Annotated in this window: 54 protein-coding genes and 2 tRNA genes (2 of these 56 cut by a window edge); 23 read left to right on the top strand and 33 right to left on the bottom strand. The window is 63.8% G+C overall.

What is annotated here, in order from left to right:
- On the bottom strand, positions 1–840 hold the 5' portion of the coding sequence (locus C7G42_RS00560; RefSeq protein WP_199580582.1) for a GAF domain-containing protein. 336 nt of this gene lie to the left of the window's left edge; the window shows 840 of its 1,176 coding nt (coding positions 1–840); the start codon lies at positions 838–840; its stop codon lies beyond the left edge, outside the window.
- Between the two features lie 442 nt (positions 841–1,282).
- On the opposite strand from C7G42_RS00560, the gene C7G42_RS00565 reads away from it, so the two are divergent.
- The 7 genes from C7G42_RS00565 (at position 1,283) to C7G42_RS00595 (ending at position 9,358) form a co-directional block, all read left to right on the top strand.
- Positions 1,283–2,896 (top strand): GMC family oxidoreductase, encoded by a 1,614-nt coding sequence (locus tag C7G42_RS00565; protein ID WP_106947179.1) that lies wholly within the window; start codon positions 1,283–1,285, stop codon positions 2,894–2,896.
- 59 nt (positions 2,897–2,955) lie between these two features.
- Positions 2,956–4,911, top strand: a complete 1,956-nt coding sequence (locus C7G42_RS00570; RefSeq protein ID WP_106947180.1) for an ABC transporter ATP-binding protein/permease — start codon at positions 2,956–2,958, stop codon at positions 4,909–4,911.
- Between the two features lie 105 nt (positions 4,912–5,016).
- Positions 5,017–5,841: an FkbM family methyltransferase gene (locus C7G42_RS00575; protein WP_199580583.1), complete on the top strand. Its 825-nt coding sequence runs from the start codon at positions 5,017–5,019 to the stop codon at positions 5,839–5,841.
- Positions 5,842–5,866: 25 nt separating this feature from the next.
- Positions 5,867–6,253: a VOC family protein gene (locus C7G42_RS00580; protein WP_106947182.1), complete on the top strand. Its 387-nt coding sequence runs from the start codon at positions 5,867–5,869 to the stop codon at positions 6,251–6,253.
- A gap of 67 nt (positions 6,254–6,320) precedes the next feature.
- Positions 6,321–6,806 carry a pyridoxamine 5'-phosphate oxidase family protein gene (locus C7G42_RS00585; RefSeq protein ID WP_106947183.1) on the top strand — a complete coding sequence of 162 codons (486 nt, stop codon included), beginning with the start codon at positions 6,321–6,323 and terminating at the stop codon, positions 6,804–6,806.
- Complete coding sequence (locus C7G42_RS35645) at positions 6,806–7,048, top strand: hypothetical protein (protein WP_106947184.1); 243 nt, start codon at positions 6,806–6,808, stop codon at positions 7,046–7,048. Before C7G42_RS00585 ends, C7G42_RS35645 begins: the two co-directional genes overlap by 1 nt.
- 186 nt (positions 7,049–7,234) lie before the next feature.
- On the top strand, positions 7,235–9,358 hold the full coding sequence (locus C7G42_RS00595; RefSeq protein WP_106947185.1) for an OmpA family protein: 2,124 nt from the start codon (positions 7,235–7,237) through the stop codon (positions 9,356–9,358).
- A 66-nt stretch (positions 9,359–9,424) separates the two neighbouring features.
- Here C7G42_RS00595 and C7G42_RS00600 read toward each other — a convergent pair whose 3' ends face one another.
- The 7 genes from C7G42_RS00600 to C7G42_RS00630 all read right to left on the bottom strand — a co-directional run bounded on the left by C7G42_RS00600 (position 9,425) and on the right by C7G42_RS00630 (position 17,172).
- A complete protein-coding gene (locus tag C7G42_RS00600; protein WP_106947186.1) occupies positions 9,425–11,179 on the bottom strand; it encodes an alkaline phosphatase in 1,755 nt (584 codons plus the stop codon).
- A gap of 80 nt (positions 11,180–11,259) precedes the next feature.
- Positions 11,260–12,597 (bottom strand): argininosuccinate synthase, encoded by a 1,338-nt coding sequence (gene argG, locus C7G42_RS00605; RefSeq protein ID WP_106947187.1) that lies wholly within the window; start codon positions 12,595–12,597, stop codon positions 11,260–11,262.
- 92 nt (positions 12,598–12,689) lie between these two features.
- A complete protein-coding gene (locus tag C7G42_RS00610; protein ID WP_140481852.1) occupies positions 12,690–13,466 on the bottom strand; it encodes a phosphatase PAP2 family protein in 777 nt (258 codons plus the stop codon).
- A gap of 54 nt (positions 13,467–13,520) precedes the next feature.
- The gene (locus C7G42_RS00615) at positions 13,521–14,015 is read right to left on the bottom strand and encodes a hypothetical protein (RefSeq protein WP_106948797.1); all 495 of its coding nucleotides are present in this window, start codon (positions 14,013–14,015) and stop codon (positions 13,521–13,523) included.
- Positions 14,016–14,163: 148 nt separating this feature from the next.
- A complete protein-coding gene (gene rlmN / locus C7G42_RS00620) occupies positions 14,164–15,366 on the bottom strand; it encodes a dual-specificity RNA methyltransferase RlmN (protein ID WP_106947189.1) in 1,203 nt (400 codons plus the stop codon).
- A gap of 214 nt (positions 15,367–15,580) precedes the next feature.
- Positions 15,581–16,228, bottom strand: a complete 648-nt coding sequence (locus C7G42_RS00625) for an invasion associated locus B family protein (protein ID WP_106947190.1) — start codon at positions 16,226–16,228, stop codon at positions 15,581–15,583.
- Positions 16,229–16,335: 107 nt separating this feature from the next.
- Positions 16,336–17,172, bottom strand: a complete 837-nt coding sequence (locus C7G42_RS00630; protein ID WP_106947191.1) for an SDR family oxidoreductase — start codon at positions 17,170–17,172, stop codon at positions 16,336–16,338.
- Positions 17,173–17,389: 217 nt separating this feature from the next.
- Here C7G42_RS00630 and C7G42_RS00635 point away from each other — a divergent pair, with 217 nt between their 5' ends.
- Positions 17,390–18,364: an NADPH:quinone oxidoreductase family protein gene (locus C7G42_RS00635; protein WP_106947192.1), complete on the top strand. Its 975-nt coding sequence runs from the start codon at positions 17,390–17,392 to the stop codon at positions 18,362–18,364.
- Between the two features lie 190 nt (positions 18,365–18,554).
- Here C7G42_RS00635 and C7G42_RS00640 read toward each other — a convergent pair whose 3' ends face one another.
- Entirely contained in the window at positions 18,555–18,935 is a 381-nt protein-coding gene (locus C7G42_RS00640) for a YkvA family protein (RefSeq protein ID WP_106947193.1), read from the bottom strand.
- 101 nt (positions 18,936–19,036) lie between these two features.
- Complete coding sequence (locus tag C7G42_RS00645) at positions 19,037–19,327, bottom strand: 4a-hydroxytetrahydrobiopterin dehydratase (protein ID WP_106947194.1); 291 nt, start codon at positions 19,325–19,327, stop codon at positions 19,037–19,039.
- A 152-nt stretch (positions 19,328–19,479) separates the two neighbouring features.
- On the opposite strand from C7G42_RS00645, the gene C7G42_RS00650 reads away from it, so the two are divergent.
- Both C7G42_RS00650 and C7G42_RS00655 read left to right on the top strand, forming a co-directional pair.
- Positions 19,480–20,925: a TAXI family TRAP transporter solute-binding subunit gene (locus C7G42_RS00650; protein WP_106947195.1), complete on the top strand. Its 1,446-nt coding sequence runs from the start codon at positions 19,480–19,482 to the stop codon at positions 20,923–20,925.
- 122 nt (positions 20,926–21,047) lie between these two features.
- Positions 21,048–22,589 (top strand): alkaline phosphatase D family protein, encoded by a 1,542-nt coding sequence (locus C7G42_RS00655; RefSeq protein WP_106947196.1) that lies wholly within the window; start codon positions 21,048–21,050, stop codon positions 22,587–22,589.
- A 3-nt stretch (positions 22,590–22,592) separates the two neighbouring features.
- Here C7G42_RS00655 and C7G42_RS00660 read toward each other — a convergent pair whose 3' ends face one another.
- Positions 22,593–22,976, bottom strand: a complete 384-nt coding sequence (locus C7G42_RS00660; RefSeq protein WP_106947197.1) for a response regulator — start codon at positions 22,974–22,976, stop codon at positions 22,593–22,595.
- A gap of 177 nt (positions 22,977–23,153) precedes the next feature.
- On the opposite strand from C7G42_RS00660, the gene C7G42_RS00665 reads away from it, so the two are divergent.
- From C7G42_RS00665 to C7G42_RS00690, 6 genes are all read left to right on the top strand, one after another.
- The gene (locus C7G42_RS00665; protein ID WP_106947198.1) at positions 23,154–23,918 is read left to right on the top strand and encodes a Crp/Fnr family transcriptional regulator; all 765 of its coding nucleotides are present in this window, start codon (positions 23,154–23,156) and stop codon (positions 23,916–23,918) included.
- 80 nt (positions 23,919–23,998) lie between these two features.
- The gene (locus C7G42_RS00670; protein WP_106947199.1) at positions 23,999–24,715 is read left to right on the top strand and encodes a prolipoprotein diacylglyceryl transferase family protein; all 717 of its coding nucleotides are present in this window, start codon (positions 23,999–24,001) and stop codon (positions 24,713–24,715) included.
- Positions 24,712–26,157 carry a radical SAM protein gene (locus C7G42_RS00675; RefSeq protein ID WP_106947200.1) on the top strand — a complete coding sequence of 482 codons (1,446 nt, stop codon included), beginning with the start codon at positions 24,712–24,714 and terminating at the stop codon, positions 26,155–26,157. Before C7G42_RS00670 ends, C7G42_RS00675 begins: the two co-directional genes overlap by 4 nt.
- On the top strand, positions 26,154–26,435 hold the full coding sequence (locus C7G42_RS00680) for a hypothetical protein (RefSeq protein WP_106947201.1): 282 nt from the start codon (positions 26,154–26,156) through the stop codon (positions 26,433–26,435). The genes C7G42_RS00675 and C7G42_RS00680 overlap by 4 nt, the downstream gene beginning before the upstream one ends.
- 238 nt (positions 26,436–26,673) lie before the next feature.
- Positions 26,674–28,500, top strand: a complete 1,827-nt coding sequence (gene typA / locus C7G42_RS00685; RefSeq protein ID WP_106947202.1) for a translational GTPase TypA — start codon at positions 26,674–26,676, stop codon at positions 28,498–28,500.
- Positions 28,501–28,704: 204 nt separating this feature from the next.
- Positions 28,705–29,952: a flavin monoamine oxidase family protein gene (locus C7G42_RS00690; protein WP_106947203.1), complete on the top strand. Its 1,248-nt coding sequence runs from the start codon at positions 28,705–28,707 to the stop codon at positions 29,950–29,952.
- A gap of 22 nt (positions 29,953–29,974) precedes the next feature.
- On the opposite strand, the gene C7G42_RS00695 is transcribed toward C7G42_RS00690, so the two are convergent.
- The 4 genes from C7G42_RS00695 to C7G42_RS00710 are packed head-to-tail and all read right to left on the bottom strand — an operon-like array spanning position 29,975 to position 33,073.
- Positions 29,975–30,382, bottom strand: coding sequence for a thiol-disulfide oxidoreductase DCC family protein (locus C7G42_RS00695; protein WP_106947204.1), 408 nt, complete (start codon positions 30,380–30,382; stop codon positions 29,975–29,977).
- Positions 30,382–31,701 carry an SDR family oxidoreductase gene (locus C7G42_RS00700; RefSeq protein ID WP_106947205.1) on the bottom strand — a complete coding sequence of 440 codons (1,320 nt, stop codon included), beginning with the start codon at positions 31,699–31,701 and terminating at the stop codon, positions 30,382–30,384. The genes C7G42_RS00695 and C7G42_RS00700 overlap by 1 nt, the downstream gene beginning before the upstream one ends.
- 8 nt (positions 31,702–31,709) lie before the next feature.
- Positions 31,710–32,177: a DUF2269 family protein gene (locus C7G42_RS00705; protein ID WP_106947206.1), complete on the bottom strand. Its 468-nt coding sequence runs from the start codon at positions 32,175–32,177 to the stop codon at positions 31,710–31,712.
- Complete coding sequence (locus C7G42_RS00710) at positions 32,174–33,073, bottom strand: dienelactone hydrolase family protein (protein WP_106947207.1); 900 nt, start codon at positions 33,071–33,073, stop codon at positions 32,174–32,176. Before C7G42_RS00710 ends, C7G42_RS00705 begins: the two co-directional genes overlap by 4 nt.
- 262 nt (positions 33,074–33,335) lie before the next feature.
- On the opposite strand from C7G42_RS00710, the gene C7G42_RS00715 reads away from it, so the two are divergent.
- Together C7G42_RS00715 and ppa are read left to right on the top strand one after the other, a co-directional pair.
- Positions 33,336–33,845 carry a GNAT family N-acetyltransferase gene (locus C7G42_RS00715; protein WP_106947208.1) on the top strand — a complete coding sequence of 170 codons (510 nt, stop codon included), beginning with the start codon at positions 33,336–33,338 and terminating at the stop codon, positions 33,843–33,845.
- A 177-nt stretch (positions 33,846–34,022) separates the two neighbouring features.
- Positions 34,023–34,565 (top strand): inorganic diphosphatase, encoded by a 543-nt coding sequence (gene ppa / locus C7G42_RS00720; RefSeq protein ID WP_106947209.1) that lies wholly within the window; start codon positions 34,023–34,025, stop codon positions 34,563–34,565.
- A gap of 71 nt (positions 34,566–34,636) precedes the next feature.
- On the opposite strand, the gene folD is transcribed toward ppa, so the two are convergent.
- The 3 genes from folD to C7G42_RS00735 are packed head-to-tail and all read right to left on the bottom strand — an operon-like array spanning position 34,637 to position 36,181.
- On the bottom strand, positions 34,637–35,521 hold the full coding sequence (gene folD, locus C7G42_RS00725; RefSeq protein WP_106947210.1) for a bifunctional methylenetetrahydrofolate dehydrogenase/methenyltetrahydrofolate cyclohydrolase FolD: 885 nt from the start codon (positions 35,519–35,521) through the stop codon (positions 34,637–34,639).
- A 10-nt stretch (positions 35,522–35,531) separates the two neighbouring features.
- Positions 35,532–35,876: a DUF167 domain-containing protein gene (locus C7G42_RS00730; RefSeq protein WP_106947211.1), complete on the bottom strand. Its 345-nt coding sequence runs from the start codon at positions 35,874–35,876 to the stop codon at positions 35,532–35,534.
- 14 nt (positions 35,877–35,890) lie between these two features.
- The gene (locus C7G42_RS00735; RefSeq protein ID WP_094975914.1) at positions 35,891–36,181 is read right to left on the bottom strand and encodes a YggT family protein; all 291 of its coding nucleotides are present in this window, start codon (positions 36,179–36,181) and stop codon (positions 35,891–35,893) included.
- Positions 36,182–36,398: 217 nt separating this feature from the next.
- On the opposite strand from C7G42_RS00735, the gene C7G42_RS00740 reads away from it, so the two are divergent.
- A tRNA-Ala gene (locus C7G42_RS00740) sits at positions 36,399–36,474 on the top strand.
- A 113-nt stretch (positions 36,475–36,587) separates the two neighbouring features.
- Here the strand turns inward: C7G42_RS00740 and C7G42_RS00745 are convergent.
- From C7G42_RS00745 to C7G42_RS00775, 7 genes are all read right to left on the bottom strand, one after another.
- Positions 36,588–37,400 (bottom strand): enoyl-CoA hydratase, encoded by an 813-nt coding sequence (locus C7G42_RS00745; RefSeq protein ID WP_106947212.1) that lies wholly within the window; start codon positions 37,398–37,400, stop codon positions 36,588–36,590.
- A 107-nt stretch (positions 37,401–37,507) separates the two neighbouring features.
- On the bottom strand, positions 37,508–38,302 hold the full coding sequence (locus tag C7G42_RS00750; protein ID WP_106947213.1) for a glutamine amidotransferase: 795 nt from the start codon (positions 38,300–38,302) through the stop codon (positions 37,508–37,510).
- Positions 38,303–38,423: 121 nt separating this feature from the next.
- Positions 38,424–39,203, bottom strand: coding sequence for an SDR family NAD(P)-dependent oxidoreductase (locus tag C7G42_RS00755; RefSeq protein ID WP_106947214.1), 780 nt, complete (start codon positions 39,201–39,203; stop codon positions 38,424–38,426).
- Positions 39,204–39,446: 243 nt separating this feature from the next.
- A complete protein-coding gene (locus tag C7G42_RS00760; RefSeq protein ID WP_106947215.1) occupies positions 39,447–39,935 on the bottom strand; it encodes a tellurite resistance TerB family protein in 489 nt (162 codons plus the stop codon).
- Between the two features lie 187 nt (positions 39,936–40,122).
- Entirely contained in the window at positions 40,123–41,532 is a 1,410-nt protein-coding gene (locus C7G42_RS00765) for an adenylate/guanylate cyclase domain-containing protein (protein ID WP_106947216.1), read from the bottom strand.
- 50 nt (positions 41,533–41,582) lie between these two features.
- Positions 41,583–42,953: a cytochrome P450 gene (locus tag C7G42_RS00770; protein ID WP_106947217.1), complete on the bottom strand. Its 1,371-nt coding sequence runs from the start codon at positions 42,951–42,953 to the stop codon at positions 41,583–41,585.
- A gap of 31 nt (positions 42,954–42,984) precedes the next feature.
- Positions 42,985–44,361, bottom strand: coding sequence for a hydrolase (locus C7G42_RS00775; RefSeq protein WP_106947218.1), 1,377 nt, complete (start codon positions 44,359–44,361; stop codon positions 42,985–42,987).
- 147 nt (positions 44,362–44,508) lie between these two features.
- Between C7G42_RS00775 and C7G42_RS00780 the strand changes: the two genes are divergently transcribed.
- Positions 44,509–46,197 (top strand): MFS transporter, encoded by a 1,689-nt coding sequence (locus C7G42_RS00780; protein ID WP_106947219.1) that lies wholly within the window; start codon positions 44,509–44,511, stop codon positions 46,195–46,197.
- Positions 46,198–46,214: 17 nt separating this feature from the next.
- Here the strand turns inward: C7G42_RS00780 and C7G42_RS00785 are convergent, their stop codons facing one another.
- Together C7G42_RS00785 and C7G42_RS00790 are read right to left on the bottom strand one after the other, a co-directional pair.
- The gene (locus C7G42_RS00785) at positions 46,215–46,430 is read right to left on the bottom strand and encodes a cysteine rich repeat-containing protein (RefSeq protein ID WP_106947220.1); all 216 of its coding nucleotides are present in this window, start codon (positions 46,428–46,430) and stop codon (positions 46,215–46,217) included.
- 170 nt (positions 46,431–46,600) lie between these two features.
- Positions 46,601–46,906 carry a hypothetical protein gene (locus tag C7G42_RS00790; RefSeq protein WP_106947221.1) on the bottom strand — a complete coding sequence of 102 codons (306 nt, stop codon included), beginning with the start codon at positions 46,904–46,906 and terminating at the stop codon, positions 46,601–46,603.
- Between the two features lie 253 nt (positions 46,907–47,159).
- Here C7G42_RS00790 and C7G42_RS00795 point away from each other — a divergent pair, with 253 nt between their 5' ends.
- On the top strand, positions 47,160–48,215 hold the full coding sequence (locus C7G42_RS00795) for a polysaccharide deacetylase family protein (RefSeq protein ID WP_106947222.1): 1,056 nt from the start codon (positions 47,160–47,162) through the stop codon (positions 48,213–48,215).
- Between the two features lie 71 nt (positions 48,216–48,286).
- On the opposite strand, the gene C7G42_RS00800 is transcribed toward C7G42_RS00795, so the two are convergent.
- Together C7G42_RS00800 and C7G42_RS00805 are read right to left on the bottom strand one after the other, a co-directional pair.
- Positions 48,287–48,688: a hypothetical protein gene (locus C7G42_RS00800; protein ID WP_106947223.1), complete on the bottom strand. Its 402-nt coding sequence runs from the start codon at positions 48,686–48,688 to the stop codon at positions 48,287–48,289.
- 109 nt (positions 48,689–48,797) lie between these two features.
- Positions 48,798–50,447 carry an ArnT family glycosyltransferase gene (locus C7G42_RS00805; RefSeq protein WP_245427478.1) on the bottom strand — a complete coding sequence of 550 codons (1,650 nt, stop codon included), beginning with the start codon at positions 50,445–50,447 and terminating at the stop codon, positions 48,798–48,800.
- A 344-nt stretch (positions 50,448–50,791) separates the two neighbouring features.
- Between C7G42_RS00805 and C7G42_RS00810 the strand changes: the two genes are divergently transcribed.
- Positions 50,792–51,499, top strand: a complete 708-nt coding sequence (locus tag C7G42_RS00810; RefSeq protein ID WP_106947225.1) for an Arm DNA-binding domain-containing protein — start codon at positions 50,792–50,794, stop codon at positions 51,497–51,499.
- 185 nt (positions 51,500–51,684) lie between these two features.
- Here C7G42_RS00810 and C7G42_RS00815 read toward each other — a convergent pair whose 3' ends face one another.
- Positions 51,685–52,347, bottom strand: coding sequence for a DUF3800 domain-containing protein (locus C7G42_RS00815; protein ID WP_106947226.1), 663 nt, complete (start codon positions 52,345–52,347; stop codon positions 51,685–51,687).
- Positions 52,348–52,745: 398 nt separating this feature from the next.
- Here C7G42_RS00815 and C7G42_RS00820 point away from each other — a divergent pair, with 398 nt between their 5' ends.
- Positions 52,746–53,291 (top strand): hypothetical protein, encoded by a 546-nt coding sequence (locus C7G42_RS00820; protein ID WP_147250221.1) that lies wholly within the window; start codon positions 52,746–52,748, stop codon positions 53,289–53,291.
- Between the two features lie 59 nt (positions 53,292–53,350).
- On the opposite strand, the gene C7G42_RS00825 is transcribed toward C7G42_RS00820, so the two are convergent.
- The 3 genes from C7G42_RS00825 to C7G42_RS00835 all read right to left on the bottom strand — a co-directional run.
- Positions 53,351–55,105, bottom strand: a complete 1,755-nt coding sequence (locus tag C7G42_RS00825) for an ATP-dependent nuclease (protein ID WP_106947228.1) — start codon at positions 55,103–55,105, stop codon at positions 53,351–53,353.
- Positions 55,106–55,398: 293 nt separating this feature from the next.
- Positions 55,399–55,474, bottom strand: a tRNA-Thr gene (locus C7G42_RS00830).
- A gap of 100 nt (positions 55,475–55,574) precedes the next feature.
- Positions 55,575–55,694, bottom strand: partial view of a heme biosynthesis protein HemY gene (locus C7G42_RS00835; RefSeq protein ID WP_106947229.1) — the end only. Its footprint extends 1,617 nt past the window's final position; the window shows 120 of its 1,737 coding nt (coding positions 1,618–1,737); the start codon falls outside the window, past its right edge — the gene reads right to left on this strand; its stop codon occupies positions 55,575–55,577.

Here is a 55,694-nt window from a genome sequence, read left to right on the forward strand (position 1 = left end):
GAAGCGCTCGTCGGTCGCGAGGTTCTCCGCGACCATGATATCCCTCTGTAGAATTGTGTAATTGCAGAACGCCCAGCCGCGCGGCGTATCGGCCATATCCAGCCCGTAGCGCGACTTGAACCATTGCCGGGTCGGGGTGAGCAGCGTCAAAAGTGCGACGGGAGCATCGAGGCTGCGCGCTGCCAACCACGTCAGACGATCGAAGGCATCCTCCGGCGGCGTGTCGACGAGTCCGGAGCGTTCGAGTGCAAGAAGCCGCTGGCCCTCGTTGGCCGGAAACGGAAAAGATGGCGGCGTCTCGAACGGAGCAGGAGGCTCGACGGCACCCCGGATCGCGTTCTCGACTGCCTCGGGTAGCGCGGGCAATCCATCGATGAACCGCGTCATCCCGACGTCTGCCGCCGAGCGGCCGACAACCAGGAACTGGGTGCCTCCGAGCGCCGGATCGGAGCGCAAGCTCTCCAGCACGGCCAACCTGGCGGCGTCCGATGGTTCGGCTTCGATGACGACCGCCGCCGGCAGCCGGGAGCCGATCGCGAGCAGCGCCGCATAAACGTCGGTGTAGCGCTCGACGACGCAATATTTGACCTTCGCAAGAGAGGCTTCGTAATCGGCCATGCGTTCCGGGCGCGCAATGACGATCACCCGCGCGGAAGCAGCCATCGCCGTCTGAGCGGGCCCGGTGATCTGCGCGAGAACGTCGCGGCGGTAGACCCGCCGATGGCCGCCTGGAGTTTTCCAGGAGGGGATCGAGCCGCCTTCGATCAGGAGCTGCGCCGTGCGGACCGAGACTCCCAAAATCTTGGCAGCCTCCGCCGTCGTCAGAATGTCCTTGTCCATAGCGCCCATCTTTGCCCCGGCCGTTCGCGGCCTGGCCCGTCCCCGACCTCACAATGTCGTGCTCCCGCCCCCGTTGACAAGGGGAGACCTCTCCTATTTTGATAAATTTGATGATAGTGATAGATTTGATAAATCTGATAGGTTGGCTGCGCACTGCCTGGCAGATGCGCAGGGCCAAGGCCCATCCCGTCCGAAGGAGGAAACCATGGCTTGACGGCCCAAACCCAGATCCTCCCCGCGCAACCGGAGAGCAGTCCTCGCACGAGCAGAGGCGCGCGTCGGTCAAGCAGCCCGCGGGATCCCAGCTGCAGGAACGGCGCAAGCCTTGACGCCCGCTCTATCAGCCGGAGCCGCACCGCCGACGGCGGCCCTCCTCCACTTCTCACCCTCCTCCGCCCGGAACGTCCCGTTCCGGCAGCGTCCACTTGCCTGGAGTAATCCCATGAACGACGTCCTGCCTTCCGATCTTCCGGAATTTGCCCATCGCGTTGCTGTCAATCAGCGCCTGCTCAGCGAAAATCCTCTTGGCAGCTACGATTTCATCGTCTGCGGCGCCGGCAGCTCAGGCTCGGTCGTCGCACGGCGTCTTGCCGAGAATCCCTCTGTCGCCGTCTTGCTTATCGAAGCCGGCGGCAGCGACGATGTGCCGACCGTGATGGAGCCGGCGGCATGGCCGGGCAACCTCGGCAGCGCCACCGATTGGAGTTTTGTAGCGGAGCCCAATCCGCATCTGAACGGCCGCGCGCTTCCGATGTCGATGGGCAAGGTTCTCGGCGGCGGGTCGAGCATCAACGTGATGCTGTGGGCGCGCGGCCACCGCAGCGACTGGGATTTCTTCGCCGAGCAAAGCGGCGATGAGTCCTGGGGTTACAACGCGGTCTCGAAGATTTTCCGGGAGATCGAGAACTGGCAGGGCACACCCGATCCGCGTCATCGCGGCACAGGCGGCCCGGTCTTCGTGCAGCCGTCCCCCGATCCCGGACCGGCCGCATTGGCGATGCTGGGCGCGGCCAAGGAAATCGGCATTCCGACTTACGGAAGTCCCAACGGTGAGATGATGGAAGGCGATGGCGGCTGCGCCATCACCGACATCCTCGTCCGCAACGGCAGGCGCAACTCCATCTTCCGCGCCTTCACCTATCCCTTTCTCGATCGCCCCAATCTCACCCTGCTGACAGGCACGCAGGTCTCCCGCATCCTGATCGAGCGCGGAAGGGCCGTCGGCGTCGAGGCGGTCCGCGACGGCCGGACCGTGCGTATCAGCGCGGCACGGGAAGTTGTGCTCGCGCTCGGCGCGATCCAGACGCCGTCCGTGCTGATGCGCTCCGGTATCGGCGACGAGAACGAGCTTAGAGCGCTCGACATACAAGTGGTCCAGCACCTGCCCGGTGTCGGTCAGAATCTGCAGGATCATGTCTCGTTCGGATGCATTTGGGAGTACCGCGAGCCGATCGCGCCGCGCAACACCGGCAATGCAGCCACGCTGTACTGGAAATCTGATTCCGCGCTCACATCTCCGGACCTGCTGTTCTGCCAGGTCGAATTTCCGGTGCCGAGCCCCGAGACCGCAAGCCGGGCCCCCGCTCACGGCTGGACGATGTTCGCTGGCCTCGCTTTGCCGAAGAGCCGGGGCCGGGTCAGGCTCCGAAACGCCGGGCCGCTTGCAGCTCCGTGCATCGAAGCCAACATGTTGTCGCATCCTGAAGATGTGAAAACGGCGATCGCTTGCGTCGACCTCTGTCGTGCGCTCGGCAATACCCGCGCCTTCGCGCCATTGGTGACGTGCGAGTCGATGCCCGGTCCCCTCGACGCCACCGGGATGGAACGCTTCGTGCGCGACTCCGCGGTGACCTATTGGCACCAGACATGCTCGGCGAAGATGGGACGTGACGCGATGTCCGTGGTCGACAGCAAGCTGAGGGTCTATGGGGTCGACCGGCTTCGCATCGCCGACGGCTCCGTGATGCCGCGGATCACAACCGGCAACACGATGGCGCCCTGCGTCATCATCGGGGAGAAGGCGGCGCGCGCCATGCGGGACGAGCACGTCATATAAACGCCGCCCGGCCTCGGGAACCCGACGGAACCCGTCGGGTTCCATCGCGTTGTCCGCGTATGGACAAGCTGGCTGGTAAGCGTGAGCAGGGCAAGAAGCCGCCCATCGTCAAGATCAAGGGCGAGAGCGGCGACGAAGTCAGTCCCCCGCCGCCCGAATTGGTCGAGCCTGATCCCAAGCTCTCACCCGAAGAAGCCGAGCAGGCCCGCAAGGATTACCTGCTGACGCGATTCTGGATCAGCGCGCGCGGCTTCTGGGGAAGCAACGGTGACCGCCTGGCCTGGCCCTTCTCGCTCGGCCTCGGTTTGCTGATCATCCTGACCGTCGCCTTCCAGTACGGCATCAATGTCTGGAATCGCGCGATCTTCGATGCGATCGAGAAGCGCGATGCCAGCACCGTTTTCCATCTCACGGCAGTATTCTTTCCGCTCGCGATCGGCAGCATCGTGCTCGGCGTGGCGCAGGTGTTCGCACGGATGGGCATTCAGCGGCGCTGGCGCGCCTGGTTGACCAACAGCGTGCTCACGCGCTGGCTGAAGAACGGTCGCTACTACCAGCTGAACCTGGTCGGCGGCGACCACAAGAACCCCGAATACCGGATCGCCGAGGATCTGCGCATCGCGACCGATTCGCCGGTCGATTTCCTCGCCGGCGTGACATCCGCGATGCTGTCGGCTGCGACCTTCATCGTCGTGCTCTGGACCATCGGCGGTGCGCTCACCGTCACGCTCGGCGGCTCGACGCTCACCATTCCCGGCTTCCTCGTGATCGCCGCGATGCTTTATGCTGCAATCGCGTCCGGCTCGATCCTGGTGATCGGCCGTCAATTCGTCCAGGTGTCCGAGGACAAGAACCAGGCCGAGGCCGATTTCCGCTATACGCTGACCCGCGTGCGCGAGAACGGCGAGAGCATCGCGCTGCTCGGCGGCGAGGAGGAAGAGCGCGACGGCATCGACCGCAATTTTACCAACGTGTTGCGGCAATGGGCGCGGCTTGCCGGCCAGCACATGCGCACCACGCTGGTATCGCAGGGATCGAGCCTGGTTGCGCCGGTGGTGCCGCTACTGCTCTGCGCGCCGAAATTCCTCGATGGTTCGATGACACTGGGACAGGTGATGCAGGCCGCCTCCGCCTTCACCATCGTGCAGAGCGCGTTCGGCTGGCTGGTCGATAATTATCCGCGGCTTGCCGACTGGAATGCCTGCGCCCGCCGGATTGCCTCGCTGATGATGTCGCTCGACGGCCTCGAGCGCGCCGAGCAGGGCGACGGCCTCGGCCGCATCAAGCGCGGAGAGACCAGCAATGACGCCATGCTGGAGATGAAGGACCTTTCGGTGACGCTAGATGACGGCACCGCCGTGGTCGGCGAGACCGAAGTGGTGATTGAGCCCGGCGAACGTCTGCTGGTCGCCGGTGAATCCGGCACCGGCAAGAGCACGCTGGTGCGTGCCATCGCCGGCCTTTGGCCTTGGGGCGGCGGCAGCGTCAATTTCCATGCCGACCGCCGCCTGTTCATGCTGCCGCAGCGGCCTTACGTGCCGTCCGGGTCCTTGCGCCGCGCCGTCGCCTACCCCGGAGCCGAAGACGACTGGACCGTCGAGGAAATCGGCGAGGCCCTGAACAAGGTCGGGCTCGATCATCTCAAGGAGAAGATCGAGGAAGAGGGGCCTTGGGACCAGACGCTGTCAGGCGGCGAGAAGCAGCGCCTCGCCTTCGCGCGGCTGCTGCTGCACAACCCCGACATCGTCGTGCTCGACGAGGCGACCTCGGCGCTCGACGAGAAGAGCCAGGACAAGATGATGAAGATGGTCACCGACGAACTGCCGAAGGCGACCATCGTCAGCGTCGCGCATCGCGTCGAGCTCGAGGCCTTCCACAGCCGCAAGATCGTGCTGGAGCGCCGCAAGGGTGGCGCCAAGCTCGTCAGCGACATCGAGCTGATCCCGCGCAAGGGCAAGCGCAGGCTGCTCGGGCGATTTCTGCGGCAGCGGAAGGCACCGAAGAAGGCGGCGTGAAGTCCGTAGCCCGGATTTCCATCCGGGCTACATTCTTCTCCCATAGCGTTGGAGTCCTCGGCAAAACCGGCTATGCATGCGCCGCTTGCAACGAGGATCGCCTGCTTGACGACCGACAATGCCCCTTCGTCCGCGCCGTTCGGCGCGTTTGCGCCCAATGCGGCACAGGCTGCGATCATTCGCCTCGCACAGCAGTCGGGGCTGAAGCGCGGCGCGTTCCGGCCCTGGATGTCGCGGCTGGTCAACCTGCTGGGCGCAGGCCCGCTCGACGTGCAATATCAGGGCGCATCGTTCCGATTCTATCACCAGGGAAGCGCGACCGAACGCGGCGCGTTGTTCAATCCCGACTACAATGTCGACGAGCTCGAATTTTTGCGCCGGTACACCCCGGCGGGCGGCGTGTTCGTCGATGTCGGCGCCAATGTCGGCACGTTCGCGCTGGTGATGGCGCGGCAGGTCGGCACAACAGGCAAGGTGGTCGCGATCGAGCCGCATCCTCTGACGTTTGGACGGCTTTCGTTCAATCACGCCGCGTCGAAGACGACGCAGGTGCGGCTGGTGCAGGCCGCGGCCGGCGACAGCGACGGCGAGCTGATGATCGAGAGCGGCGGCGGCAATCTTGGCGCCACTCACGTCGTCACCGGCACCGCGAGCGCCGAGGCCATCAAGGTGCCGTCGCTGCGGCTGACACGCATTCTCGACGAGGCCGGCGTCCGCCATGTCGATTCGCTGAAGATCGACGTCGAGGGTTTCGAGGACCGCGTGCTGATCGGCTTCTTCCGCGACGCGCCGCCCGCGCTATGGCCGCGCGCGGTCGTCATCGAGCATCTGTCACAAAACGAATGGCAGCAAGATTGTATTGCCGACATGGTCGCACGTGGATTCGCGATCGCGCGCAAGACACGGAGCAATACGTTCCTGTCGCGCTGACGGGACCGAACAACGGAGGCTAACGATGATCGACCATTTGGGTTTTTCCGTCTCCGACTACGAACGCGCGAAGGCCTTCTACACCGAGGCTCTGGCACCGCTCGGCTATGGCCTCATCATGGAAGTCACGGCGGAGCAGACCGGCCACGCGGCCGCCGCGGGCTTCGGTGCCGACGGCAAGCCGGATTTCTGGATCGGCGGCGAAGGCGCCATGAACAAGCCGGTGCATGTTGCGATCGCGGCCAAAGACCGCGCCACCGTCGACGCGTTCTACAAGGCGGCGATTGCGGCCGGCGGCCGGGACAACGGTCCGCCCGGCATCCGTCCGCATTACCACGCGAATTATTACGGCGCTTTCGTGCTCGATCCCGATGGCCACAACATCGAGGCTGTGTGCCACGCGCCGGAATAAGGCCGGAATTCGGGCAGGAACATCGTTCCATGCAGGTCGTTATCGTTCCTTGCAGAAGGAGCACGATATGGCCAACGACAATGCCCAAGACGTAGACCGGGCCTGGGATCTGATGAAAAAGATCGGCTTCGCGATGCTGGTGACGCGCGACGGCGACAAGCTGCGCGCCCGGCCGATGAGCGCCCATCTCGATCGCGACGCCAACACGATCTTCTTCCTGACCGACGCGCGGCGTCACAAGGACGAGGAGATCGCACGCGATCCCTCCATCAACCTCTCGTTCGCCGATGCCAGCAATCAGAAATATGTTTCGCTGACTGGTACCGCTGTCGTCTCCAATGACCGCGCAAAAATCAAGGAGTTGTTCTCGACGCCGGCGAAGGCGTGGTGGGACAGCGCTGAAGACCCCAACATCCGCGTGCTCAAGATCACGCCGGATGATGCCGAATTCTGGGATTCGCCGGGCACGGTGATCTCCTATGTGAAGATGGCTGCGGCAGCGGTGACGAACACGCGGCCCGACCTTGGCGAGAACCGCAAGGTCTCGCTGTGATGCCGATCGAGCCGCCCGAGATTCCGCCTTCGACTCCGGGCACGCCAACCGAGCCGCCGCCGGGAATTCCGCCCGGCAGTCCGCAGCCAGAAATAGCGCCGCCGGTGCGCGAGCCCGGCGAATCGCCGCAGCCCGACGAATTGCCCGGCCGCACGCCGGAAGAGATTCCATCACGCGGGCCCAATGGCCCGCTGACGCCGAACCCTGCGACGGATGCAAATCCGCCGCGGGAGCGCACGTGAAGCGACCGATCGCGTGTGGGGCAATTGCAACCAGCGTCTGAATGCGCAATGAACATTGCCTAAGTGACGTGATTCCCGTGCAGAAATAAATCAAGCGGCGACCGCTCCGCCCGCCACAATCCGGCCTAACGCGTAGCCGTTCATCCCAACACTTCGTCAAAGAACCTTCCGGGGAAGTTCACCACCATGACCAATCTTCGTTTCGTGCTGCTTGCGACGACGGCTCTGACCGCGATGCAATTCGCAAGCTCCGCATCGCAAGCGCAAACTGCGCCGCCGCTCGTGGTCGCACAGGCGCAGCCTCAAGACGCGGGCCCTGACGGAAAACCGAAGCAGCCGCCGAAGGGACCGCCCGCGGCTGCGCCGCCTGCTGCGCCTGCGCGCCCGGCCGCTCCGCCACCCGCGGCTGCACCGCCCCATCCGCCCGCTGCGCCGCCGCCGGCCGCTGCACCGCCGCGCCCAGCTGCGCCGCCACCGCCCCCGCCGCCACCTGCGGCCCGTCCCGCTCCGCCGCCGCCACCTCCGCCGCCTGCCGCACCGAAGCAGCCGTCGCCGCCTCCGGCCGCGGCGCCGCAGCAGCACGCCCCGACACCTCCGCCGCCTGCGGCTCGCCCGGCTCCGACGCCGCCACCCGTAGCGGCGCCGCAGCAGCACACGCCTCCCACGCCGCCGCCTTCAGCTCGCCCGACACCGCCGCCCCCGCCACCTCCGGCAGCGGCTCCCTCGGCGCGACCGGCGCCAGCGCCAACCGCGACGCCGCCTGCTCCCACTTCAGGCCCTGCGGCCCGCCCCGGCTTAACCGCGCCGGCAGCGCCTCCTGCCCCGACGGCATCCCCTGCGCCGACTGCAACGCCTGCGCCAGGCAGCACGCCAGCCGCACCGCCGGCTGGCCGTCCCGGTACGCCGCCGCCCGGACGTCCCGGCGCGCCTCCTCCGGCAGGATCACCCGCTGCCGCGCCCGCTCCGACGGCAACGCCCGCTCCCGGTGGCACTCCGACGCCACCACCCGGACGTCCGGGTGCGGCGACGCCGCCCCCCGGCGCGGCGCCAGCGCCGACCGCGACGCCAACTCCCGGTCAACAGGGTGGAACGCCTCCTGCGGGCGCGCCCGCTGCCGGAGCTCCGCCTGTGTCACCGCAAGCTGGTGCTCCGCCACGGCCGCCGGCGCCTCCAGCCGGCGTCGCGGCGCCGAGCAGCGTATCGGGCTCGGCGGCCGCAACGCCTCCGCCCGACAGGGTGCGGAATGCTCCGCCGACGATTGCACCGGCCTTCCGGGCCGCGCCGACGGTCGCAGCGCCGTTGCCGCCGGCGCCGCGTCCGCCACAGCGTGACCTGACGCCGCTCGCGATTGGCGCAGGCGTGGTGGCTGGCGCCGTCGTCGGCGCGACCATCGCCGATCTCCACAACCAGCGACGCGAGACCATCGAAGGCGGGCGGACCGTCTACACCGAGCCGGACCGCATCATCATCCGCGATCCGGGCGGACAGGCCTATGTTCGCGGCAACGACCTCTATCGCTTCCGGTATGGCGCTCGCGACATCCGCACCGACACCGTCGGCGGCGAAACCCGCACGGTCGTCGTTCGTCCCGATGGAAGCGAGATCATCACCGTCGTCGGTTCCGACGGCCGGCTGATGCGACGTATCCGCAGGGATCCCCGCGGACGCGAGCTCATCATCATCGACAACACCTTCCGCGATCCGCGGGCGGTCGGCGGCTTCTATGTCGACGTGCCTCCGCCGGTCGTGAACATCCCCTACGATCGCTACATCGTTGACGCCCAGGAAGCGTCGCCTGACGTCATCTACCAGACCATGGTGGCGCCGCCCGTGCAGCGGATCGATCGGCGTTACTCGCTCGACGAGATCCGCTACAGCCCCAATGTTCGCATGCAGATGCCGAGCATCGACGTCAACACGATCATCTTCGAGACCGGATCGTGGACCATCCCGCCGGACCAGGCGAGCCGGCTGCAGGTGATCGCCGACGGCCTCAACCAGGCGATCCAGCGCAATCCGCGCGAGGTGTTCCTGATCGAGGGACATACCGACGCGGTCGGCAACGAAGTCGACAATCTGTCGCTGTCGGACCGCCGTGCGCAGTCCGCGGCCGAATTGCTGACCCAGCAGTTCGGCGTGCCGGCGGAGAACCTGACGTCGCAAGGCTATGGCGAGCAGTATCTGAAGGAGCAGACGCAAGGGCCGAGCGCGATCAACCGTCGCGTGACCATCCGCAACATCACGCAGCTGCTCAACGGCGGCCAGGCCTCGCTGCCGCCGCCCCCGCCCGGCACCGCGCCGCCACGCTGAGGCGAACATGAATGCAAATGGCCGGGAGCAATCCCGGCCATTTTTGTTTGGACAGCAACGCCGCTACTACCGAGCCGCAAGCCCGAGCGCATCGACCATGAGGCGAAAGACCTCGGTATTGTCCATCGAGCCGCGCACGCCATCGCTGCCCGGCCCCGTCGCCGTGAGGATGACGTCCTCGCCCGAATGCACGCTGGCGCCGATCATCGCAGACAGATTGCCGGGACGCAGCACCGCGCCAGGAACGTCCTTGTATTTGTCGTTGGCCTTGAAGGTGCCGTCATCGCCGGCCTTCACGGTCGGCTCGTTGGGATTGTCGAGTTTTGGGCGGAACGTCTCGTAATGATCCGGCAGGCTGGCCGAGAAGATCGCGAGCCTGCGGCTGACGTCGACGCGTGACGGATAGCCGTCCGCATCGGGTGCCGGATAGTTGGGAAATCCGGCCTGCTCGTAAACACCGACGCGCTCGCGCAGTGGCACGTTGGGCGTCGTACCCACGTCGTCATTCATCGTGCCGACGAGGCTGTTGGGATGATTGTGGTCCGCCAGCACCAGGATCAGCGTGTCGTCACCTCGCGCCTTGGCCCATTCACGCGTCTGGCGCACCGCGTTGTCGAGCATGATGGTGTCGAAGACGGCGCGCTCCATGTCGAGCAAATGCGCGTATTTATCGATCATTCCGGATTCGACCATCAGGAAGAAGCCGGCCTCGTTCCGCGACAGGAGCTTGAGCGCGGCCTGGACTTGCTCGGTCAGGTCAGGCTGCTCGGGAAACTTCTTCACGCCGCCGCCTCTCAGGAATTTGCGATCAAGCGCGCCGTCCATGTTTCCGGTGGCGAACAGGCCGAGCAGCTTGGCCGTCTCCGGCTTTGCGGCAGAAGCTCTGAGCTCGCCCGCGGTGGTCGCCACCTGGTAGCCCGCGTCACGAAACTTGGCGATGTAGTCGGTCTCGTCCTTGCGCTTGGAGCCGGCGGCAGACTTCGGCAGGAAATTCGCGCTGCCGCCGCCCATCAGCACGTCAGGCTTGCCAGCGAAGAACTGCTCGACGATCTCGTCATAAGCGCCGCGCCGGCGCGTATGCGCGATCATCGCGGCCGGCGTTGCGTCCTCGATCTCGGTGTTGGTGACGATGCCGATCGCCATGCCGAGCCGCCTCCTGGCAAGACTCGTGATGGTCTCGACCCGGGGATCGTCGAACGGGCTCAGCGTGCGATCGGCATAGACGCCCAGCGCGTTGACGGCGCTCTTGTGCCCGGTCGCATAGGCGCTGGCCGAGTTCGCGGAGTCCGTGATGATGGAGTCCGAACCTGCGGTTGCCACCAGGGCCATATGCGGCATGTCATCGATGGCGAGCTTGCCGCGGCTCTTGCCCTCCGCAATGCCCTTGGACAGGATTCGGGCCGCGACCCGATGCGCCGGCGACATGCCGTCACCGATGAACAGGATGACGTTCTTCGCCTTGCGCGGACCGGTGTCGTAGACCGTCCATGTGACGCTGCGCTGGCGTGTGCCGTGGCTCACCTCCACGGCAATGCTGCCCGGCGTGGTCAGCGTGACGTCGCGCAGGATAAGCGCCGACTGCTCCTTGTCGCCCTCGCGCTCGATGAAGGCCGCCGAACGGCCGAACGCGGTTGCATAATCCGCGCCGTTCACCGTCACTTTCAGCTTGGCGGGATCGACCAGCCCGGTGAATTCGACCTTGAAATCGAATTGGGCTCCGGCCAGGATCTCGGCACGATCGATCGGATAGATCGTCTGTGCCGGCAGTGACGTTGTCCAAAGCAGGACGATGAGAGAGGCGACGGCCGATCCCTTGACCATGTTCGATGCTCCGCGATTTCGTTCACGACAGGAGCGAAACCGTAGCGATCGAGCATGACACCGTCATTAAGTGTGTCGCATCAACCCTTGTCGCTCTCGAGCCGGAAGATCTGCGAGCCTTCGCTGCCCGAGAGCAGGCCGGTGTCGCTGTAGAGCTTGAGCTTGGTGCGGGTGTCGGCGATGTCGAGATTGCGCATGGTGAGCTGGCCGATGCGGTCGGCCGGCGAGAACGCGGCATCCTCGACCTTCTCCATGCTGAGCCGCTCCGGCGCGTAGGTGAGGTTCGGGCTCTCGGTGTTGAGGATCGAATAATCGTTGCCGCGGCGCAGCTCGAGCGTGACCTCGCCGGTGACGGCGCGCGCGACCCAGCGCTGCGCGGTCTCGCGCAGCATCAAAGCCTGCGAATCGAACCAGCGGCCCTGGTACAGCAGGCGGCCGAGCCGCATGCCGCTGATGCGGTACTGCTCGATCGTGTCCTCGTTGTGGATGCCGGTGACGAGACGCTCATAGGCGATGTGCAGCAGCGCCATGCCCGGCGCTTCATAGATACCGCGGCTCTTGGCCTCGATGATGCGGTTCTCGATCTGGTCGCTCATGCCGAGGCCATGGCGCCCACCTATCGCATTGACTTCGAGGAACAGCGCGACGGGATCGGAGAAGGTCTGGCCGTTCAGCGCCGTTGGCTGGCCATCCTCGAACCGCACCACGACAGTCTCAGCCTTGACGTTGCAATCGTCGCGCCAGAACGGCACGCCCATGATCGGGTTGACGATCTTGATGCCGCTGTCGAGGCTTTCGAGATCCTTGGCCTCGTGCGTGGCGCCGAGCAGATTGCTGTCGGTCGAGTATGCCTTCTCGGCGCTCATCTTGTAGGCGAAGCCCTGGGCGGTCATGAACGCCGACATCTCGGCGCGGCCGCCGAGCTCGTCGATGAACTGCTGGTCGAGCCAGGGCTTGTAGATCTTGAGGCCGGGATTGGTGAGCAGGCCGTAACGATAGAAGCGCTCGATGTCGTTGCCCTTGAAGGTCGAGCCGTCGCCCCAGATGTTGACGCCGTCTTCCTTCATCGCCGCGACCAGCATCGTGCCGGTGACGGCGCGCCCAAGCGGGGTGGTGTTGAAATAGGTGATGCCGCCGGTCGAGATATGGAAGGCGCCGGACTGGATTGCGGCGATGCCTTCATGAACGAGCTGTGTGCGGCAATCGACCAGCCGGGCCTTCTCGGCGCCGAACTCCATCGCTTTGCGCGGGATCTCGTTGTAGTCGGCTTCGTCGGGCTGGCCGAGATTGGCGGTGTAGGCGTAGCAGCGCGCGCCCTTTTGCTTCATCCAGAGCAGCGCTGCGGAGGTGTCGAGGCCGCCCGAAAAAGCGATGCCGACTTTCTCACCCTTGGGCAGGCTTTTCAGGATCGTGGTCATGGCGCTTCCAATCGGATCTCAAGGGCTGATGTCATGGACGGGTTGACCGCGCGAATATCAAATTTCGCGGGGCTCGGCACGCATTTAATGGCTCAAACCGAGGGTTCGGGACCGGTCTTGCGGCCGAACAGGCGCTGGCGGAGCCGGTAGGCCGGCATGTTCAGCCGGGTCAGGGCGGCATCGACCGCCTCGTCGGAAAACCGTGTCCTCGGCCAACGGTAAATCAGCGCGTAGGCAAACCAGATCACGACGAAGGTCACGAGGCCGGCAATCGAAACATCCGTGAAGAAGTGCCCGCCGAAGGCCATGCGCAGTCCGCTCGTGACGGCGCCAAAGATCACGGCGGCGGCGTAGGCGAGCGGCCGCCATGCCGGCGGCGCCAGCGCGGCCGGTGCCAGCGTCCAGAACGCGGTCGCGCCCTCGCCCGAGAAGAACGAGCAGTTGCGCGCGCAACCGCCGCGCGGATCCCACCACGGCACGAACTGCTGGTCGCCGGCAAATTGCGTGACCACCACCGGGCGCGGCCGGCCCCAATAGGTCTTGAAGGTGAGGTTGGTGAGGATGCCGGCCGACATGATGATCGTGACCAGCAGGAACACGATCGCGCGTCCCGATACCATCAAGGGACGATCGGGCCGGATCATCTTGACCACGAGTGCGACTAGCGACGGCGCCACGAAGGCCCAGGCGACCCACATCGCAGCGTCACGCGCAAAGCCCGCCCAGTCATTCAGCTTGAGCGGAAATGTTTTCGTCTCGGGGTCGAAGAACAGCGACGCGAGCTTGAGATCGAGCTCGGGATAGAGGCCGAAAACGACGCCGATGACGAGCCACAGCGCAAGGGCGATGAAGAGTCCGGTACGGTTCATGGCGCGCGGTTTAGCGGAGTGGGACGGGGATGGAAACCCCGGAAGCGGCACGGCTCATCGCGCGTCCGGCCTTGAATTCGAAGGCAGCGGCGGAGGCGGCTTGCGTGGGGGCGGCGGGATGCGCCAGGCGCCGGCATTGCGGCCGGCGATCAGCCAGTAGACCACGCCGGCGACGATGCCCGCACCGGTCATGATCTCCAGATGGCGCCGCACGATACCTTCGAACTGAAACGTGTCGGAGTGAAAGGGAACGAGGCCGAGATAGCAGGCGAGCCCGACGAGGCCGCCGCCGACGGCATAAGCGAGCGCGCTGCGGATGTAGAGCGCTTCGGTAATCGCGACGATCACCGCCGCCGGAACCAGCGCAAAGCCCGAAACGAAGATGAAGCCGAAGCCCAGCAGGATGTCGATCGTGCCCTGATCGACCGGACCGGCGCCGAGATCGGAGAACTCCGGAAACAGCAGCGCGACGACCACGATCATGCCGCCGACGAAGCAGGCGGCGAGGAAGCCGATGAAGATGACGATGAGGCGGCCGATCAAGGACATGTCATAAGCAAGTTGCCGATCAACGACGTCGCCACGCATTCTGCCGTCGTGCCCGGGCTTGACCCGGGCATCCACGCCTTCGTGACTCGCCGCTCGTGGATGGCCGGGTGAAGCCCGGCCATGACGAACGTTGAGGGCGTCGCCATGATCAATCCGTCATCGCCATCGCGCGCAGCGCCTGCCGTTCGCGTGCGCTGAGCTTTTCGGTCTCCGACTTCAGCTGACCGCAGGCAGCGAGGATGTCGCGACCACGCGGGGTACGCACCGGCGAGGAATAGCCGGCGTTGAAGATGTACTCGGAGAACTTTTCGATCTGGTCCCAATCCGAGCATTCATAGGCGGTGCCGGGCCAGGGATTGAACGGGATCAGATTGATCTTGGCATGAATGCCCTTGAGCATCTTCACCAGTAGCTTTGCATCGTCGAGCGAATCGTTGACGCCCTTGAGCATCACATATTCGAAGGTGATGCGGCGCGCGTTGGAGGCGCCGGGGTAGTCGCGGCAGGCCTGCAGCAGCTCCTCGATCGGATATTTGCGGTTGAGCGGCACGAGCTCGTTGCGCAGCTCGTCGCGCACCGCGTGCAGCGAGATCGCGAGCATGACGCCGATCTCCTCGCCGGCGCGCACGATGTTCGGCACCACGCCCGAGGTCGACAGCGTGATGCGGCGGCGGGAGATGCCGATGCCTTCATTGTCGCCGACGATCAGCAGCGCATCGCGCACCGCGTCGAAATTGTAGAGCGGCTCGCCCATGCCCATCATCACGACGTTGGTGACGCGACGCGTGCCGTCCTCGCGATCGGCCCAGTCGTTCAGGCGATCCCGCGCCACCATGATCTGTCCCACGATCTCGCCGGCCGTGAGGTTGCGCACCAGGCGCTGCGTGCCGGTGTGGCAGAAGGAGCAATTCAGCGTGCAGCCGACCTGCGAGGAGACGCAGAGCGTGCCGCGATCGGTTTCGGGGATGTAGACGCACTCGACTTCATGGGCGCGCTCGACATTGTCGCCGCTCGGCAGCCGCAGCAGCCATTTGCGGGTGCCGTCGTTGGAGATCTGCTCGGCCACGACTTCCGGACGATCCACGGTGAAGTGCTGCGCGAGCTCGGCGCGAATGCCCTTCGAGATCGAGGTCATGTCGTCGAAGCTTTGGGCGCCGCGGAAATAGAGCCAGTGCCAGAGCTGCTGCACCCGCATCTTGCGCTGCGAAGGCTGAACACCGATCTCGCCGAGACGGTCGGCAAGCTCCGTGCGCGACAGGCCGATCAGCGACGGCTTTGCCGGCGGCACATAGGTTTCGAGCGGAGTCTTCTCCACGAGGATTGCGTTGTGCGGCTCGGTCGTCGGTTGCATCTGGGGGCCTAGGATCACTGCTGTCTAAACTCGTCATGCCCGGGCTTGACCCGGGCATCCACGTCTTTCCTCAGTCGCGGTAAACGCGTGGATGGCCGGGACATCTGGTGCGAAGGCGCGCTTCGCGCTTTAGCCCGGCCATGACGGCGAAAAGCTGGAACCGGCCCTATATAGCAACCGGAGCCACCGATTGCGACCGTAGCGATGACATGCCTTATCGCCGGCAATCCTGGCCGATCTTGTCCAGCGCCTGGGCGAGGCCCTTCAGCGAGAACGTGTCGGTCGTCTCCGTTCCCTTGGCAGAGACGCCCTTGACCACGAGGTCGGCGGATTTGCGCATGGCCTCGACCATCCGCTCCTCCTCGGCCGCGTTCTTGATCCAGAGGCCGTCGCCCTGCGTGTACATCGCGAAGGCGGCACCGCCGACCTCGACCGAGGATTCCGAGCCCGGCTTCAGCGCGTAGCCGATCATGACCGAGACTTCGTTGTTGACCTTCTCGGCCGGACGGGTCGAGACGAAGGCATAGGCGGGATCGCGCGGCCTGTTCGGCGGATTGGTCTTCGACGACGAGGGTTTTGCCAGCGCGAAGCAGACCTTCTTGCCGTTGGGCGTCGCGGAATAGGCACCCCAGGTGCCGAACTGGCCGATCAGGGTCGGCTCTGCGCCACCTGCAACCGCCGCAGGCGGGGCCATGGGTTTGCTCTCCGGCTTTGCCGTGGACTTGGCCGTCGTATTGGCGGGCGGCGCGGCCGGCTTCGGCGCCGCTTTCGGCGACGGTTGCGCCGTCTGCGCCCGGGCAGAATCGACCATTCCCCCGGCGACCACGCCAGTCATCAAAGCTAAAATCAGCACCCGCCACATGCTGGAGTGGTTCCCTCAATATTGTGACTGGAAGATGGCTCGGCCGCGCTTTGTCCCCGCGGCAGAGATAACCGGGAAAGTCCAATTTGGGAAGGCAGTTAGCGGTATCAGCCCTTGGCTCGCGCGGCGCGCTGGTCGGCCCATTGGGCCTCGGTCCAACGCAACAAATCCTCGGCGCCGGAACTGCGCAAATGCGCGCCACCGTCGATCACGACCATCTCGCCGTTGATGTAGCCAGCGCGATCCGAGATCAGGAAGCTGGCGAGATCGGCAAGTTCGCCGTGCTCTCCGGTCCGGCCTAGCGGATTGCGCATCAGGGTGTCGTCGCGCCCCTCCAGCCGCAACTGTCCGGATGCGCCCGCGGTCGGGAACGGACCCGGTGCGATCGCGACGGTGCGGATGCCCTTCGGGCCCCACTCGACCGCGAGGCTCTTGGTCATCGCCAGCACCGCCGACTTCGCCATCGCGGAGGGAACGGTGAAGGCGCGTCCGGTGATGGTCGACGTCGAGAGGATCGAGAGCACGACACCGTTGTGATTGCCCTCGATCCAGCGCTTGCCGGCGGCGAGCGTGCAATACATCGCGCCGTGCAACGTCGGCGCCAGGATCGCATCGGCCGCCCGGAACGACAGATGCTCGCTCTGTGCAATGAAAGTCGCAGCCGCGTTGTTGACGAGGATATCGAGCGGCCCCTCGCGCCAGATCGCGTCCATCATGTTCTCAACGGCAGCCCCGTCGCGGATATCGCAGGCGATGGTTGTGACCTTGCCGCCGGTCTGCGCGCGCATGTTGCTCGCCGTGGCCTCGAGCCGATCGAGTTGACGACCGCAGATCACGAGTTCGGCGCCAAGCGCGAGAAAGCGCGTTCCCATCGACGCGCCGAGACCCGAGCCGCCGCCGGTGACGAGGATGCGCTTGTCCTTGAGCAGACCTGTTTCAAACATCGTTTGAATCCTTCTTGTTCTTATTTCGTCATTGCGAGGAGCAAAGCGACGAAGCAATCCAGACTATTTCCGCAGGACGGACCTGGATTGCTTCGCTCGCAACGACGAGGATAAGCCGATGCTTGGCTTCAGACAAAGAATCCGGATTGTCCGGCCGTCGTAAATCCGGCAAAACCGACCCAACGATAACTCCACTCGAAACGCTTCAGGTGCCGCCATGAAAGCCATCCTCTGCTCGCAATATTGCCAGCCCGACGATCTCGTGCTGGCCGATGTGCCGGATCCGGTGGCCGGTCCCGGCGAAGCCGTGATCGCGATCAAGGCGGCGGCGCTGAACTTCTTCGACATCCTGATGATTCAGGGCAAGTACCAGATCAAGCCGCCGTTTCCGTTCTCGCCAGCGGCCGAAGTCGCGGGCGTGATCGAGAGCATCGGCGCCGGCGTGACCGATCTGAAAGTCGGTGATCGCGTTGTCGCCTCCTGCGGCCACAACGGCGCGCGCGAGAAGATCGCGCTGCCGGCGGCCTCGATCGTGAAGATCCCCGACAATCTCGACTACGACCGCGCGGCCGGCATCATCATCATCTACGGCACCGCGCTGCATGCGCTGGAAGATCGCGCCAGCCCGAAGCCGGGCGAGACGCTCGCGGTGCTCGGCGCTGCCGGCGGCACCGGCCTTGCCGCCTGCGAGCTCGGCAAGCTGATGGGGTTGAAGGTAATCGCCTGCGCCTCGTCGGACGAGAAGCTCGAATTCGCCAAAGCGCATGGCGCCGAGCTGACGCTGAACTACGGCAAGGAGGATCTCAAGGAAGGTCTGCGCAAGCTCACCGGCGGCAAGGGCGTCGACATCATCTTCGATCCGGTCGGTGGGGCCTATGCCGAGCAGGCGCTGCGCTCGATCGCCTGGGAAGGCCGCTTCCTCGTGATCGGCTTTGCCGCCGGCGACATTCCCAAGATGCCGCTGAACCTCGCGCTCTTGAAGGGCTGCGACATCCGCGGCGTGTTCTGGGGCGCCTGGACCCGGCTCAACCCGGAAAAGAATCGCGCCAACCTCGAGAAGCTGGTGAAGTGGACGGCGGAAGGCAAGATTTCATCGCATGTCGATCGCACCTTTCCGCTGGCGCAGACCGCGGACGCATTGAAGGTGCTGGCGGGACGCCAGGCCATGGGCAAGGTGATCCTGCATCCGTGAGGATGTGAGCGGACGCTAGCGTCCGTCCACACGCTTGCGCCACACACAATTGTCATCGCCCGGCTTGATCGGGCGATCCAGCATTCCGTGACATCACTGATTGGGTCGAGAGCCCGCAGCGTACTGGATTCCCCGCCTTCGCGGGGAATGACAGCGGTGAGTGTAGCGACGTGCTGTCGCCAAAAAACGCCTACTGCGCCTCTCCCTCATCCACGCCACGCTTCAGCACCGCACGCGCGGCTTCGCGATGCTCGTTCGTGATGTGGCCGGAGACCATGCGAATGGCGGTGGCGAGCACGGCGGCATCGTCCGCAAAGCCGAGGACCGGCATCACGTCGGCGACGAAGTCGAACGGCAGGATGAAATAGGCGATCGCACCCAGCAGCGCGGCCTGGACGTGGCGCGGGGTCTGCCGGTCGAACGCGCAGTAGTAGGCGGCAAGCAGGTCTTCCGCGAAGGGCAGATGCGCGGCGACACGCTTCAGCTTGCGCCAGAAGCGGCGGCGCACGCTCTCGCGATCTTCCGCGAGCCGATCGGCCGGCTCGAAACCGACGCTGTGTTCGGCAGCCATGTTCGACAAACTCCCCGTTCAGCCCCGGCCGGCAGAACGCCGCGCCCCGGGCTGATCACAAGATGGGGATGTCGCCGATCCCTGCAAGACGCCAGCCGATCTCAGCCTGCGATCGCGTTCATCGTCTGGGCCAGCGCGATGTCGAGGGCGGTGACGCCGCCGGCATCGTGGGTCGACAGCACCACCTCCACCGTCTTGTAGACGTTGCGCCATTCGGGATGGTGATCCATCTTCTCGGCGGCCAGCGCGGCTCGGGTCATGAACCCGAACGCCTCGTTGAAATCCTTGAAGATAAAGGTTTTCCCGATGGCATCCCGGCCCTGAACCTCGGTCCAGCCAGGTAGTCCGCCCAGCGCCTGCCTGCGCGCCTCCGCCGAGAGTCGTTCTGTCATAGTCATCTCCGTCCTTCAGGGGAACTTTACCCTAACACCCCGCTGATGCCCGGGTTCATACGGCGATTTCGGCCATCCGCTAACCATGACGGAGATGTAACCCCGCCGAACAAGAAATTTGCTACAATTGCGGGCGTAAATCGCCGGCCAAGATGAAACTGAGCCTGAAGCGCCTGTTTGGGAGATCGATGACCGGGGGATTGGACCTGGCCGAAACGCCCTCTCCGCCTTCGCCGCGATCCGCGGCGCGGAAGACCGCACTCGTGACTCTTGCGCTCGTGCTCGCGATCATCGGCGCGCTGGCCGGCGGTTATTATTTCGCCATGCGGCCCGTGACGTTGAAGATCGCAGTCGGTCCCGCCAACAGCGATGACGTCAAGGTCGTGCAGGCGCTGACGCAAGCCTTTTCGCAGCACAAGAGCCAGATCCGGCTGCGGCCAATCCAGACCGACGGCGCTACGGCCAGCGCCGAGGCGCTTGCGGAAGGCAAGGTCGATCTCGCGATCGTGCGCGGCGACATCGACGTGCCCAAGAACGCGCAAGCGGTCGCGACCCTGCGCAAGAACGTCGTGGTGCTGTGGTCCGTACCGGGCAAAGGCAAGAAGCGGGGCCCGAAGATCACCAAGATCTCGCAGCTCGCCGGCCATCGCGTCGGCGTCGTCGGCCGCACCCAGGCCAACGTCAATCTGCTCAAGGTGATCCTCCAGCAATACGGCGTCGATCCCGCCAAGGTCGAGATCGTGCAATTCCCGGCCAACGAGGCCGCCGAGGCGATCAAGGCCCAGAAGGCCGACGTCTATCTCGCAGCAGGCCCGGTCAACAGCAAGATCACGGCGGATGCGATCGCCGCCTCCACCAAGGATTTCGGCGCGCCCAGCTTCCTCGCGATCGAATCGGCGGATGCGATCGCGCAAAATCATCCGGTCTACGAAGCGTCCGAGATTCCGGCCGGCACCTATGGCGGCTCGCCCGCCCGCCCGGATGACGAGGTCAAGACCATCAGCTTCTCGCACCACATCGTGGCGCGCAAAGGCGTGTCCGACACCACCATCGCAGCGTTCACGCGCCAGCTCTTCTCCGTGCGCCAGCAGCTAGTGACGGAATTCCCGCTGGCGGCAAAGATCGAGACGCCCGACACCGACAAGGACGCGGTGATCCCGGTGCATCCCGGCGCAGCCGCCTTCGTCGACGGCGAGGAAAAGACCTTCCTCGACAAATACAGCGATTACATCTGGTGGAGCCTGATGGCGCTCTCCGCCATGGGCTCGATCGGCGCCTGGTTCGCGGGCTATCTGAAGAAGGACGAGCGCGACAACAACAGCCATCTCCGCGAGAGGCTGCTCGACATGATCGCGGCGGCACGCAAGAGCGAGGCGACCGAAGAGCTCGACCAGATGCAGGCCGAGGCCGACGATATCCTGCGCGACACGTTGCGCTGCTACGATCACGGTGCGATCGAGGAAGGCTCGCTTACGGCCTTCAACATCGCGCTGGATCAGTTTCACGCCGCCGTCGCCGATCGCAAGGCGGTGCTGTCCAGCCTGCCGCAGAACCTGCAACGTGCGGGCGCGCAGTTCAGGGCGGCCGGCAACGCGTAACGCTTGCGCGCGTTATCGCTGCGTCACATTGTCTCAATATAGGTTCACTGTCATTTCGGGGCGCGCAACGTCCGAGCCCCGATTCCATCGAGCCACATTCGCAGGGTTCGGAGCCATCCTTCATGAACATCAAATTCTCCCGCCGCCGTTTCCTCGCCACCGGCGCCGGTGTGCTCGGCACCGTCGCGATGCCCTATCTCTCGCGCGCGGCCGATCGGCCCGCGGTCACCCATGGGGTGCAATCGGGCGACGTCACGGTCGACAGCGGCGTGGTGTGGGCGCGCGCCGACCGGCCCGCGCAGATGCTGGTCGAGGTGGCGACGACCGAGTCGTTCAGGGATGCCCGGGCGCTGCCGCCGATCGCGGCGCTGCCCGAGAGCGATTTCACCGCAAAGATGCTGATCGAGAACCTGCCCGCTAGCCAGGACATCTTTTACCGAATCCGCTTCCGCGATCTCTCGCATGGCGCGATCGAGGGCGAGCCGGTGACCGGCCGCTTCCAGACCGCGCCCGCCGACCGCCGCGACGTCAGCTTCGTCTGGGGCGGCGACGTTGCAGGACAAGGCTGGGGCATCAACCCCGATGACGGCGGCATGTTCACCTTCTCGGCGATGCGCAAGCACCGTCCGGACTTCTTCCTGCACTCAGGCGACACCATCTATGCCGACGGACCGATTGTATCCGAGGTGAAGCTCGCCGACGGCAAGATCTGGAAGAACGTCACCATCCCCGAGAAGGCCAAGGTCGCGGAGACGCTCGACGAGTACCGCGCCGCGCACAAATACAATTTCACCGACGAAAACCTCCGCGCCTTCAATGCCGAGGTCCCGATCTTCGTGCAATGGGACGACCACGAGGTGACCAACAATTGGTCGCTGTCGAAGGAGTTGCCGGCCGCCTACAAGGAGCGCGACATCTCGCTGCTCGCCGCCCGCGCGGGCCGCGCCTTCCACGAGATGTATCCGATGCGCGAGAGCATCGTTGAGCCGGGCCGGGTCTATCGCCAGATCTCCTACGGCCCGCATCTCGACGTTTTCGTGCTCGACGAACGCAGCTATCGCGGTCCGAACGGCCCAAATCTGGAAACGGAATATGGCCCGGCCAGCTACTTCCTCGGCCCCGACCAGATCGCCTGGCTCAAGCGCGGCCTGCTCAATTCCCGCGCGACCTGGAAGGTGATCGCCTCCGACATGCCGCTCAGCCTCATCGTGTCGGACACGCCGAAGGGCGGCTCGGAAGCGACCGCGCAGGGCGACGGCCCGGCGCGCGGTCGCGAGCTCGAGATCGCCGACATTCTACGCTTCATCAAGATGGCGCCGATCAGCAACACGGTGTGGCTGACCGCAGACGTGCACTACGCTGCCGCGCATTATTACGATCCGAACAAGGCACAATTCCAGGAGTTCGAGCCGTTCTGGGAATTCGTGTCGGGCCCGCTGCATGCCGGCACCTTTGGTCCGAACGCGCTAGACAACACGTTTGGCCCTGAGGTGCGCTTCGTCAAGGCGCCGGGCAAGGAGAGCCAGAACCTGCCGCCGTCCGCCGGCATGCAGTTCTTCGGTCACGTCAAGATCGACGGCGCCTCAGGCCAGATGACCGTGACCTTGCGCGACCGCGCCGACGTCGCCCTGTGGTCGACCACGCTCGACCCGAAGCAGGCCTGATCGCTAATCGAGGGGGCGCGCCTTGAGCGCCGCTTCCAGCGCGTCGCTCGAGCACGGCTTCTGCAACCGCGGCTGGCCGGAGAATTCAGGCGGAATTCGCTCCTCTGCGCCATAGCCGGTGACGAAGACGAACGGGATCTTCAGCGCTAACAGCCGCTCGGCGACGGCAAAGCTCGTCTCGCGGATCAACTCGACATCGAGCAGCGCGAAGTCGGGCGCACGCTTGGCGATGGCGTCCAGCGCCTGGGTCACCGAGCCGACGCTCCGCACGCCCGTCACCCCAAATCCGAGCAGACGGTCCTCGAAATCGATGGCGATGATCGGGTCGTCTTCGACGATCAGAACATAGGCCGGCCAGCTTGTGCCATTGGAAAGCGCGGGGGTCATGATCGCATCTTATGTGTGGGGGGTCGGATCAGGACTGCCGCGACACGATGCCTGCTTGCAGCGCATCGGAGGGTTCCCGGAACGAAACCCACCACATCGCTGTTCTCCAGTCTGTCCACTTGTGCACACAGGGAAGGTACGGAACCCGGTAAGATGGGAGCGGGATGGGGATTCACGATGGATGTGCGTATCAGCAAGATGACCGAGGTCGAGAGCCGTCCGGCCAACAATTTGTTGCGGCGTCTGAGCCAGGCGGACTACGCCCTGCTCGCGCCGCACGTGACCATCGAAAACTCCGCAGCCAACCAGCTGCTCTACAGCCCCGGTGACGACGTCCAGGTCGTCCACTTCCCCTGCGGACCGGCGCTCGCGACCTTTCTCGTCCCCAACGAGGATGGCCGAGACGTCGAGACCATTCTGGTGGGCCGCGAAGGCGCGGTGGGCGGCATCGTCAGCGAGGGTTTCCTGCCGGCCTATACCCGGATCTGCGTGAAATTCAGCGGCCCGTTTGCGCGTGTCCATGTCGCCAAGCTGGAAGCGGCCAAGCTGCGCTCGGCGTCGCTGCGCAACATCTTTGCCCGCTACGCCGATTGCATGCTGGCGCAGATCTTCCAGTCGACCGCCTGCAACGCGATCCATTCGATCGAACAGCGGACCGCCAAATGGATCCTGGCGGCGATGGAGCGGACCGGCGACGAGGACAGCGTGCCGCTGACCCACGAACAGCTTGCGACGCTGCTCGGCGTTGGCCGCAGCTATGCCAGCCGCGTGCTTCAATCGTTCAAGGCGGAGCGGATTCTCGACACGAGGCGCGGATCGATCCTGGTTCGCAACCGCGACGGCCTGAAGCTTCGCGCCTGCCTGTGCAACGACGCGGTGAAAATGCATTTCGAGGAGGTGCTGCGCGGCGTCTACCCGACCGAGCAGCAGGAGGCCGGCTAGCGCTCCGCCTTGCTTCTCCAGCGTGAAGAAGGAGCGGGCGCACTATCCCGCGCGGCTGGAACCTGGGCTAATATCCCCCCATGAGCGGGGTCTTTCTTCACACCATCTTCGACGTGCTGGCCTGGCTGGCGGCGGCGGCGGCCGTCTACTGGTTGTCGCGACAGCGCCTGCAGTTTCCGGCGCAATCCTTCGAGCTGCCATATATCGCGGCGCTGGTGTTCGGCGCGGGCCTCGGGGCCTATCTGTTCGGCTCCGCCAATCTGTGGCTGTCGGGCGAGAGCGGCATTGCCCGCTCGGTCGAGGGCGCGATCGCCGGCGGCATCGTCGCGATCGAGCTCTACAAATGGTCCGCAGGGATTGCCGCACGGACCGGCGCGCGTTTCGCGCTGCCGCTCGCGCTCGGCATCGCGATCGGCCGGCTCGGCTGCTACTTCGCCGGCCTCGACGATTTCACCTATGGCACGCCGACCGCGCTGCCCTGGGCCCATGATTTCGGCGACGGCATTCTGCGCCATCCGGTGCAGCTCTACGAAGGCGCGGCCATGGCAATATTCGCGCTCATCTATGTGCTGGCGGTCGTGAACCGAAACGCCTTTGTGATCATCAATGGTTTCTACCTGGTTCTTGTCTATTATGGAGCGCAACGCTTCCTGTGGGAATTCCTGAAGCCCTACGGTACGCTGATCGGCCCTTTCACCCTGTTTCACCTGCTGTCGCTGTCCATTTTGCTCTACGCCGGCTTCATGCTGGCGACGGCGCCCAAAGCGAGACCCATACAAAGCGAGTCACTTGCATGAACGCGCCGTTGCGTAAGTCGCGTCCCTATATTTTCTGGGGGCAGACCCAATCTCTTTGCGAGACCTGCCTCAAGCTGGTGCCGACCAAGATCCAGATCCTGGACAACGAGGTCTGGTACGAAAAGCGCTGCCGGGAGCATGGCGTCCAGTCGACGCTGGTGTCGACGGATGCAGCCTATTGGCGCCTGTGCAAGGATTTCATCAAGCCCGGCGACCGGCCGCTGCAATTCCAGCGACGCACGGAATTCGGTTGTCCCTATGATTGCGGCCTCTGTTCCGACCACGAGCAACATTCCTGCCTGGCGCTGATCGAGATCACCGAGCACTGCAATCTGACTTGCCCGGTCTGCTTTGCGGAATCCTCGCCGGCACGAACGAAATTCACCCCGCTCGCGACGGTGGAGAAAATGCTCGACGCGCTGGTCGCGAGCGAAGGCGAGCCGGATCTCGTGCAGATCTCCGGCGGCGAGCCGACGCTGCATCCGGATTTCTTCGCGATCCTGGACGCGGTGCGCGCCCGCCCGATCCGCCACGTCATGATCAACACCAACGGACTGCGCATCGCACGCGAGAGGGATTTCGTGGCGCGGCTCGCCGAGAACAAGCGCGGGCTGGAGGTCTATCTCCAGTTCGATTCGCTGCAGCGCGACGCGCTGATCGACCTGCGCGGCGCGGATTTGCGAAAAATCCGCCAGCAGGCGCTGGAGAATCTCGAGCATTTTGGCGTCTCGACCACGCTGGTCGCGACCATCAAGCGCGGCGTCAACGATTCCGAGATCGGCGACATCGTCCGCCACGCGCTGACCTGGACATGCGTGCGCGGCGTCACGCTGCAGCCGGTGCAGGACGCCGGCCGCAACGAGAATTTCGACAAGACTACCGACCGCATCATGCTGTCGGAGATCCGCAAGCGCGTGATCGAGACCGGCGTGTTCGGCGACAAGGACATGATCCCGCTGCCCTGCAATCCCGAAAGCATCTCGATCGGCTACGGCCTGCGCAACGGCGAGAAGGTGCTGCCGCTGACCTCGCTGATTCCGCAGGAGCAGCTTGTCGCCGTGATGCCCAACACCATCAGCCCGGAAAAATATCCGGTGCTGCGGGAAAAGTTTGTCGATCTATTCTCGCTGTCGTCGGGACCGCTGAACACGAGCGAACGCGTCTGCGAATTGTTGTGCTGCCTGCCCAGCTTCGAGGTGCCGCAGGGCTTGTCTTACGAGAACGTCTTCCGCGTCACCATCGTGCAGTTTCTCGACCGCTTCAATTTCTGCGTCGGCAACGTCAAGCGCAGCTGCATCCATTTCGTAACGGAGCAGGGCGCGATCATTCCGTTCGACACCTACAATCTGTTCTACCGAAATGGAAAGATCGACGGCATCCGCGCCGGGCTCGAAGGGCAGACTTACCGCGAGGCAAGACAAAGCGAGGAGGCATCACAATGAGCGATACGCCACCGCCGGTTCTGCCGCCCGTCCCGACACCCGGCGAGACACGCAGCGGCTGCCTCACTGCGCTGATGGCCATCTCCGGGATTTTCATGCTGCTGCCCGGTCTCTGCGCGCTCCTGTTCGGTGGAATGTCGGTGGTCGAGGGTGGCCAGATCGCCTCCGACATCGCGCCGCTGGTCCTTCTGGGATTGGTGGTGGGGATCGGCGGGGTCGCCATGATCTGGGCGGCGATCAAGGGGCGGAAGGCCCGGCCGGCCCGGAACGGCAGCTAAGCCCCGGAGATTCCCGGACAAAATTCGATCAACCAACGGGCAAAGAACACATTGTTTTTTGGCCGTTTTTGCATATATTGCGGCGCAACGCGTAGGCTGCCCGGTCGATATGGCCGGGCTTCCTTTTTGGGCGGAAAGCGCCCCGTTTCCAGTCTTCCAGCGTTGTTTCGAGAAGAGGTCCCGGTCCGACCGGCGAGATCGCGCTTAACCCATTGTACGAACGCAAAGAAGCTCACTCATGAACCTCCGTAACGTCGCCATCATCGCTCACGTCGACCACGGCAAGACGACCCTGGTCGACAAACTCCTCCAGCAGTCGGGCACGTTCCGCGAGAACCAGAAGGTGACCGACCGCGCCATGGACTCCAACGATCTGGAGCGCGAGCGCGGCATCACCATTCTGGCCAAGGCGGCCTCGGTGCAGTGGAAGGACACCCGCATCAACATCGTGGACACGCCAGGCCACGCCGATTTCGGCGGTGAGGTCGAGCGCATCCTGAACATGGTCGACGGCGCCCTGGTGCTGGTGGACGCCGCGGAAGGTCCGCTGCCGCAGACCAAGTTCGTGGTCTCCAAGGCTCTCAAGGTCGGCCTCAAGCCGATCGTCGTCATCAACAAGGTCGACCGCCCCGACGCACGCCCGACCGAAGTCATCAACGAGGTGTTCGACCTGTTCGCCGCGCTCGATGCCAGCGAGGAGCAGCTCGACTTCCCGATCCTCTACGGGTCGGCCAAGCAGGGCTGGATGGCTGACAGCCCGGAGGGCCCGAAGGACAAGGGCATGGAGCCGCTGTTCGACCTGATCCTGCGCCACGTCGCGCCGCCGACGGTCGAGGAAGGTCCGTTCAGGATGATCGGCACCATCCTGGAGGCCAACCCCTATCTCGGCCGCATCATCACCGGCCGCATCTCCTCCGGCGTGCTGAAGCCGAACCAGCAGGTCAAGGTGCTCAATGCCGAGGGCAAGCTGGTCGAGTCCGGGCGCATCACCAAGATCCTGGCCTTCCGCGGTCTCGAGCGCACGCCGCTCGATGAGGCCGAAGCCGGCGACATCGTCGCCATCGCGGGCCTGACCAAAGGCACCGTCGCCGACACCTTCTGCGACCCGACCGTCGAAGTGCCGCTGCCGGCGCAGCCGATCGATCCGCCGACCGTGTCGATGTCGTTCATCGTCAACAACTCCCCGCTCGCCGGCACCGAAGGCGACAAGGTGACGAGCCGCATGATCCGCGACCGTCTGTTGCGCGAAGCCGAAGGCAACGTCGCGCTGCGCGTCGTCGAAGCCTCCGACAAGGACGCGATGGAAGTCTCGGGCCGCGGCGAATTGCAGCTCGCGATCCTGATCGAGACCATGCGCCGCGAAGGCTTCGAGCTCTCGGTGTCGCGTCCGCGCGTCGTGTTCCAGAAGGACGAAGCCACCGGCGCAACCATGGAGCCGATCGAGGAAGTCGTGATCGACGTCGACGAGGAGCATTCCGGCGTCGTCGTGCAGAAGATGAGCGAGCGCAAGTCCGAGCTGGTCGAGATGAAGCCGTCCGGCGGCAACCGCCTCCGCCTGGTGTTCTACGCGCCGACCCGCGGCCTGATCGGCTACCAGGGCGAACTGCTCACCGACACCCGCGGCACCGCGATCATGAACCGCCTGTTCCACGGCTACGCGCCGTACAAGGGCGAGATCCAGGGCCGCCGCAACGGCGTGCTGATCTCCAACGACCAGGGCGAAGCGGTGGCGTACGCCATGTTCAAGCTGGAAGACCGCGGTCCGATGATGATCGAGCCGGGCTGGAAGGTCTACAAGGGCATGATCGTCGGCGAGCACACCCGCGACAACGATCTCGAGATCAACGTGCTCAAGGGCAAACAGCTCACCAACATCCGCACGACGTCGAAGGACGAGGCGGTGCGCCTGACCCCGCCGATCCGCATGACGCTGGAAAAGGCGCTCGCCTATATCGAGGACGACGAACTCGTCGAGGTCACGCCGAAGTCGATCCGCCTGCGCAAGAAGCACCTCGACCCGAACGAGCGCAAGCGCGCCGAAAAGTCCAAGGAAGCGGTGGCCTAAGGCCGCCGCTCTCTCTTGCCCCGGACGCAGCGCAGCACGCAGTGATGCGCTGCTGAGCCGGGGCCCCGGACATTCTCATCACCTAAGCTATCACCTTGGGTCCCGGCTCTGCGCCGCACCGCTGCGCGCTGCGTCGCGTCCGGACACGAGAGCTGCATACCTGGCCGGCTTCAGCGCGCTCGACAGACGTGCTAGAGCCCACCCATGAGTTCCCTGCCCTCCTCCGTCGATGTCGCGATCATCGGTGCCGGTGCCGCCGGCCTCGGCGCCGCGCATGCGTTGCAAGGCTCGGGCCTCTCCGTGATCGTGCTGGAGGCGCGTAACAGGCTCGGTGGCCGCGCGTGGACCGTGCAGGCCTCGCCCGAAGTCATCTTCGATGTCGGCTGCGGCTGGCTTCACTCCGCCGACAAGAATTCCTTCGTCGCCATCGCCAAGCGTTTGAATTTCGTGGTCAATACCGACCTGCCGCCCTGGCGCGATCGTGCCTTCGGCGAGGTGTTTCCGGAACGAGAGCGCGACGAGTTCGCGCGCGAGATCGACGCGTTCTACGACCGCGTCAGCGAGGCGGCGGAAGCGGGCGAGGATGCGCCGGCCGAGCGATATCTCGAACCGGGCAATCGCTGGAACCCGATGATCGATGCCGTCTCGACCTATGTGAATGGCTGTGAACTCGATCGGGTCTCGATCCTCGACATGGACGCCTACGAGGACACCTATTTCAATTGGCGCGTCCGGGCCGGGTATGGCGCGCTGATCGCGGCCTATGGCGCCTCCTGCCCGGTGGCACTGAACTGCAACGTCTCGCTGGTCGACCATTCCGGCAGGCGAATTCGGATCGAGACGTCGTCGGGCACGCTCACTGCCGACAAGGTGATCGTCACGGTGCCGACCAACCTGATCGCAGACGAAGCCATCCGCTTCTCGCCGCCGTTGCCGACCAAGGCCGATGCTGCGGCTGGCTTGCCGCTCGGCGTCAACGACAAGGTGGTGCTGGCGCTGGAGGACGCAGAAGCCTTTCCGAAGGAAGGCAATCTGCGCGGCGCGACCATGCGCACCGCAATGGGCACCTACCATATCCGCCCGTTCGGCCAGCCCTGCATCGACGGTTTTTTCGGAGGCACCTTTGCGCGCGACCTGGAGGACGCAGGCGAGGGTGCCTTCGCCGCGCAAAGTATCGATGAAATCGCGGACTATCTGGGTAACGACATCCGCCGCAAGCTGAAGCCGCTCGCAGAGTCGCGCTGGGGCCACGACCCCTTCGCGCGCGGTGCCTATTCGCACGCGCTGCCGGGCCATGCGGGAGATCGCGCCGTGCTGGCCGCGCCGGTGGATGGCCGGCTGTTCTTCGCCGGGGAAGCGACCTCCCCGAACTTCTTCACAACGGCGCATGGAGCGCGGGACAGCGGGGAGCGGGCTGCGAGGGAAGTGCTGGCGGCTTTGCTCAGGCCGTAGCAACAAACGCCGTCATTGCGAGCTAATCGATCACCCGCGCCCGTAAGTCAGCATCGGGCACGAAGCACGCATCGTACTTACCGAAGATACGATAGCGATTGCGCGCGACGAGGCTGTACACGGCATTCCGCAACGGCTTCGGCACCGCGAATAGCACGCGCACCCATCTCCAGCCGGGAAGCTGCGACAGTACGGTCAACGCGGCGTCCGACTTCATGAACACTTCGCCGCCGTGGACGACCGCGTTAGTGTCAGGATCCTCAGGATCGATGCCAAACGTGCGCGCGAGCTTCGCGCCATAGTCCGACTGAATCGGCGTAAACCGAAACCGCTTCGCCGTATCGCGCCTGGCCACGAACCGGACCCAGCGTGAGCAGAAGATGCAGACACCGTCGAACAGGATCACGTCGTCGTCAGGCCATTTGCTCATTAGCGGTTATCCAGCATCAGGAGCGCGACCAGCATCAGCACGATTGCCGGACCCGTTTTCACCAGCGCACCGAGCGGCTCGATCCAGAGGTCGGGCGTCAGAATCGCCGCGCCGACCATATAACCGAGCGAAGCCATAATGCCCGCGACGAGGCCGATCGCCGCGGTGCGGCGGAAAGCGATCAGCACGCCGATGCCCATGTCCATCAGGCTGGTGCCGATGGTGATGGGATCGACCAGCGCCGGCGGAAAATTGTGCGCCGTCAAAATGCCGGCGGCGGCGCGGTAGGACACGAACAGCGCAATGAAACCGGAGAGGAACCAGAACATGACGAGGCTGGCGAAGATCAGTGCCTTGACCGGGAACAGCCGCGCGAACCATTTGTCCTGGACGGTCGCGGGATGACGACCGATCGTCTCGACCAGCGTCTTCGGCGCGATGCCTGTGGCGGCGATCCATGCCGAGGGATCACCTCGCACGCCGCGGCGCAGCTCGGCGATGGCAGTGGAACGCATCGGCGGGGTCCAGCCGAGATGATTGGCGAGATCGCCGATCCTGGCGCCGAGATCGAGCATGAAAGACGGTGTCGCGACACGCGGCCAGCCGGCGGTGCCAAACGTCAGACGGAACTGTTTGATGACGCCCGCCAGGGTGATCGATTCGACTTGCATCAAGTCCCACGTGACGGCTTTGAGTGAAGCATCGTCGACGTCACGCGCGGCGAGCCAGGCGATGGTGGCCGAAATATCCTCCATCGCGACGGGCTGGAACGACGTTGCCATCTCCTTGTCGGGAAGATCGAGCGGGAAAGCCGCGAGCGAGCGCAGCAAGGCGCCGCCGCCATAGGCTGACGGTGCAACGACGAAGCCGGGCCGCAGGATGGCATGGGGAATGCCGGAGGCCGCGATCAGGCGCTCGGCTTCGCGCTTGGTCGTCGCGAAGCTGGTGCGATCGGTCTGCGCGGCTCCGGGAATCGAGATGTGCACTAGCCGAACCGCGCGGCCGCTGCCGTCGATCGCCGCAAGCAGCCGAACGACGAAATCGCGATGCACGGCGTTGGTATCGCTGCCCGAACCGTCCTGGAGCACGCCGATACAGTTTACGATGACGTCCACGGCGTGCTCGCGGAGCAGTCGCGTTAGCGAGGCTGCATCGAGCGAGAGGATCGCCAGCTCGATATCCAGCGCGCTCATCCTCTGCGCCGGCAATAGGCTACGCGCCACGCCGACAACGCGAAAGCCCCGTGCGCGAAGATCGTCGGCGACGAAGCGGCCGATCAGGCCGGAGGCACCAAGCACCAGAATGGTTCGCTCACTCATCGCGTCTCTCAAAACGGTCTTGCGATCATCAGCCACAGGATCAGCATCGTCGCACCGAAGCCGGGGAAGCCGAAAGCGAACCAGCGGCGGAACAGAACGAAATAACGCTCCGGAAGCGCACTGCGCTGCCCGGCCGCCTCGTGGGCGAGATCGCGCATCTCGATCTGCATGAAGACAACGGGAATCCAGAACAGGCCTGCGATGGCATAGAGCGCGAGCGAGGCGAGCAGCCAGCGTTCCGTGATCGGCGTCGCCGAGAGCAGCATCAGCAACCCGCCCGTCAGCGGCTGAAGGATTACGGCCGACAACGTGAAGATTGCATCCGCGACCACCACCACCGAAGCCGTGCGCGCGATGAACGCCACGTCGCTGGTGCGATGCGCCATCAGCATGAAGAAGGCGATGCCGGTTCCGGTGCCGAGGATCACGATGGCACCGAGCACATGGAAATACTTGACCAGGACATACAGCGTCATGGCTTCTTGGTCGCTGTCGGCTTGCCCTGGTTCAGCGCACGCGCGAGCTCCCGGCTCGCGGCGTCGACGCCGGCCTCGCGCTCGATCATCCAATGCCCTTCGCTGCCGACGGCCGGCAAAATGTGGAAGTCGACCTGGCCGCCACTGCCGCGAAACGCATCGGCCAGCGCTTTCGAAAACGCCGGCGCGAAGTAGCTGTCATCGGTCGCGACGAGCCACGTGACGGGAATCCGCGCGCCCCTGCCGAATTCCGCTGCGGCCGCAAGAAGCGTGTGCTTCGCGCAGATCCGGTTCGGCTCATCATTGGCATGGCCGCCCCGCCCGGGCGCAAACACCGTGATCGCGGCGATTGCTTTTGGATCGGCATTGGCGAGCGCGAGCGCACCCCAGCCGCCGGCGGAATGGCCGAGCACGATCGCGGCATCTTTGCGAATGAAATCCTGCCTGCGCAAGAACTCCAGCGCGAGCCAAATTTCCTCGGCCGTTGCACGGCCCGAGCGCGCATAGTCCGCCTCATCACAGCCGCCCTGGTCCTCGACATAGCGGCCGCCGGTCGCACCATGGCCGAGCCGCTCCGGCACCAGCACGGCAAAACCGCGCGCGACGAGAAAGGCGGCGAGCGGACGGTACTCCGGCTGCGGCATTTGCGCTCGACGCAAGCCATTCTGCGTCGAGGCGTGTGCGACGACCGCAAGCCGGAACGGACCTGCGCCGGTGGGGCGAAACAGCAAGGCACGCGCAGCAATGCCGGTATCGGGCGACGGCACAAGCCATTCTTGGCGGCGAAGCAGTTCGCCCTCCTCGCCCGAAGGGCCAAACGTGACCTGAGCGCACAGAGACGCAGTCGACAAAGCCAGCAGAGACAGGAGCGCGAGGATGATGTCGAGGAGCCGCATGAATGGCCGGAGGCGAGAACAGCGACAATCAGACTAGTAGGAACGAATCAATATCGGCAGACTTTCTGCGTTGCCATCGCCGTTCATTCGTTGCCGCAGAGGGAGTTTTGCACCGACGCGTGGCATGCCGGTGCCATTCGAGTCGGCGTCTTGTCTTTTTTCGATACAACATGGTTAGGAACTGATGCACAAAATCCACACGTTAACCGATAATTAACGATAGGTCTTGCCGCCGGCGCGGCGACTTGGTTTGATTGCGTCCATGAGCACAACCCTGATCGAGGTCCGACCGGCCAAAGCTGCAGATGCAACTGCGGTGGCGTCAACTCATGACGAAGCATGGCGCTCGGCCTATCAGGGCATCATCCCCGGCGCCGAGCTGGAAAAGCTGATCAACCGCCGCGGCCCGCAATGGTGGGACAGCGCGATCCGCAAGGGCAGCCGTGTCAGCGTGCTCGTGTTCAGCGACAAGATCGCAGGGTACGCCAATTACGGCCGCAACCGCGCCCGCAGCCTGCATTTCGACGGCGAGATCTACGAGCTTTACCTGCGCCCCGAATTCCAGGGCCTTGGTTTCGGCCGCCGCCTGTTCACCTCTGCCCGCCGCGACCTGATGCAGAGCGGGCTGAAGAGCATGGTGGTGTGGGCGCTCTCGGACAACGACCCAGCGACGGAGTTCTACCGGGCCTTGGGGGGCCGTATGGTGGCACGCTCCTCGGAGCGGTTCGGGCCGAAGTCGCTCGACAAGGTTGCCTTCGCCTGGACCAATTGAGCTGCTGAAAGCCTATCCGGCAGCGTTTTCCGTCCGTCGATACCGTTGCCTTTGAGCCGGTGATCTCCGGATTCATTATTTCACAAAAACGCGATGGATCAGCGGGCCAACCCCGCGTATGACAGCGCCAAAATCGCTGCCGGGCGCGATTTATCCTCGGCAACAACGGAGCCTTCAATGCGTATCGATGCGATCTCGATCGGGAAAAACGTACCACACGAAGTCAACGTCCTCATCGAAGTCCCCGTGGGCGGCGAACCGATCAAGTACGAGATGGACAAGGAAGCCGGCACGCTTGTGGTCGACCGTTTCCTCTACACGCCGATGCGTTACCCCGGTAACTACGGTTTCATCCCGCATACTTTGTCGGATGACGGCGACCCCTGCGACGTTCTGATCATCAACACCCGCGCCATCATTCCCGGCGCCGTCATGAGCGTGCGCCCGGTCGGCGTGTTGTTCATGGAGGACGAAGCCGGCGGCGACGAGAAGATTCTGGCGGTGCCGTCATCGAAGCTGACGCAGCGCTACGACAAGGTGAAAACGTACTCCGACCTGCCCGACATCACGCTGCAGCAGATCCAGCACTTCTTCGAGCACTACAAGGATCTCGAGAAGGGCAAATGGGTGAAGATCCTGCGCTGGGGCGGCCCGGAGGACGCGCACAAGCTGATCCTCGAAGGCATGGATCGCGAGGAAAAGAAAAAGAACAAGGGCTGAGCTTCTGGGCCCCCGCTCAGCAGCGCACCGCTGAAGAAGCGCTGCGCTGCGTCCGGGGCACGAGAGTTCAGCTACACCGCCGGCTTCGGTAGTTCGGCGATCGCGCAGGCCGCTCGCAGCGTGTTGACCAAGAGGCACGCAACGGTCATCTGGCCGACGCCGCCCGGCACCGGCGTGACCGCGCCGGCAACCCCAAGCGCTTCCTGATAGGCGACGTCGCCGACGAGGCGCGTCTTGCCGTCTTCCTTGGGTATCCGGTTGATGCCGACGTCGATCACGGTTGCGCCCGGCTTCAGCCAATCACCGCGCACCATCTCGGGCCTGCCGACCGCGGCGTAGACGAGATCGGCCCGCTTCACGAGCCCGGGCAGGTCGCGCGAGCGCGAATGCGCGATCGTCACCGTGGCGTTCTCGTTCAGCAACAATTGCACCAAGGGGCGGCCGACCAGATTGGAGCGGCCGATGACGATGGCGTTCATGCCTTCCAGCGAAGCGTGCACGCTCTTGGTCAGGATGATGCAGCCAAGGGGCGTGCAGGGCGACAGCGCCTCGAAGCCGCCGGCGAGCCGACCGGCATTGTTCGGATGCAGCCCGTCGACGTCCTTGGCGGGGTCGATGGCGTTGACGACGGCTTCGGTGTTCAGCGCTTTCGGCAGCGGCAGCTGCACCAGAATGCCGTGCACGGCCGGATCGCGGTTGAGCTTTGCGACCAGCGCCAGGAGATCTGCCTGCGACACATCGGCCGGCAGCTTATGCTCGAACGAGGCCATGCCGGCGGCCTGGGTCTGGGTGTGCTTGGAGCGGACATAAACCTCGCTGGCGGGGTCGCTGCCGACCAGCACGACCGCCAGCCCCGGCACCAGATTGTGCTCTCGCCTGACGCGGGCGACCTCCTCGGCGACGCGGGCGCGAAGCTCCGCGGCGATGACTTTTCCATCGATGATCTCAGCGGTCATGTCAGTTCCCTCAGTCTTTCGATTGGGCCGAGACCAGCTGGCGCAGGGCTTCGCCGAGCCGTGCCGGATCGCCATCGACCGCGATCTGCTTCAGCCGCGAGGTGGCGCCGGACAGGAGCTTCACGCCGGCTTTGGGGACGCCCAGCGATTTCGCCAGCAGGACCAGAACAGCGTTGTTGGCTTCGCCACCATCGGCGATGGCGCGCACCCGCACCTTGAGCACGCTGCGGCCGTCGGCCAATTGCTCGATCCCGTCGATGCCGTCGCGACCGCCGCGCGGCGTCACCCGCAGCGCGATGCTGATGCCTGCGGCCGAATAACGCCAGGGTTCCTTACAAGCTACGTTGGCAACCAAGGGCTCCAGCCCGCTCAGACCACGTTCGGGTAGATGTAGTACAGGATCACCCGCTCGATGAACATGATGAGCAGGATCAGGATGATCGGCGAGATGTCGAGACCGCCGAGACTGGGCAGGAAATTGCGAATCGGCGCCAGCACCGGCTCGGTGATCCGGTACAGGAACTCCGCCACCGCCGACACGAACTGGTTTCGCGTGTTCACGACGTTGAAGGCGATCAGCCAGGACAGGATCGCAGAGGCGATCAGCAGCCAGACGTAGAGGTCGAGCACGATGATGACGATGTCGAGAACGGCACGCATGATTTGAAAGACTCTGGCTTTTGAAGATTCTGGCTATCAAACTCTGGCTACGGCTGGATTGACGCCTTTTGCTAGATATCGGTTCCCCCCCGCCCAAACAAGGGAAGTCGGTGCCAGGATGGCTAAAACCGGGTAACTGCCGTCCTTGACTTGACCTTGGCGGGGACTTAAATGGCGCCCGGTTGTCGGCCGCGTTTACCAGAGCGGCCAGCAAAAAGGGGCCATAGCTCAGCTGGGAGAGCGCGTCGTTCGCAATGACGAGGTCGGCGGTTCGATCCCGCCTGGCTCCACCACGCTTCGCCCTTCGGGCTACGCGTGGCGCGGCCACGAGGAGCCCAAAGGGTGAAGCGTGGTGTCCGTCGAAGCCCGCAGGGCCAAGACGGACTGTCTCTCCAACTTTCTCCCCCTACCTCGCCGTAAACCGCGGCGGCCGCTTCTCCATGAAGCTCGCGACCCCCTCCCGGAAATCGCTGCCGGCCAGCGCCACCATCATCTCCCGATTGGCTTCGATCGTGGCCTCGGCCAGCGTCTGGAACGGCACCTCGTAGAGCTGGCGCTTGATCACGGCCATTGCGCTCGGCGATACGAAATCGGCGAGGTCGCGCGCATAGGCATAGGTCTCCTCGCGCAGCTTCTCCGGCGGGCAGAGCCTGTTCACCAGACCGATCCGCAACGCTTCGTCGCTTCCAACGCGCCTCGCCGAGAGCAGCAGATCCATCGCGTTGGCGTGGCCGACGATGCGCGGCAGCATCCAGGAAATGCCGTGCTCGGCAATCAGGCCGCGCCGCGCGAAGGCGGTCGTGAACACGGTGTTGTCGGCGGCAAAGCGCAGGTCGCAATAGAGCGCGTGCACGAGGCCGATGCCGGCCGTGGCGCCATTGAGCATGGCGATCACAGGCTTCTTGATCGACGGATAGAAACCGTAGCGCGTCTGCCAGTCCGGACGCCGGTTCATGTCGAACGGAGGCAGATTCGTTGCGCGCCTGACGTCATCGGGGTCGAGCCCCTTCAGCGCATCCATGTCGGCGCCGGCACAGAAGGCGCGGCCCGCGCCGGTGAGAATGATGACGCGGACATTCTCATCATTGCTCGACGCTTCCATCGCGTGACGTACGTCGCGCTCCATGGTCGGCGTCCATGCATTCATGCGATCGGGACGATTCAGCGTGATGGTCGCGATCTTGTCGCTCACCTCATAGAGAATGTGCTCGTAGGCCATGGCGCTCTCCCTTTGCTTTCCGGCGCGTTCGACGCTCGTTGGCTATGAGCCTAGCATATACAGAGAGAAGGCAGAGACTTGCGCCAAGAACCTGCGCGAAAGCGCGATCACTCGGCGGCTTGCGCCAGCACCGGCCGGCGCGCCAGCCAGCCGTCGATGAAATGGTCGAGCCAGGCGCGCTCTGCGGCATCGTACACGGCACGATCGGCGAAATGATGATGCCGCTGCCGCGCACCGGGCGCGCTGAAGCCGTCATAGCCGCGCGTGGTCCAGCGATGCATCATCGCGTAGGTCACGTCAGGATGAAATTGCACACCGAAGGCATTGCCGGCGCGGAACGCCTGCACCGGAAAATCGTCGCCTTCTGCCAGCAGCTCCGTGCCGACAGGCAGCTCGAATCCCTCGCGATGCCAGTGATAGACCTGGGCCGGCCAGGCCGGGCAGAGCGCGTGGCCCGCGGCTGTGGGCCGGATCGGGTAGTAGCCGATCTGGGTCAGCGCATCGGCATGCGGCGCGACGAGGGCGCCGAGCTGCTTCGCCAGCATTTGGGCACCAAGGCAGATGCCGAGAAACGGCCGCTGCTCGCGGAGCGGAATTTCGATCCAGTCGATCTCACGGCGGATGTAGTCGTCGGGATCATTGGCGCTCATCGGGCCGCCGAAGACGACGGCGCCGGCATGCCGGTCGAGTGTCTCGGGGAGGGAATCACCGAAGCGGGGACGGCGAATGTCGAGGCGATGGCCGAGCGCGCTGAGCGCATTGCCGACGCGACCGGGGGTCGAGGATTCCTGATGCAGAATGATGAGAATCGGCAACTTCGTTTCGGAGGCGGCCGCACCCGGCGCCCTTCGGGTGAAGGGCACCACCTCTGCGCCACCAAACCTGTCCGTCCGGAACGACATGGCCTCTGCGAGTGCTATCGGTTCAGACCGCCAGCATAACTAAGCGATGGTTAACATCGTGTGAGTTCGCGCACACATCAAAACCAAAGCAAGCTCCGGGCCAATACGGGCGCTTCGAGACCTAATGCCTCTGCCTCTGGAACCGACTGGTGGCGGCTAGGATGAAGCCCCGCGGGAAGAAACGCAGCGCAAAGGGCACAATCTTGATGCCGAGACCGGGCAGCACTGCCCGTTTGTTGGCCATCAGGCCACGGTAGGCCTCCCGTGCAACCTCGGCGGCCGAAACATTGAGAAGCGCCGTATCATGTCCGGAGCCGACGCCGGCACGCGCCTGGAATTCGGTCGGCACGGGACCTGGGCAAAGCACGGTGACGCGAACGCCGCGCGGCGCGAGCTCGGCCCGGAGCGCTTCGGTGAAGGAAATCACGTAGGCCTTGGAGGCATAATAGACGGCCATGCCGGGACCGGGCAGGAAGCCCGCGACCGAGCCGACATTGAGAAGACCGCCCTTGTTCCTGATGAGTTGATCGGCGAAGCGCAGCGACAAATCCGTCAGGGCCCGCACGTTGACATCGACAATCCCAACCTGCTCGTCGCGATCGCGCTCGATGGCATCGCCGAACACACCGAAGCCGGCATTGTTGACGAGGTGATCGAGCTCGACGCCTTCGGCGACCAGCGCCGCCGCGATCGTCTCGCCGGCGTCGGGGTTCTCGAGATCGCAGGCAATCACGATCGGCTTCCTGCCGCCCTTGGCGGCGAGCTCGTTCGCGAGCGCCTCCAATCGATCCGCGCGCCGCGCCGTCAATGCGAGGCGATGTCCTTTGGCGGCAAACACGCGCGCCAGCTCCGCACCTATGCCCGCCGAAGCACCGGTGATCAACGTTACCCGCTCGGTCACGATAAAAGTCTCTTGAATTGAAGTTCTTGGCCCCGCCAAGTTCTTCGCCCTGCAATGGCGGAACGAGAGCATAAGCCGTGAGCGACAGGCAAGCGGCGTCGGCCGCATGGCCGCTTGAGCGGGCGACAGGGGGAGCAGGAAAACCGGGAATTTACGGATGAATCCGGAGCCGGACGGGCGGCACTTACATTAAAGTTTCGTCATGTGGTCAGCACAACCGGCCATCCGCCGGTTTTGCGCGGATCAGCCGCCGACGGCGCTGTCCTTCACTTGACCAGCGGCGCGCTCCGCCACCGTATGCTTCAGGTCGATCCGGTCGCGCTGGGAGATGCCGAGCAGATCGGAAGCGCGCCAGACGACGTTGTCTTCGAATTCGGAGACTTGGCCGTCGGCATAGACCAGCTCCCACATCATCCGGACGATGCGCTTGCGGCCGTCTTCGTCGAGCGAGCGCATGATGACACTGGTGAAGTGATAGAGGTCCACCGCCTCGCCCTCGACCTGGGTAGCGTCCGCAATCAGGCGATCCGCAGTGCCGCGATCGAGCCCAAAATGGCTTTCGATCAGGCTGTGCAGCTTGCGCTGCTCACTCGCGCTCGGCTGGCCGTCCAGCGAGACCACATGGACCAGCAGCGCAGTGGCAGCCAACCGATAATCGCTGTCACCGAACGTGCGGCCCTGGTCATGGGGGGCGACAATGTCGGCGATGAATTGACGCAGGCCGTCGAGCATAAGGTCCTACCGAGATCGATGCAGCCGCGAGGCGCGGCCGTTACCAGCATTATATGAGCAGGAAACTCAACCGGCGCAACGTGCGTCAGTTCCGCGCGCAGCATTACGTTTCCGCAATCTGGGCCGTCTCATTCGCCGTCATGGCCCGGCCTGTCGAGGGCGGCTTGGAGCCGCCATCGACCATCCCTCACGGAATCTCGTACACCACCATCTTGTCGGCGATGCCGCGCAATGCAGCCTGTTTCTGGATCGGCCTGATCTCGCGTTGCTTCAGCACTTCCGCCACGGCCGGCGCATCGAGCACCGGGCCGGTGATGTGGATCTCCTGCGCGGTCGACAGGCTCTGCACGCGGGCGGCGATGTTGACGGTCTGACCGAAATAATCCTGCCGCTCGTTGAGCATCACCGCGAGGCAGGGGCCTTCATGGATGCCGATCTTGACGATGAGATCGTCGGTGCCACGCCGCTTGTTGAGTTCGTCCATCGCCGCGCGCATCCGCAGGCCCGCGACGATGGCGTGCTCGGGCCGGATGAAGGTCGCCATCACCGCGTCGCCGATCGTCTTCACCACGGCGCCCTTCTCGGAGGAGATGATCTCGAGCAGCGCGTGGAAATGCGCTCGCACGAGATCGAACGCGGCGAGGTCGCCAACGCGCTCGTAGAGCGCCGTAGAGCCCTTCAAATCGGTGAACAGGAAGGTCAGCGACGTAATCTGGAGCCGCTGATCGAGACTGAGATTGTCCGCCTTGAACACATCGCGAAAGGTTTGGTTCGACAGCATCCGCTTGGCGGTGAGGAACGGCTTGCGCTTGCCGATCAGATGGTGAAGCGCCTCGGCGGCGATGAACACCGACGGCAGCACGCGCACGCCGGCCTGGTTCTCCAGCGACAGCCGCAGCGGGCCGGGCCGCATGGTCGTGGTCCCCGTCGGGGCCTGCACCTTGTTGTACATGATGGCCAGCTGCTGGCGGTCCCTGGTCGGCTCGCCCTGGACGTCGATGAAATGGGCGGCGTGCGTCACCGGCTCGAAGATGATGACGAAATCACCGGGCAGTTGCAGCGACATGGTCGCCTTCTCACCAGCCGGCAGCTCCATCGTATCCAGCGTCACCTCGTTCGCCAGCGTCGCGAACGAGTCCTTGTTGAAGTCGACGCCGGAGCTCCAGAACACCTGCTTGAAATACTCCCACACCGGCAGCGTGTCGGGGTCGTGCGCCGCGATGCGCCGGACCCGAGGATTCACGGTGAAGGACACCTCGACCTGATCGTCGACGGAGGCCTTGTAGCCGCAGGCGCAGAGCGCGCAGTGATAGTCGTCGGGCTTGAGCGCCTTCAGCGTCGTGTGCGCGCCGAGCACGCCGCCGCAGCCCGGGCACAGCACGTTCCAGCCGAGGTCGAACAGTCCGAGCCGCGCCGCGTGCAGGAAGGCCGAGATCGCGCGCTCTTCGTCGACGGCATGCTGCGTGGCGAAGTCGAGGACATTGACGCGGTTGAGCTCGTGATCCTCGCCGTCCTCGATCAGACGCGCAATCGCATCGACCACCTTCGCGTCGGCGGTCTGCTTGAGAACGGAAAACTGGGCCTGGATGTCACTCATGGCGGGGCTCTATCTAGGGTGGATCACGCCATCGGCCAGACGGGGCGGCGTCACCGACGTGTGATGCGGAACATGGGTGAGTGGTCCGGCTGGGTCGTGACGACGCCGAGCGGGATCACCGGATTCGCCTGTTCGGCAAGCTCGACCCGGAACGCTCCGATCAGCCGGGCCAGCGCCAGTACGGATTCGGCCTGCGCGAACGGCGCGCCGATGCAGACACGCGGCCCTGCGCCGAACGGCAGATAGGCAAAGCGGTCCGGCGCCTCCGTCGACATGAAGCGCTTTGGAATGAACGCATTCGGCTGATCCCACAGCTTCTCGTGCCGGTGCAAAAGCCAAGGTGCGATCATGATGATGTCGCCCTTGCCGATCTCGATTCCGGCCGCATTGTCCTTCTCGCGCGCGGCACGCGCGACGAGGAAGGCCGGAGGATAGAGCCGCATGGTCTCGTCGATCACGGCACGGGTGAGTTTCTGCCGCTCGATGTCGGCCATGCTGTCGAGATGCTCGCCGCTTGTCTCGGACGCGACCTCCTCCTGCGTGTCAGGATCGAGCGCGAGCAGATAGAGCCCCCAGAACAGCGCCGTCGCCGTGGTCTCGTGTCCGGCGAGGATCATGGTCGCGACCTCGTCGACCAGTTGCTCGTCGGAGAACCCCTTGCCGGTTTCCGGATCGCGCGCCGCGTCCATGAGATCGAACAGGTCACGCGGCGGCGCGCCGTCCTTCTTGCCGGCAGCGCGCCGCTCGGCGATCAACATCGCGACGAACTCGGTCCAGCGCTTGCGGAAACGGGCGCGGGCAAAATCCATCGGGCTCGGCCAAGACACCGGCAGCAGCATGTCGAGAAAGTAGGGCCGTCCGAGCCGGGACGCATATTCCATGATGAAATTGCGCAGGGTCGCGCCGTGCCGGTCCATGCCGAACGAGAACATCGTGCGCCCGGCGATCTCCAGCGTCATGCGCTGCATGATTTCGCGCAGATCGACGGGCGCGGCCGTCTGCGTCTCGAGCTTGGCAATGGTCTCGTCGAGCACCGCCGTCATGTGCGGCACGAGGTTGGCGGTCGCGCGCGGCGTGAAGGCCGGCGCGAGCGTGCGGCGCTGGAACGTCCAGGAATGACCTTCCGCGATCAGAAGGCCGTCGCCCAGCACCGGACGCAGCATGCGGATTCCCGCCGGCGTGCGCGTATAGTTCTCGTAATTGGTAAGCAGGACGTGCCGGATCGCATCCGGCTGGTTCAGGATGAAGCTGTTGTGGAGGAAGAAGCGGCCCTTGATGACGTCTTCCTCATAGGCGGGCTGCCCCCAGGTCGCGATCATGTTGTGCCGGATCACGGCAAGCCGGCCGAAGAACGACATGTCGTCGGGCGCACGCGGGGGAGCCAGAGGGATGATTGGCCTGCGCACGCTGGCGATATTCATGGCTCTCTCCCGATATGACGCAGGCAAATAGCTAGTAAGTCAGCTCGGCAATCGCAATCCTGTTCTCCGGGGCAGGCCAGGCACGCGCCACAATTCGTTCTTCGCCGAACTCGGCCACGATGTTGCGTCCAACCTCGCCGGCGGGAAGCCGCAAGGTTGCTGCCGAATCCGTGGGCACGCCCGGCTTGACGTCGGCCGGCTCCTTGCCGTCGAGCAGCACCACGTCCCGCGGCAGGCCGAAATAGCCCCTCGGCCGCGACATGATTACGACAGCTCCTGCGTCCTTGTCGGCCGGCCCGAGCGGGCGCGCGGCGCGCAAATGCACGACGTCGGATGAGCGCGGGAAAGGCGAGCGGTAGATATGCGTGACCGGCGCGTCCGGCGATGTCAGCACGAATTCAAGCGACCAGGCGGGATCGACCTGCGCCGGCCCCCAGCGGCCATCGGCACCGGTCTTCGCGCTGTGCAGCGCACCGCCGCTGCGCTCTCCGGTTTCAGGATCGACGCGAAAGATATCGACGGTTGCGCCCGTCACCGGGCGATTGGTCGGCACGCCGCCCGGCGTCCCCGTGACGAGGCCGCTCAGCCGCACGCTTGGGTCCGGCACGATCGCAATGCGCGCGGGCTCGCGACCCGCGATGAATTTGTAGATCTCGCGGAAGGCGCGCGGATGGAACGCCACCTCGCGATGGTCGAGCGCGCCGAGCACCAGATTGGTGGCGCCCTTCAGCTCCGGTCCTTCGACGGTGACGCCGGTCGGCGTGCCGGGCTTGCCGATGAAGCGGCCGTCGGCCTGGGCGTATTTGTCCATGCCGTCGCTGCGCAAGGTGAGAAAGGCGACGCCCGGCGTCACCTCGCTCTCGCCCTCGTTCAGGCCGCGCAGGAATACGCCGCGGCCGTTGAACTCGTTGTTGGGCTGGTCGTCGGTGGCGAACACGCCGTGATTGGGCGTGCCGCACAAGACGGCGTGGCTGACATCGCCGGCACCACCGTTCTTGATGACGTTGCGGATCGCATAGCCGCCGCGCGAGCTGCCGACCAGCGCCACGCGAGGCGCACCCGTGCGGCGCTTCAACTCGGCGATGGCGGCAGAGAGCTCGCGGCGCTGGTCCTCGGTCGAGGAACGGTTCGCCTGCTCGACCTTGTCATCGGTTCGCGCCAGCGGATCGGTGAAATTGATCGCCATCATGCGATCACGCGCGATGCCGTTGGATTCCATCCGCCACAGCGTCGTCATCCAGAGCGCGTCGTAGTCGCCATTGCCGTGGACGAACAGGATCGGCGGCGGCGGGTCCGGAGGCAATGCAGCCGCCGGCGCAGATTGGGCCCATGCGCCCGTCCGCAAGCTCGCAATTGCGAAAGGCAAGCTGCTAGCGCCCTGCAGGATCGTCCGTCGCGACAGCTTCATTTGTTCCTCCCGGCAAACCAACTCTTTGCACCGCTTATAGCGGCCTAACCACTGGACAGCGAATGACTTTCGCGGGCATCACTGAATTTGCCGGAATCGCCCAAGTTCACCCCAGGACCATTTCTGCCAGCCCATTTGGAAGGGGATATGACCGAGCAGACGAACCGCCAGAAAATCGCCGCCGACGGCATCACCGCGCCTCTGCGGTACACCGTGTTCCGGCGCATCTGGCTCGCCAGCCTGCTCTCCAATCTCGGCCTCCTGATCCAGGGCGTCGGCGCGGCCTGGGCGATGACGCAGATGGCGGCCTCAGCGGACAAGGTGGCGCTGGTGCAGACCGCCTTGATGCTGCCGATCATGCTGATCTCGATGCCGGCCGGCGCCATCGCCGACATGTATGACCGCCGCATCGTCACGCTGGTTTCGCTGATGGTTGCACTCACCGGCGCGACCGCACTGACGGTGCTGGCCGGGTTCAATCTCATCACCCCGGAGACATTGCTCGCCTTCTGCTTCGTGGTGGGCAGCGGCAATGCGCTGTTCGGCCCGGCATGGCAGTCTTCGGTCAGCGAGCAGGTGCCACCCGACGCGCTGCCTTCGGCCGTTGCGCTGAACGGCATCAGCTACAACATCGCGCGTAGCTTCGGTCCCGCGGTCGGCGGCGTCATCGTCGCCGCGCTCGGCGCGGTGGCCGCTTTCGCCTGCAACGCGATCCTCTATCTGCCGCTGCTGGTGGTGCTGTTGCTGTGGCGGCGCAACACCGAGCCCTCACGGCTGCCGCGGGAAAAGCTCAACCGCGCCATGGTCTCGGGCTTCCGCTACATCACCAATTCACCGCCGATCAAGATCGTGCTGTTGCGCACGCTGGTGATGGGCCTGATCGGCGGCGCGATCATGGCGCTGATGCCGCTGGTCGCACGAGACCTGCTGCATGGCGGCGCGCAGACTTACGGCATCATGCTGGGTGCCTTCGGCATGGGCGCCGTCGTCGGCGCGCTCAACATCCACGAATTGCGCAAGCGCATGAGCGGCGAGGCGGCGATCCGCGCCTGCACCATCTCGATGGCGTTCGCGATGGCCGCGCTTGCCCTGAGCACAGAACCGGTGCTGACGGCGGCTGCGCTGGTGCTGGCCGGCGCGGTCTGGATGGCCGCGGTGGCGCTGTTCAATATCGGCGTGCAGCTCTCGGCGCCGCGCTGGGTCGCCGGCCGCTCGCTCGCAGCGTTCCAGGCTTCGATTTCCGGCGGCATCGCCATCGGCGCCTGGGGTTGGGGCCATCTCACCGATTATGCCGGCGTCGAGGTCGCGCTGCTGACCGCCTCGGGCCTGATGCTGGTCTCGCCGCTGCTCGGGATTTGGCTCACCATGCCGCGCGTCGGCGCCCGCAACGAGGACGCCGACGTGCTGGCTGATCCCGAGGTCAAGCTGTCGATCACGGGCCGCAGCGGACCGCTGGTGGTGGAGATCGAATACCGTGTGTCTCAGGAGAACGCGCGCGCCTTTCACAATGTGATGCAGGACGTGCAGCTCTCGCGGCAACGCAACGGCGCCTATGGCTGGTCGATCGCCCGCGATATCGCCGATCCCGAATTGTGGACCGAGCGATATCATTGCCCGACCTGGTTCGACTACTTGCGCCAGCGCAACCGCTCGACCCAGTCCGAACGCGCGCTGCATCAGCAGGCGATCGCTTTCCACATCGGTCCGGAGCCGGTGCGGATCCGCCGCATGCTGGAGCGTCCGTTCGGCTCGGTGCGCTGGAAGGAGGAGACGCCGGATCGTGCGAGCGCCGAGGTGCTGCCGGTCGTCGCATCCGCGGCGGGGAGCAGCACTTAGTATTTTCGAGTCCGTCCCTACTGCCCGTGCTCCTTGAGCACCTTGTCGCAGCCCTTGCTGAGTCGGGCGCGGTTCTCCTTCAGGCAGGCGAGCACGGCGCCATCGCCATTGTTCATCACGGCGCGGCAGAAGCGGGTGACGTCGCGCGCGCAGGCATCGTGGCCCGGCTGCTGCTGCGCGGATGCGACCGATGCGCCGAGGAGCAAAGGAAGAATGAAAAGAAATCTGGTCATCGCGTAATGCCTCTTGCCCGGACGAATGTGCGGGCGAAGCTAGTGCGACGTATCCTCAGCCGCAACGGCTTTATTATCAGGCTGCATGATGCCGCCGCGTTGCCCCGGCTCGATGCCGAGGCCTATCGCGAGGGGAGCCAACCGACGCAACGACGAGAGTGTTGCGGCTCTTACTGGCTGTCCTGGGCGTCAGCGACTTTGCGCGAGGCGCCCTTGGCGAGATCCTTGTCCATCACCGCGCGGCAGCCGGTGCTCAGATCCGCACGATGCTTGATCATGCATGCCGTGATCTTCGGGATGTTGGGGATTTCCGACGAGCACAGGCGGAAGGCGTCGCCGGTGCACTGCTGCTGCGCTTCGGCCGAAAAGGCGAAGCTCGAGGTCGTCGAGACGAGCGAGACGATGGCGGCAAAGCCGAGGGCCATGCTGCTGTCGCGGATACTGGCAGAGAAGGACTTGGTCAGAGACTTGGTCATTTGAAGCTCCCATTGGCGCCGTCGCAACGGCGCCCGTTGTTGATGGGAATGACGATGCTCCACCAAGACGGTTTCTACTGTGATGATGGTCACGCGGGCCCCTCCCTCTGTGACTTCGGTCACTTTGGCGCACAGCGCTGAAATTCCTCCGCAACCGCTGTCGTGTTGGTGTCACGTTAACTCTTCTTTCGCATTAATGGCTCGTCGCGCGGGAAATTCCGCTGGTTTGGTTGCGTGATTGGAAAGAGTAGCGATGCGTAATGCGTTGGGCCTGATGCTGGCCAGTGTAGTTGCGGCGGTCGTGATCGCCGCCGGCGGTTGGTTTTATTATTCCTCGCGGGCCGACCAGGCCGCTCCCAAGACAATTGCCGCCCGTGCCGCCGATCCATTGCCGGCACCGGCGAAGCTTGCGGCCAGAGATGACGTCGAGACCACCGCGACGGTCGCGGCCAGGCCGACGGCCTTTGCTCAGGCGCCCGCGCCCGCGCCGGCCATGCCGGTTCAGCAAAAATCGACCTGCGCCAATCCGAACGCGCTGGGCGTCTCCCGCGTGGTCGAGATCGACACCACCGGCGGCCCCGGCTTCGGCTTCGATCATTTCAAGCAATTCGACTTCCTCACCGACAAGGAAGTCGTGCTGACCTTCGACGACGGTCCCTGGCCGGTGAACACGCCGAATGTGCTGAAGGCGCTCGCGGACGAATGCACCAAGGGCCTGTTCTTCTCGGTCGGCAAGCACGCGACCTATCATCCGGAAATCCTACGCCAGGTGCTGGCCCAGGGCCATACGGTCGGTACCCACACCTGGTCGCACGTCAATCTGAACGGCAAGAAGATGACCGAGCAGATGGCCAAGGACGAGGTCGAAAAGGGCATCAGCGCGGTGAAATTCGCACTCGGCGCCAACCCGGCGCCTTTCTTCCGCTTCCCGCAGCTCCAGCATAATCCGGCGATCGTGAGCTATTTCGGCACCCGCAACGTCGCGATGTTCTCGACCGACGTCGATTCCTTCGACTTCCGCAAGGGCGCGACGCCGGAGAAGATCATCGAGACGGTGATGACGCGGCTCGACAAGCTCGGCAAGGGCATCATCCTGATGCACGATTTCCAGAAGAATACCGGCCTGGCCCTGCCGGCGCTGCTCGCGCGGTTGAAGGCCGGCGGCTACAAGGTCGTGCAGATGAAGGCCAAGACGACGCTGCAGTCGCTGCCGGAATATGACGAAGCGATCATGAAGGACATGAAGGTGCCGACCGCGAGCACCAACACGCGTCCGATCGCTAGCGTTGTGCAGACGGTGTCGCAGTAAACGCCATCGATCTAATCCAAAACGTTTGCGTCATGGCCGGGCATTTGCCCGGCCATTTTTGAGCGAGCCGCTCACCAATAGATGCCGTGGCGGTGCAGCTCGCTGATGATGCGGCGCTCGGTCCAGCGCTTCGACTTCGGCTTGCCTGCACTTGCCGTTTTCTTGGTGGCGGGCCTGGTCGTCGCGACCGGCGCCGGGGTGGGCGCGGGCGCAGACACCGCCGAAGCCGCCGGTGCGACCGGAGCAGCCGGCTCGGAGAGCGACACTGCCGGCGGACGATCCAGATATTTCGGCGCCTCCGCGACCGGCGCGACTTCGTTTGCCTGCGCCGTGGTGCTGGTCGCCGACGTCGCCGTGGTCAGTGGAGCAGGAGCCTGGGCGCCCGTCGCGGACAGCGAAAGGCTGCGCGAGTCGCCTGCCTGGGCCGACGCAGAAGCCAGGACGATTGCAGCAACCAGAATGATCTTGCGCATGTGAAATCTCCCCGTGTTGGCGTGACCGCGACATTACGGGCGAAGCACTCGGGGTTAAGTGATCGACCTCACATTTGCCGCGGCACAATTTCGAACCGGGCGGCTGCGGTCAGCACCCGCGCCGATAAACCCGCAGCGTCACGTCCGGAAAGCTCATGCTGTCGAGCAGGCAGACGCCCTTGTCCGCGTCCATGCGGGCAATGAGATCGTCGCCGACCCGCGGCCCGACCAGGGTGTGCTGGATCGAACTCGAGACGACGAGGATGTTGGACTGCAACAACGCGTCGCCCGTTTCCTGCGCGCTCCGAAAATACAGCTCGTCGCGTACGACGAGGTTCATCTTTGCCTGCGCCGCGTAGAGCTGGATGGCCGCCGACGTCACCGGATAAGGGCTCGAGAAGCCAACATGGAGCGGGCCAGGCGTTTCCGGCTTGATCTCCCGCAGCAGCGACCAGAGCCGCCCGGTTGCAAGGCGGATGCTCTCCTGCTGCTGCGCGCTCAGCGGTGTCGCAATGCTGATCTGGCCGATGACGACATGCCTGAGAAAGAGCTGGAGAACGAATGCGAGCGCCAGCACCCGGCCGGCCGTGAGAAGGGTGCGGCGGACGTCGTTGCGGAAACCGCAGCGGACGAGCAGTTCTTCGATCAGCTCCAGACTGGCGCAGCCATTGAGAACCATTGCGACGACGAACAGGCCATAGAATATCGCACCGAAATAATAGGTCTTGATCGCCGCGACGGAGGGAATGGCATAGGCGATCAGCACGGAGGCTAGCAGGACGACGGCGTCGCGCAGCGCGGCTCTTCCGCAGATAGCCGCGAGCACCAGACGCAGCAGCATCAGGCCCGTCCCGATGGCGAGCCAATAATGCAGACCGAACTGACCTTCTCCACCGATCGAGAAGCGCAGCAAACCGGCCAAGAAACTTTCGCCCGTCGTCCACAGGTCGCGCTGACCGATGAAAACGTGAAGGATGTAGGTGACGGTCTCGACCAGAGCAGGCCCGATCAAGAGGGCCGTCGTAGCAAGCAGCGGCAGCACGAACCGCAGCAGCACACCGAGGGCCTTGCGGATCGAGTGTCGCAATCCGCCCGTCTCCAGACAATCGACGAACAGCCGGATCGCAAATGAACTGCCGAGGAAAGCGAGCGTGGCAAAGAAGGCAGTCGGCTTGATGCTGACAGCCAGTGCGCAAGCAACGCCGAGACCGGCCAGCGCGTGTGCACCGCGATCGAGCACGCCACGGCGAACGATCGCCGCAGCAGCAAGGCCAATGAAGAGACCCGAGGGCAGATCCGGTCGCGCCTCAGTCACCGTGTGCCACAGCACCGGTACGCAAGAGACCGCAATCAGGCACGCCGCGATCTCGAGCACAGGCCGCCGCCACGCCAGCCAGACAATCCCGAGCAGAAACGCAAAGACCACCACAGCGTGGACGAGATAAGGCCCGATGAAGCTGCCGGGAAACAGCGCAAACCCCGTGATCGCCACCATCGTCGAAAACGGCGCGTGGTCGTGAAGCAAATTCCAGACGCCGGCGGCGATACCCTGGTCTCCGACCGCATTCATCCACCTGATGGCGTCCAGAAAATAGGAGACGTCGTCATAGAGCGGAGGAACGGACAACCGCCCGTGCAGCCGTGAGGCTTCGAGCGATCTAGAGGCGACGATAGCGGTAATGCCCGAGGCGAGAAGGACGAGGCCGGAAATCCGCCGCCATGCGCTCCAATCCGTCCTGGCCCTCGTCTCCGTACCCACCACTTGCCCCGTTACGCGCGTTCATCGGCGGCGCATCGTAGTGACACAAGGGGTCAGCGCAACGCGCGCGAGCCAACTTCAGCGAGCAGAACGCAGGCTTGCGAGGATCGGATGAATGAGGCGCTGGTGCCGCAAGAGGGATTCGAACCCCCGACCCCGTCATTACGAATAACGGATATAGTCCAAACAGCACCGAACACCTTCGAACGCAAATGCCGCGTTAACCCCTTATATAACGGGATTTTTGCCGAGTTGTGCGGTCGAACGCCCAACGCTATCTAACACCCTATTCCGGCCGATCTTCTTACCCCCAGCTTACCCCGGCCGCGTTGGTAGGGCTCCGTATGAGCGAAGGTGCAACCGTTGAGAAGAAGTCCCGCGGCCCCGCCCGAGCGTTGCCGGCTCTGACGGCCAAGACCGCCGCCAGCGCCAAGGGCGACCCCGCGGGCCGCTATGAGCTTCGGGACGCCGGCAAGGACCACGTACGGGGCCTAGGGCTGGTCGTGCAGCCCTCCGGCAGCAAGGCATGGGTTCTCCGGTACGAAGCGGCAGGCGTGCCCCGCAAGCTCACGCTGGAGCCCTATAGCGATGAATTCGGACTGGCCGCCGCCCGGAAGCTCGCGAGCCGGTTCCGCATCAAGATCGCCGAAGGGGCCGATCCGGCCGCCGAGAAGGCGGAGGCCCGGCGCAAGGCCGCCGCCGGTATCGACCAAGGGGCGATGTTCTCGTCGGCGTGGACCGACTGGACGAACGCGCCGAAGCCCAAGAGCCGCAGCAAAAAGGGCTGGCGGCCATCCACAGCCTTGCGAGCCAAGCAGGACTATGAGCGGCGTCTTGAGCCGGTATGGGGCAAGCGGCGGCTCGACTTCAAGCGGCGCAACGCCGATGCAGCGACGCTCGAATTTGACGGCGAGATTTTGGTTAGGGACTTGGAAGAATGCCCGCGCCGGCTGAAGCTCGCACGGTTCATCGATCGGTTCGAAGGCGGCATGGTGTACTACCAAGGACCATTGAGCCCGACGTGGATTAGCCCTCCGCGCGCCGGACGGTAGCGCACCCAGCTAATCCTTTATAATCGCTGAACAAAAAATAATTGTCTCATCCGATTCCATATTGCGAATCAAAGTGTTATGTAGTTGGGGTGTGGTCGTCGCATGGTGACAAGGGCCCCCGGGCACTTCCTCTTTACAGGGGATAGCTATCGCAAGCGGATTTCGCCGGCCACACACTTTCCGGATCAATATTGGTGATCCGTGCCTTTGGCCCAGAGGTCATATTCGTAAGTGATGCGATCTTTGATCAGATCGTAGGACCGCACGTCTTTTCCGCCGCTCTCCCATTTGCGTTGAATTGCCCAAGCGCAATAGTCAGCAACCTGCAAACACGGATCGGCATGGCAAGGCATAAAATCAGCCCGCCATTCTTTGACGCGCTTTGTTTGCCGCATGACGTCTGCGACGGCATCTTCGAAAGCTACCCTCTCTTTTCGAGTACCTAGAGACGCAGTCGTAACAAGAGCCTCAGAATTTTGATCCAGCTGCTTAGTCGCACCGAATTTGAAGTGGTAGAAATATCCGTACTGATAGAAGCGAGATTTTGTATCCCTAACCTGGGGCTGCGCTTTCGACTTCTCCATAACAGTTGCCTGAATGGTGAAAGGCGCGTTGGTGATGACTTTGTACACCTCATCTCTCACAGCCTGTTTGTCAGTTGTCGCATGAAAATACTCGCCTAGCTCAAAGCCCTCCCAAGCAAGTCGGCGACGCAAGTCGAGCAATTGGGTAGCGACTGCACAATCGTCCATGACGACGGTGCAGAGAATGAAGTACTTGCTCACGTTCTGTTGGCGGTTGAACGTGAAGCAACCGGCTTCGTCGGCAAAAACAAATTTGTTAGGCATTGAGAGCACCAAAAGCCGATGACGGAAGAGTCTCTAGTCCGACCATCAAAGAGAGCCGCAGATTCGATACACGTTTCCTACGCGTCGCAGCCCCTTCAGGGCAGCGCCGATTCGTCTTCCACCTGCATCCCCATGAGTTTTGGACCGGCGGGACTCACAACAAACTCGCGCCGAACAGATTCGGAAAGTTAGGAGCCTCGGCTGTTCCCGTCAACAATTAGGGCGACTTACTGAATCAAATACTAAATATGGTGGAAAGTGGGGATAGCTGGGAGACCAAATTTCAGGTTGTCTGGCTAACGCCCCGCAATCTCTTTCAAATTAAGCGCGTTCAAGACCGATTCGCGTTCGTCGGTTGCCGCGACACGCACCCAGTGTCCAATAATCGCAGGCCGATCATGTTCACCGAGGTTCTCCACGAACTCGAACTAGCGAAGCAAAACTTTGAATTCGCTGTCAGGATGCTGTCCTATTGCGAGCAAGGCTTTATTCGCCCTGACGATTTCGACACGCCCCATGTAACTCAGTTGCCGAACGGCAGCTTGCGCTTCCCAAGCGGAAACTACTCCGATCAAGATTCTATATGCCGCGCTGCCAGCGTCAGTGTCGTGGTGGCATTTGGCGCGGCTGTGCTTGTGTTAGATCAGGCCTTCGAATTGTTCGGCACGAAGCCGGACGGCCGATCGACAGACAACATAATTCGACTGCGCACGTTGGTTTACATGATCCGTTGTGCATACGCGCACCGAACCGCTGACCCGCGATGGGAAGTTCACCCTAAGAATCGGCAAACATTGATCGTCGCGCTTCCGAGTCAAACAATATCTCTGGATTTGGCAACTTTAAATCAGGCCGCGTTCGATATCGATTGCATCGGTGGATATATCGGTTGGTTCGAAATGCACGCTCTCGCAAGAGAGCATTTTCGGAAGCGATACGAATGAGGACGTTGGTGCCTGAGGCCGGCAACGCCTTCGCGAAAATGTTTTTATCACACTACGGGCTAGGTGTTGGCGGCCCGAATGCGCTCAACTAGATCGGTGACATGCTTCTTTAAATCAAGTTGAGCCAAGTCCATGGGCTTGGAAGTGGCTAGCTTTGCGACTCTCACCTTGTCTGCACTCGTTTCTATTTTTCTAGCTCGTTTTCCCTCGCTTGCTTTCGGCCAATAGTGCAATGCGTGCGCATATGGCGATGGCTCGCAGGGAGAGTGATACTTAGCCGCATAAAGGGTCTTTAAAGACTCGTGCAGGCGCTCGAAGGGAATGTAGTTTTCAATTTCGCGGCCTTTAGTCAGCCAAGCTTTACCTCCCCCCTTTTCAAACTCGGCGATAATGCGTGACTTGGTCGCGTTGATCTTGGTGTGCGCGGTCGCCTTATCACTGTCCATGATCACGCATAGATGCCGATTGAGCGAGCGCAACTGGATGAATTCGGAAACCTCGTCGTCATCTGCCGACAGATGACTCAGAAGGCGCCCGCCATAAAACATGATAGAGTAGTGAATTCCCTCTTTAAGCTTTGGAGCGATCAGCCCGATCCAGTGCTGCACGTACACTCGGTCAGATGGCCCCTCTACCCAGATAACAAAATTTGATTGGACGATATCTGACGCGCGTATTCCAAGTTCAGTACAGATTGCGAAGCGCTCGTGCCGAAGTACGCTTTCACTGATTTTGGTTTGCGAGCCGTCATTCGTGACATGAAAGATAGCTGCGCCTTCAGTATCGATGAAGCTTGGAGAGTGTGTCGCGACGAAGTACTGGTTCGATGTGTTCGCTTGCAGATAGGAAATTAGTTTCCGTTGCAGCAGCGGATGCAAATGGCTCTCTGGCTCCTCGATGCACACGATTTGCTTCTGACTGATCGTGCAAAACGTGGCGATCATAATCACCTCGTGAATGCCGGTTCCGAGACTCGAGAGAGGCAGCACTTTGTTGTCCATATGGACTTGAACGTGTTGTCGATCGTGCGGGATCTCTATCTTTGCGTTGGGACGCCCCGTGACAGTTTGCAAGAACCGGTTTATTTGTTCGAACAAAGTCCAATCGTCGCGCTTGTCATGGCCGGGATTTTGAAGCTGCGCCAGCCGATCAATGAGGCCGCGTCCGCTGAAGTCTTCGAACGCCTCTGAGGCTTTGCCGATCTGACGGTTGTTCGGAATGAACCGAACCGTAGGTAGCGAAACCGTCAGATTTTCGACGAACATTGAAAGTACTTGCGGAATCCAATGTTGGGTGATGCCGCCGCCGCTGGAACTGGTCATTACGGCCCACAAGTTCTCCCATTCGGACGGCCTTAAAACGTTCACCAGAGAAGCAATCAACTGAGACGTCACGAACAAGTCACTTGCAGGCTTTCCGCTTCTCAATTGCAGCCAGACGAAGCCGTTTGGGGCTAACGCCTCGCTAATTTTGCTTATCATTGGCTCGTACTGCGTCGGGGACCGATCGCCCCACCGCTGGTGTGTGGCGGTCTTAAACCTTGCCACTGACGCAGCTTTGAAATCAGACGCCGGCATTCCGATTGCAAAATAGAACGGTCCGGTTTGCGCACCAGTGAAGCTGTCGAGCTGTTCTGGCTTAGGCTCCTGCTTGCCGCTGCCAAGATACCGGTGAATCAAGTCCAGCACCGTGGACTTGCCCGAGTTATTCGCTCCGACAAAGAAATTGAAATCTTTGAACGGTCCGAGTTCTGCCGCGGCAGGTCCGATGCCGCGAAAAAACTGGACTCGTAAGCCTTGCAGGAACACTGGCATTTTTGAGATTCCCGACGCTGAGAACACGCAGCGATTGCATCTACGCGATCACTGCCTGATTCGTCGGCATTCGGAGGGGCCGCAATGCCCCTGCCCCCAACATTCTCAGGACCGCGGGCACCAATAGCGCTCTGCTCCCCTTTCCGAAGGCGGCGCGTTGTCGCGAACAGCGATGCGGAGAAGATTTGCCACAGCCGAAGGTCACTGTTGGCAGCTAGCCGTAACGGAGAGCCTCTGCTTACCCCGAGCTTACCCGAGACAGTTTTCAACAGGCTCGGAATTGGGCTAAGTGCTGGTGCCGCAAGAGGGATTCGAACCCCCGACCCCGTCATTACGAATGACGTGCTCTACCAACTGAGCTATTGCGGCGAACCCTGCCGGGGCCAAGGCGATGCCGGCCCCGATACGCGCGCCCCTGATATCGGGCATGGCCCGAATTGGCAAGGACATGCCGGGTCGGAAATGCGGCTCACGCGCCCCAGCGGGACCAGAATCCGCGCCAGCCCCCGGCCTGGGCCTTGGGTGTGCCGATTTGTTCCGTAAATTCATCGCTCGGACCCTCGTCATCGATCCCGGGATCGTCGGGGGC

This window comes from Bradyrhizobium sp. MOS003 (genome assembly GCF_003020125.1).
Taxonomy (GTDB): domain Bacteria; phylum Pseudomonadota; class Alphaproteobacteria; order Rhizobiales; family Xanthobacteraceae; genus Bradyrhizobium.

Excerpts from the sequence above, each read along its gene's own strand:
- C7G42_RS00815 (WP_106947226.1), bottom strand. The coding sequence starts at position 52,347 with ATGCCTAACAAATTTGTTTTTGCCGACGAAGCCGGTTGCTTCACGTTC.
- C7G42_RS00580 (WP_106947182.1), top strand. The coding sequence starts at position 5,867 with ATGATCGACCATTTGGGTTTTTCCGTCTCCGACTACGAACGCGCGAAG.
- C7G42_RS00780 (WP_106947219.1), top strand. The coding sequence starts at position 44,509 with ATGACCGAGCAGACGAACCGCCAGAAAATCGCCGCCGACGGCATCACC.
- C7G42_RS00645 (WP_106947194.1), bottom strand. The coding sequence starts at position 19,327 with ATGACAGAACGACTCTCGGCGGAGGCGCGCAGGCAGGCGCTGGGCGGA.
- C7G42_RS00765 (WP_106947216.1), bottom strand. The coding sequence starts at position 41,532 with ATGAGTGACATCCAGGCCCAGTTTTCCGTTCTCAAGCAGACCGCCGAC.
- C7G42_RS00775 (WP_106947218.1), bottom strand. The coding sequence starts at position 44,361 with ATGAAGCTGTCGCGACGGACGATCCTGCAGGGCGCTAGCAGCTTGCCT.
- typA (WP_106947202.1), top strand. The coding sequence starts at position 26,674 with ATGAACCTCCGTAACGTCGCCATCATCGCTCACGTCGACCACGGCAAG.
- C7G42_RS00705 (WP_106947206.1), bottom strand. The coding sequence starts at position 32,177 with ATGACGCTGTATGTCCTGGTCAAGTATTTCCATGTGCTCGGTGCCATC.
- C7G42_RS00600 (WP_106947186.1), bottom strand. The coding sequence starts at position 11,179 with ATGGTCAAGGGATCGGCCGTCGCCTCTCTCATCGTCCTGCTTTGGACA.
- C7G42_RS00585 (WP_106947183.1), top strand. The coding sequence starts at position 6,321 with ATGGCCAACGACAATGCCCAAGACGTAGACCGGGCCTGGGATCTGATG.
- C7G42_RS00785 (WP_106947220.1), bottom strand. The coding sequence starts at position 46,430 with ATGACCAGATTTCTTTTCATTCTTCCTTTGCTCCTCGGCGCATCGGTC.
- C7G42_RS00700 (WP_106947205.1), bottom strand. The coding sequence starts at position 31,701 with ATGAGTGAGCGAACCATTCTGGTGCTTGGTGCCTCCGGCCTGATCGGC.
- C7G42_RS00680 (WP_106947201.1), top strand. The coding sequence starts at position 26,154 with ATGAGCGATACGCCACCGCCGGTTCTGCCGCCCGTCCCGACACCCGGC.
- C7G42_RS00750 (WP_106947213.1), bottom strand. The coding sequence starts at position 38,302 with ATGTCGTTCCGGACGGACAGGTTTGGTGGCGCAGAGGTGGTGCCCTTC.
- rlmN (WP_106947189.1), bottom strand. The coding sequence starts at position 15,366 with ATGCAACCGACGACCGAGCCGCACAACGCAATCCTCGTGGAGAAGACT.
- C7G42_RS00695 (WP_106947204.1), bottom strand. The coding sequence starts at position 30,382 with ATGAGCAAATGGCCTGACGACGACGTGATCCTGTTCGACGGTGTCTGC.
- C7G42_RS00710 (WP_106947207.1), bottom strand. The coding sequence starts at position 33,073 with ATGCGGCTCCTCGACATCATCCTCGCGCTCCTGTCTCTGCTGGCTTTG.
- C7G42_RS00690 (WP_106947203.1), top strand. The coding sequence starts at position 28,705 with ATGAGTTCCCTGCCCTCCTCCGTCGATGTCGCGATCATCGGTGCCGGT.
- C7G42_RS00770 (WP_106947217.1), bottom strand. The coding sequence starts at position 42,953 with ATGAATATCGCCAGCGTGCGCAGGCCAATCATCCCTCTGGCTCCCCCG.
- folD (WP_106947210.1), bottom strand. The coding sequence starts at position 35,521 with ATGACCGCTGAGATCATCGATGGAAAAGTCATCGCCGCGGAGCTTCGC.
- C7G42_RS00735 (WP_094975914.1), bottom strand. The coding sequence starts at position 36,181 with ATGCGTGCCGTTCTCGACATCGTCATCATCGTGCTCGACCTCTACGTC.
- C7G42_RS00825 (WP_106947228.1), bottom strand. The coding sequence starts at position 55,105 with ATGCCAGTGTTCCTGCAAGGCTTACGAGTCCAGTTTTTTCGCGGCATC.
- C7G42_RS00745 (WP_106947212.1), bottom strand. The coding sequence starts at position 37,400 with ATGGCCTACGAGCACATTCTCTATGAGGTGAGCGACAAGATCGCGACC.
- C7G42_RS00640 (WP_106947193.1), bottom strand. The coding sequence starts at position 18,935 with ATGGCTGCCGAACACAGCGTCGGTTTCGAGCCGGCCGATCGGCTCGCG.
- C7G42_RS35645 (WP_106947184.1), top strand. The coding sequence starts at position 6,806 with ATGCCGATCGAGCCGCCCGAGATTCCGCCTTCGACTCCGGGCACGCCA.
- C7G42_RS00715 (WP_106947208.1), top strand. The coding sequence starts at position 33,336 with ATGAGCACAACCCTGATCGAGGTCCGACCGGCCAAAGCTGCAGATGCA.
- C7G42_RS00660 (WP_106947197.1), bottom strand. The coding sequence starts at position 22,976 with ATGACCCCCGCGCTTTCCAATGGCACAAGCTGGCCGGCCTATGTTCTG.
- C7G42_RS00675 (WP_106947200.1), top strand. The coding sequence starts at position 24,712 with ATGAACGCGCCGTTGCGTAAGTCGCGTCCCTATATTTTCTGGGGGCAG.
- C7G42_RS00625 (WP_106947190.1), bottom strand. The coding sequence starts at position 16,228 with ATGTGGCGGGTGCTGATTTTAGCTTTGATGACTGGCGTGGTCGCCGGG.
- C7G42_RS00565 (WP_106947179.1), top strand. The coding sequence starts at position 1,283 with ATGAACGACGTCCTGCCTTCCGATCTTCCGGAATTTGCCCATCGCGTT.
- C7G42_RS00810 (WP_106947225.1), top strand. The coding sequence starts at position 50,792 with ATGAGCGAAGGTGCAACCGTTGAGAAGAAGTCCCGCGGCCCCGCCCGA.
- C7G42_RS00610 (WP_140481852.1), bottom strand. The coding sequence starts at position 13,466 with ATGAACCGTACCGGACTCTTCATCGCCCTTGCGCTGTGGCTCGTCATC.
- C7G42_RS00630 (WP_106947191.1), bottom strand. The coding sequence starts at position 17,172 with ATGTTTGAAACAGGTCTGCTCAAGGACAAGCGCATCCTCGTCACCGGC.
- C7G42_RS00615 (WP_106948797.1), bottom strand. The coding sequence starts at position 14,015 with ATGTCCTTGATCGGCCGCCTCATCGTCATCTTCATCGGCTTCCTCGCC.
- ppa (WP_106947209.1), top strand. The coding sequence starts at position 34,023 with ATGCGTATCGATGCGATCTCGATCGGGAAAAACGTACCACACGAAGTC.
- C7G42_RS00635 (WP_106947192.1), top strand. The coding sequence starts at position 17,390 with ATGAAAGCCATCCTCTGCTCGCAATATTGCCAGCCCGACGATCTCGTG.
- C7G42_RS00760 (WP_106947215.1), bottom strand. The coding sequence starts at position 39,935 with ATGCTCGACGGCCTGCGTCAATTCATCGCCGACATTGTCGCCCCCCAT.
- C7G42_RS00820 (WP_147250221.1), top strand. The coding sequence starts at position 52,746 with ATGTTCACCGAGGTTCTCCACGAACTCGAACTAGCGAAGCAAAACTTT.
- C7G42_RS00795 (WP_106947222.1), top strand. The coding sequence starts at position 47,160 with ATGCGTAATGCGTTGGGCCTGATGCTGGCCAGTGTAGTTGCGGCGGTC.
- C7G42_RS00655 (WP_106947196.1), top strand. The coding sequence starts at position 21,048 with ATGAACATCAAATTCTCCCGCCGCCGTTTCCTCGCCACCGGCGCCGGT.
- C7G42_RS00570 (WP_106947180.1), top strand. The coding sequence starts at position 2,956 with ATGGACAAGCTGGCTGGTAAGCGTGAGCAGGGCAAGAAGCCGCCCATC.
- C7G42_RS00595 (WP_106947185.1), top strand. The coding sequence starts at position 7,235 with ATGACCAATCTTCGTTTCGTGCTGCTTGCGACGACGGCTCTGACCGCG.
- C7G42_RS00800 (WP_106947223.1), bottom strand. The coding sequence starts at position 48,688 with ATGCGCAAGATCATTCTGGTTGCTGCAATCGTCCTGGCTTCTGCGTCG.
- argG (WP_106947187.1), bottom strand. The coding sequence starts at position 12,597 with ATGACCACGATCCTGAAAAGCCTGCCCAAGGGTGAGAAAGTCGGCATC.
- C7G42_RS00665 (WP_106947198.1), top strand. The coding sequence starts at position 23,154 with ATGGATGTGCGTATCAGCAAGATGACCGAGGTCGAGAGCCGTCCGGCC.
- C7G42_RS00650 (WP_106947195.1), top strand. The coding sequence starts at position 19,480 with ATGAAACTGAGCCTGAAGCGCCTGTTTGGGAGATCGATGACCGGGGGA.
- C7G42_RS00790 (WP_106947221.1), bottom strand. The coding sequence starts at position 46,906 with ATGACCAAGTCTCTGACCAAGTCCTTCTCTGCCAGTATCCGCGACAGC.
- C7G42_RS00670 (WP_106947199.1), top strand. The coding sequence starts at position 23,999 with ATGAGCGGGGTCTTTCTTCACACCATCTTCGACGTGCTGGCCTGGCTG.